Here is a 57,134-nt window from a genome sequence, read left to right as displayed (position 1 = left end):
CCCTTGCCCGTGCTCGATTCCATGCGGCCCTCCACCGGCTCGGCGACCCCCGCACTGTACTGCGCCCCCGGACGTCACCCTCCCCGCTCTGTGTGCAGCATTCTCATATTGCCGTGCATTTGACGCACGGCTAGCATGCCTTGTGTTCCCCTCCACCGACTCCTCGGGAGACCCGCCGCCATGACCGCGACGACGACGCCGGACACCATCGGGCGGGGCCGTGCCATCCGGCGCCGCTCGGTGCGGGCGATCAGGGTGTACTGGCCGGTGGCGCACACGACCCTCGCCGCCGCCACGGCGGGCGACACCGGAGCCGTCCGCGACGACGCCTCCTTCGCGTCCCTGCTGCGCGTCCTGGAGTCCTCGCCCGGGCTCGGCGACTTCGGCCTCTACGACGACGTGTTCGAGGTGGGCTTCGGCGCCGAGGGCTTCACCACCCGCCCCGGCGCCGCCCCGGTCCTCGGCCGGGTCGGCGGGCGTTCCCTCTCCCCGACGCTCACCTTCACCTCGTACATCGACGCCGGGGCGAGCGACGAGGAACTGACCCGGATCCTCGCCCGTATCGCCGACGCCCATCCGTGGGAGGTCCCGGTGATCGAGCTGTCCGCCCCGCTGGAACTGATCTCCCGGGCCTGAGCGCACATGACGTCGGACCCGTCCCGGGCCACGCCCGCGGCCTCCACCACCGCCTCCTCGCTGCGGACCGGCCTGCGCATGCTGAACGCGGTGCTGGAGCGCGAGCTGTCCGGCCGCACCGGCTTCAACGTCAGCAGACTCGCCGACGAGGTCGGCATCGAGCGCAGCAAGGCGTCCCGGACGGCCCAGGAGCTGTGCGAGAAGGGCTACCTCCAGCGCCGGGACGACACCACGCTGCGCGTCGCCGAGGCGTTCCTCGCCACGGCCGCGTCGCTCGGCCCCGGCTGGCTGCGCGGCAGCCGGCCGGTACTGCGCCGCCTCGCCGTCGCCCACGGGGCGAGCGCCCGCCTCTCCGTACGCGACGGCGTCCTCGTCCGGCTGCTGCGCGCCGAGTCCGCCGCCGGCCTCGCCGAACCGTGGCTCACCCGGGCGAGCCTCGTCACCCCCTGCTGGTGCACCGGCGCCGGACGGGCCCTGCTCCTCGACCACACGCCGCGGGAGATCGCCGGGCTGCTGGACGGCTACGAACTGATCGGCGTGGGCGGCCCCCGCGCGGCCCGCTCGGCGGAGGAACTCGTCCTGGCCAACGCCCGCGACCGGGCCGGCGGTGTGGTGGTGGCGCACGGCGAGTTCGAGCACGGGGTCAGCGAGTACGCCGTACCCGTACGCGACGCCCTGGGCCACATCCGCGCCACCGTGACCGTCCTCGGCGCACAGCGTGACCTGCTCGCCCGGGAGAAGGCGCTCCGCGCGGACCTCACGGGCGCGGCCGCCACCCTCGCGTCCCTGTCCGGACTCGGCCCGCGGACGTCCGGTGCGCCGCGGACGGGTGCGGCCGGTACACGGTGAACGCCCGGTTGGTCAGAAGGGGGTGAGGGACCGCAAGGTGACGTGCTCACTCGCGTCGGATGAGCAGCAGGGCGATGTCGTCGCTGCGCGGCGGGCGTGGCGGACGAGCGTGTCGGCGAGGGCGTTCATGGTCGGGGCGTCGCTCCGGGCGAGGGCGCCGGCGAGCCGGTCGATGGCGTCGCCGATGTCGGAGCCCGGGGCCTCGACGAGTCCGTCGGTGTACAGGACCAGCACCGAGCCGGACGGCAACGGGATCTCCAGGGACGGGTAGTGGGCGCCGGGATCGATGCCGAGGAGGGGGCCGGGTGGCACGGCGAGGATCTCGGTGCGGCCGTCGGGGTGGCGCAGCAGCGGGGGCGGATGCCCGGCACTGGCGAGGAGGGCGCGGTGCGCCGCCAGGTCGAGGTGGGCGTAGAGGCAGCCGGTGAAGAGGCCGGGGTCCAGGTCGGTGAGGAGGCGGTTGGTGCGGGTGAGGACTTCGCCCGGGGGCGCTCCGGCGGTGGCGTGGACGGCGGTGCGGACCTGCCCCATGAGGGCGGCGGCGTTGACGTTGTGCCCCTGGACGTCGCCGATGGCCGCGGCGGCCGTGGTGGGGTCGAGGCGGATGAGGTCGTAGAAGTCGCCGCCGATGTCCATGCCGCGGGTCGCGGGCAGGTATCGGGCGGCCACGTCCAGGCCCGGGACGTCGGGCAGGGTGTGGGGCAGCAGACCGGCCTGGAGGTTGTGGACCAGCCGGTGCTTGGTGTCGTAGAGCAGGGCGCGGTCGAGGGCCTGGGCGATCAGCCCGGCGGTGGAGGTGAGGACGGCCCGCTCCTCCGGAGCGAAGGGATGTGCCTTTCGTAGGCCAGGACCAGGGAGCCGACCGGACGTCCGGAGGTGATCAGGGGCAGGAAGGCCCATGAGGCCATGCCGTCCTGGAGCTCGGCGGGCGGATAGGCGCGCTTGAGCTCGGCGAAGGTGGCGAAGAACCCCGGGACGCCCGTGGCAAGGGCGCGCACGGCGGGTGTGCCGGACGTGAGCGGGGCGGCGTCGAAGCGGTTCATGAGCTCGGCGGTGTAACCGCGGTAGCCGATGATCCGCAGCCGGCCCTCCTGAGCGGTCATCAGGACCACCGGCCGGGCGCCGAAGGCGGGCAGCACCTGGTCGGCGACCTGGTCGACCACGTCCCGGACGCCGATGGCCTCGGTCAGCGTGGCCGTCAGGTGCATCAGGGGGTACAGCGCGACGGCCCGCCCCGTGGTGGCGGGAGACGCCGAATGCGGCGGGGGAGGGTTCACCACCGGAGCGTGGGTGTGGGCGGAGGGGGTGGGAGTGATGTGCACGCTGACACCGGAGGTGTCCGGGTCGAGGCGGAAGGACAGCCACCGGTCCGGTGGGCGCAGGGCGGTGAACGACGTGGGCTCCCGGCTGAGCACGGCCGCCCGGTAACTGTCCTCCGCCACCGGGTCGTACGCGCGCAGCGCCACCCGGCCCTCGATGCGCCTCCCGGTCACGAGAGGCCATCCGCCCTTCCCGCCAGCCCCGCGAGCGCGGCGACGACGCCTTTTCCTCCGGCGCCTGTGACAGGGCTGTGACCGTCGGTGTGACGCCGGTCACGGCTGGCCGGCCGGGGTCCCACCAAGATCATCGAATGCGGAGAAACCTGTTACCCGACCGTATGACCGGACGCCCGGTGATGGCCGTCCTGGCGGCCGCCGGCGTCCTCGCGGGCGTCCTCGTCGGCTGGCCGGGCCTCGACACCGTCAACGGATGCGGGGTCCCGGTCGATCGTCACCCGTCCGCGTCGGCGCGGGACTGGGTACGGTACGCCGATGTCGTGGTCGTCGGCCGGGCCGTGCGGGAACGGGAGAGCGGGCGCGAGGAACTGTCGGTCGGGGCCTACCGCTACGCGCTGGAGCGGACCGTGCAACTGGACGTGCGGGCCACGCCGTTCCGTTCCCGCACCCGCTCCCACCCCGCCGTCGGGTCCGCCGTCGACTACATCGCGCCGGGCTGGAAGGTGCTCCGCTCCGACGGCACGACCCGCGTCCCGCAGCTGACCGGCGACGCCCCGCGCGTCGTACCGGGCCACACCTACGTCCTCGCTCTGCGCTGGGAGCAGGAGCGGTGGGTCGCCCTCGGGGAGGGGGCCGTGGTGCCGTTCGACGGACAGACGGTGGGCCGGGGCGAGTGGTGCGGGCAGATCCTGGACACCGACGGCTTCGCACAGGGTGAGCGGACCGGCCGCGAGGACGACCACAGCCTGGAGAAGACGCTCCTCGGCCAGGGGCTGCCGGCCCTCGAGCGGGCACTTGCGGCGGCGGCTCGCGAGCACTGAGCCGCGACGTGCCCCGCACCACCGCCACCGGCCGTGGCGGCCGCCGGAGCATGCGGAGGGCGCGCCCGCCGACGCGCGGCCGCGGCGCCGGCCCGTTCACGGGGGACCCGGGCCGTGAGCCCTGGGGACGCGCCGTCCGCCGGAGCATGCCGAGGGCTCCTTATCGGCGTAGCGTCCCCCTATGAGCGAGGTTGGGGACGTCGGCCGGAGACCTGCCGCGCCCGGTGGGAAGCAGCCGGCCGCCACGGGCGGCGCCGCTGCCCACGTCGAGGAACTGGACGCCGTCTTCGCCGAGACGGTACGCCGGACCGGCGCGTCGGTCGGTGCCCTGTACCTGGTGTCGCCGGACCGGCAGGTGCTGTGCCTGGAGGCGCTGTGCGGGGCGCCGGCCGAGTTCGCCGCGCCGTGGGTGAGGGTGTCCGCCGCCGCTCCGGCGCCGGTGGCCGACGCCTTCCGGGAGGAACGCATCGTCTGGGTGGGCAGCCAGGGGGAGATGGCCCACTCGTACCCGCGGACCGCGATCGCGCTGCCCTACGCCCTGATGCTGGCTGCCGCGCCGCTCACCGGCGTCCGCCGGTGGGGGGCGCTGCTGCTCATGTGGCCGGCCACCCGTCCGCCGTACATGACCGGACGCGAGCGCGGGCACATCTCGGCCCGCTGCCGGCGCCTGGCCCGGCTGGTGGAGGAAGCCGTCGAGCACGGCTGGTCCCCGGCCTGCGGCGATCTGCCCCGCGTCGTGCCCACCGGCGCCGGGCAGCGGGCCGAGAGCCCCGCGATGGCCGTGGCCGACTTCGCCGAGCGCCTCCCCGGCGGAAGCTGCGCCCTGGACCTGGACGGCCACTTCACCTACGTCAGCGACGGAGCCCGCGAACTCCTGGGCCGGGAGGCCGGCCAGTTGCTGGGCACCCTGCCGTGGCAGTCGCTGCGCTGGCTCGACGACCCCACGTACGAGGACCGCTACCGCGCCGCGGTGATCAGCCGTGAGCCGGTCTCCTTCACCGCCTGCCGCCCGCCGGACCGGTGGCTGGACATCCACCTCTACCCGGACGCCAGCGGCATCAGCGTCCGGATCGTCCCCAGCGGTGCCCAGCCCCCGCCGTCGCCCGCGCCCCGCCGACCCGCGCGCACCGGCGACCCGGCCCACGCCGGCCGGCTCTACCAGCTCACGCATCTGGCCGCCGCGCTCACCGAGGTCGTCGGCGTCCAGGACGTCATCGACCTGGTCGCCGACCAGATCATGCCGGCCTTCGGCGCCCAGGGCCTGGTCCTGTCGACCGCCGAAGCGGGCCGGCTGCGGATCACCGGATACCGCGGCTACACCCCCGAGGCCGTCGAACGTCTCGACGGGCTCCCCCTGGACACCGGCCTCACCCCCGCAGGCCGCGCCCTCGCCAACGGCATCCCCGCCTTCTTCTCCGACCCGCAGGAGATGCGGCGCATCTACCCCGAGGCCCCGCAGATGAGCGGCAAACAGGCCTGGGCCTTCCTGCCCCTGATCATCTCCGGCCGGCCCGTGGGCATCTGCGTGCTGTCCTACGACCGTCCCCACACGTTCCCGGCCGAGGAACGCGCCGTCATGACCTCACTCGCCGGCCTCGTCGCCCAGGCCCTCGACCGGGCCCGCCTGTACGACACCAAGCACGAACTCGCCCACGGCCTCCAGCAGGCGCTGCTCCCGCGCACCCTCCCCACGATCAGCGGACTGCGCGTCGCCGCCCGCTATCTGCCCGCCACCCGGGGCATGGACATCGGCGGGGACTTCTACGACGTGATCCGGCTCGGCGAGACCGCCGCCGCGGCCGTCATCGGGGACGTCCAGGGCCACAACGTCGCCGCCGCCGCCCTGATGGGACAGGTGCGGACCGGTGTCCACGCGCACGCGGCCCTCGGCACACCCCCGGACGAGGTGCTGTCCCGGACCAACCGGCTGCTCATCGATCTCGCCCCCGACCTGTTCACCAGCTGCCTCTACGCCCATCTCGACCTCGCCGGCGGGCGGGCGACGCTGGCCAGCGCGGGACACCCACCGCCCCTCGTGCGCATCCCCGGCCACGGCACCCGGCCCGTCGGCATCCAGCCCGGACCGCTCCTGGGCATCGAGCCCGGCGCCGACTTCCCCGTGACCGAACTCCCGCTCACCCCCGGGCTGATGCTCGCCTTCTACACCGACGGCCTCATCGAGTCGCCGGGGACCGACCTCGACGACTCCATCGACGACCTGGCGCGGCATCTGGCCCGTGCCGACGACCGGGACCTGGACGCGCTCGTCGACACCCTGCTGAGCGCGACCGGCATGGCGGGGCAGCGCATGGACGACATCGCCCTGCTGGTCCTGCACTGCGCGGCGCCCGGGTGACCGGCGGCTGCCGGCAACGCGCAGGGCACACGGCGCGGACACGGCGGGGACTTGGCGGGGACGCGCCGGTACCGGGCCGGGATGACGGGGCCCCGACCCGGTGGTCATGCGGTCCGTGTCACCGGTGGTGCGGCGACGTCAGGTAGTGCCGACGCAGGGGTTCCTTCCCGTAGTCGTTGCCGTTCGGGGTGCGGATGACGCAGTGGACGTGCTGCTGCGTGGCGCCGGGCGCCGGCGAGCGGTCCCGGGGCCTGGCAGTCGACCTCGACCCATACGACGGGGCTGTGGACGCGGACGTAGAAGGCGTCGTCGTCGCCGGTGCCGCCGGCCCGGGTGACGTAGGTGTCGTCGAGGTGCTTGCGGACCTCGGCCAGCTTCACCTTCGCCACGTCCGCCTTGGCGCGGCCGGTGAACGCCTGGACGATGCCCAGGGACCATCGGCATACGCGATCCGTACGCGTTCAGTACGGGAAAGGCGCGCTTCACGACGACGGGCAGCAGGGCACCAGCCGCATGGACGCCGTCGCCGACAGTCCCCCCGCCCCACCTAGGATCGCCGGCATGGCACTGCGACCGGTTCATGTGAACATCAAGGCTCTCGACCCCGCGGCGGTCGGCCGGTTCTGGGCGGAGGCGCTCGGCTGGACCGCCTACAGCCCCGGCGTGACCACCTACGTCGGACCCGGCGGCGGCCTCGTCTGGCCGGACCCGGTCGCCCTCGGCATCGACGTCGTTCCCGTCCCGGAACCCAGGACGGCGACGAAGAACCGGGTGCACCTCGATCTCGCCACCACCTCCGCGGCCCATCAGAGGGAGTTGGTCGCGCGCCTTCGGTCCCTCGGTGCGACGCCCGCCCACGTGGGTCAGGGCGACGTGCCGTGGACGGTCCTCGCCGACCCGGAGGGCAACGAGTTCTGCGTCCTGGAGCCCCGGAAGACGTACCGGGACACCGGGCCGATCGCCGTGGTGGTGGTCGACTGCGCGGATCCGCGGGCGATGGCCCGGTTCTGGGGTGAGGCGACCGACTGGACCCTGCACGAGGTGACCGACGACCACGCGGTGTTGCGCTCCGCCAAGGGTGCCGGCCCGTATCTGGAGTTCCTCCGCACGCCCGGCGTGAAGACCGTGCACGTGCCGGACCGCCTCCACCTCGACCTGCTGCCGTACCCCGGTGACGACAAGGCGGCGGAGGTGGCCCGGCTGCGCGCCCTCGGCGCCGGCGACCTCGACCTCGGTCAGGGCGACGTCCCGTGGACATGCCTGACCGACCCGGAGGGGCACGAGTTCTGCGTGCTCGCCCCGTCCTGACCCGGAGCCTCCGCCCCTGCGGCACGCGAGCCTTCGTCACCCCGGTGAGGACGCTCAGGCGCGAGCGGTCAATGTGCCGAGTGTTCCGGGTCAGGGCCGTTCGACTCTAGTCACGCCTTCCACGCCCTGACTTCACTGATCGCGAGGTCCCGAGCCTGGCGCAGGGATCCGGACGGAAGAGCGCCGTGACGGCGTCGTACGGCGGGAAGGAGTGGCAGATGATCGCGGTGGTGGGCCACGCCGATGTGACTTCACAGACCCTGGGGCTGCTGGAGGCCGAGCTGGGGGCGTTGCTGGAGCGTGAGCCCGACGGGGAGCCGGGAGTGGTGCGCGCCGGTGGCGGCGTCGCGCCGGCGTTCGCACGGGCGGTGCGGCAGGCGGGCCGGGACCTGGTCGTGGTGATCCCCACCCTCGGCATGGTGCCCGCGCTGCTGCCGGAGCGGGACCGGGTGCCGACCGGGGAACTGCTGCTGCTCGCCCGGCAGGTGCGTCTGCTGACGTACGACCCGGGCGACCGCGACGCCTGCGTCGGCGCGGACGAGGAGATCGTCGCCGGATGCCGGCGTCTGGTGGCCGTCTGGGACGGCTCGCCCTCCAACGGCCGGGACGCCACCGCCCATCTCGTGGCCTACGCCCGCTCCCGCGGTGTCCCGGTGGAGGTGCTCTGGCCGCTGGGCGCCGGCCGCACGGGCCTGCGGGTCGCGGCACGCCCGGACGACGACCGCCGACCGCCCGGCGACGCTCCTCGGCGGACGGATCTCCCGGCCGCCGTGGGCACGCCGGGCACCCGTGGCGTCCGTGAGGCGGGGGCGGCCCGATGACCGGCGTGAGTGGCATCACGAGTGTGCGGGGGCTCGACACCGCGGGCACCCGGGGACACGGGCCGGCCCGGGAGATCCCGGTGTCGGGCGCGACCGGGGGCTCCCGCGCCCTCGCCTGGCTGCTGATCGTCACCGGGGCCCTCGGCGTCCTCGCCTCGTTCGTGATCACCGTCGACAAGTTCGAACTCCTCCGGAACCCGGCCTTCGTCCCCTCGTGCAACCTCAGCCCGGTGCTGTCCTGCTCGAACGTGATGCGCAGCGACCAGGCGTCCGTGCTCGGCTTTCCCAACCCCCTGCTGGGCCTGGCCGCCTATCCGGTCGTGGCGTTCGTCGGATTCGCGCTGCTGGCCGGTGCCCGCTTCCGCCGCTGGTTCTGGCTCGGCCTGAACCTGGGCACGTTGCTCGGCGTGGGCTTCTGCATGTGGCTGATGACCCAGGCGCTCTACGAGATCGGTGCGCTGTGCCTGTGGTGCTGCCTCGCCTGGGCGTCCACCATCGCCATGTTCTGGTACATCACCGTGCACAACCTCCGGCACGGCGTCATCCGGGCTCCCCGAGGGGTGGTCGCGGGCGTGCGGGAGTTCCACTGGGTGGTGCCGGTCACCTGGTGTCTGAGCATCGTGATGCTGATCGGGACGCGGTTCTGGGCGTACTGGCAGACGCTGCTGTGACCCTCCGGGCGGCGCCGGCCTCCTGAACGGCGAGAAGAGTGGGCCGTTGGGCCCAGGGTGCCGGCCCGCATGGGGCCGTTCGACCCTATCGGGCCCTCGTACCCCTGCGGCGATCATGAGGCGGCGGCCGGGAAGAGCCGGCTCGCGGTCCCGTACCCATGGCTCTTCCCGGTCCGATCACGACATGGGCACCCAGCAGAGGACGCGATCAGGTGGACGAGGCACGGACGGAACAGGTGGAGAGCGCGCGGCCGAGCGCCGTGGTCTCCGTCGCCGGCACGGCGGTGGAGGGAGGCGGGCGGGACGGCCGGGCGCCGCACCGGCCCTCCTGGGTGGAGTGGCTGACGACCACCGACCACAAGAAGATCGGCACGATGTACCTGGTGTCCGCCTTCGTGTTCTTCGTGGTCGGTGGTGTCCTGGCGCTGCTGATGCGCGCGGAACTCGCCCGGCCCGGACTGCAGGTCATGTCCAACGAGCAGTTCAACCAGGCGTTCACGATGCACGGCTCGATCATGCTGCTGATGTTCGCGATGCCGCTGTTCACCGGCTTCGCCAACTGGATCATGCCGCTGCAGATAGGCGCCCCGGACGTCGCGTTCCCGCGGCTGAACATGCTCGCCTTCTGGCTCTTCCTGTTCGGTTCGTCGATCGCGGCCTTCGGCTTCCTCACCCCGGGCGGGGCCGCGTCCTTCGGCTGGTTCCTCTATGCGCCGCTGTCGGACTCCGTGCACTCGCCGGGCCTCGGCGCCGACCTGTGGATCATGGGTGTGGCGCTGTCCGGCTTCGGCTCCATCGCCGGCGCGGTCAATTTCATCACCACGATCATCTGCATGCGCGCTCCCGGTATGACCATGTTCCGGATGCCGATCTTCACCTGGAACGTGCTGCTGACCGGTGTGCTGATCCTGATCGTGTTCCCGGTCCTCGCGGCGGCGCTGTTCGCGCTGGAGTGCGACCGCAAGTTCGGCAGCCATGTCTTCGACTCCGCGAACGGCGGGGCCCTGCTGTGGCAGCACCTCTTCTGGTTCTTCGGCCACCCAGAGGTCTACATCCTGGCCCTGCCGTTCTTCGGGATCGTCTCCGAGGTGATCCCCGTCTTCAGCCGTAAGCCGATGTTCGGCTACATGGGGCTGATCGGCGCGACGATCGCGATCGCGGGCCTCTCGGTGACCGTGTGGGCGCACCACATGTACGTCACCGGCGGTGTGCTCCTGCCGTTCTTCTCCTTCATGACGTTCCTCATCGCCGTCCCGACCGGCGTGAAGTTCTTCAACTGGATCGGCACGATGTGGAAGGGCAGCCTCTCCTTCGAGACACCGATGCTGTGGACCACGGGCTTCCTCATCACGTTCGTCTTCGGCGGCCTCACCGGAGTCATCCTGGCCTCGCCGCCGATGGACTTCCACCTCTCGGACTCGTACTTCGTCGTGGCCCACTTCCACTACACGGTCTTCGGCACGGTCGTGTACGCGATGTTCGCCGGCTTCCACTTCTGGTGGCCGAAGTTCACCGGCAAGATGCTCGACGAGCGCCTCGGCAAGATCACGTTCTGGACGCTCACGGTGGGCTTCCACCTGACCTTCCTGGTCCAGCACTGGCTCGGCGCCGAAGGCATGCCCCGCCGCTACGCCGACTATCTCGCCGCCGACGGCTTCACCGCCCTCAACTCCCTGTCCACGATCGGCGCGTTCCTGCTCGGCCTGTCGATCCTGCCGTTCTTCTACAACGTCTGGAAGACCGCGAAGTACGGCGAGCCCGTGGGCACGGACGACCCGTGGGGCTACGGCCGCTCCCTGGAGTGGGCCACCTCCTGCCCGCCGCCCCGCCACAACTTCACCAGCCTGCCCCGCATCCGCAGCGAGTCGCCGGCCTTCGACCTGCGTCATCCGGAGATCGCCGCGCTCGAGGCGGAGGTCTAGGCCGTGATCCAGCCCGTGGTCGCGGTGGGCACCGCGATGCTGACCGTGTCCGGTTGCGTCTGGTATCTGCCGGCGCTGGCCGATCTGCGGGCCGGCGCCGACCGGCCCGACTCCCGCCGCACGGCGGCGGCCGCCTGCCTGAGCGGCTGGAGCACGGCCGGGATCATCACCCTGCTGCTCCTCGTCGTGGAGGCATGGTGGCTGCCCGTCGCCGCGGCCGTCGCCGGAGCCGGCGTCACGGTCGGCCTCCGGGCCAGGGCGGTCGTCCAGCGACGGCGTGAGGCACGACAGGCCGCACGCGACTGGGCGGAACTGCGCACCGGCCCGTACCCGCCCGGCCCCGACCGGGCCAGGAACGTCGTCGCGCTCCTCCTCGCCTTCGGCCTCCTCACGGCCGCGGCCATGGCGACCGTCGGACTGGCCACGGGCGGGGCGCAGGACCCGGACTGGGTGTCGGCAGCCGTTGCTCCGGCCGGCGTCATGGGCCTGTTCATCGCCCTCGCACTCCTCTACCCGCGCGGCCGGCGCACACCCGAGCAACACCGGGGCGAGTTCGGCTCGAAGCCGACGCGGGGGTAGGCACGGCGACCCCCGCGACGGTGACCTGCGCGGGGGCACGGGTCAGCGCTCCGCACGGACGGGGACTACCAACCGGCTGTGCGGCCCCGTCGGGCGGGCGGCCTCGTCGGCTCGGCCTCGTCGGCTCGGCCTCGTCGGGCGTGCGGCCCCCCTCGGGCGTGCGGCCCCCCTCGGGCGTGCGGCCCCGTCGGGCGTGCGGCCGCCTCGACTGTGCGACCCGATCGGCCGTGCGGCTCTTCTCGGCCGAGCGGCCTCGTCGGGGCGTGCGACCCCTGTTCGCCGAGCGGACTTTTGTCGGCGGTGTGGCCCCGTCGGCCAACCATCGGCAAGTGGCCCCATCGGCCGTAGGGCCCTCATCGGCGGTGGGGCCTCGTCAAGGTGTGCGGCCCCATTGGTCGTGCGGCCACCTATCGGCCGTGTGGCCCGACGGGGGTGGGGGCCCCACCGGTCGTGCGGCCCCATGTGCCGAGTGGCCTCCATTGGCCGTGCGGCCACCTATCGGCCCGCCGCCGCCCACCGAATGGGCCCCGTTGGCCGTGTGGCTCACCGGCCGGCGTAGCCCTCACCGGCCGCGCGCCCCCATGTGCGGAGTGGCCTTTATCGGCCGTGCGGCCCTGTCTGCCGACGGCATTCATCCGGGGTGGGGCCGCATGGGAAGCATGCGGCCCCCCATGCCGAGCGGCTCAGCGCTTCATCAGGCGGGTGGCCCCATCTGCCGCGGCCTTCATCGGCCGTGAGGCCCCGTCGGGTGGGCGGTTCTCCTCAGGCCTGTGGCCTCGGGGCCATGTAGCCCTCGTCGGGGCTGTGGCCCTCCGGGGTGCGGGCCCCGTCGGTGCGGCCCCCTACCGAAGGTGCGCGCCCTACTCGGCTGTGACGAACCGGAGGCGGCGGCGGCCCCGGGGTGGGGTGTTTCTGCGGGCGCGGATCTCCTGCACGACGGCGGCGACGACGACCACGCCCCAGGCGATCGAGAAGACGCCGGTCTGGCCGTCCGGGTCGAAGGCCAGCCAGCCGACCCCCAGCCCGGCCGTGGTCAGGCCGGCGGCGGCCGCGAGGGGCGACGGGCGTCGGCGGCTCAGCGCGCGGAGCAGGCAGAGCGCGCCGAGGGCGAGCAGCGGGGTGGCCAGGATCTCGATGTTGTCGTGCGCGGTGTAGTCGTAGTCGACCCCGACCTCGGCCTGGGCGGGGGAGTAACTCCCGCTGTAGTCCTGCTCGAAGAGCCTGGAGCCGGAGGAGTCGGGCTGCAGCTCGTAGTAGTCGCCGTACGCGGAGTCGTAGTAGTACAGGGTGGAGAAGTCGGACTCCGACACGTAGTCGTAGTCGTAGTCCGAGTCGCCGACCGCGCCGCCCACCGTGACGCTCGCCATGACCAGGGCCCCGGCCCCCCACCACAGGCAGGCCGAGGTGAGGGGGAGCCAGCGGAACAGGGCGAGCCCGAGCACGGCGGTCGCCACCCACACGCCGATGAACGCGTCGCTGGAGTCCTCGTACAGATCCTGGTAGCCGACGGCGACGACGCCGGAGACCACCAGGCCCAGCAGGGCGACGATCCTCCCGGTGGGGAGCGTGAACCGCCGCCGACCGGGCGGGGCTTCGCTGCCCGGCGACGCGGTGGCGGCCGGCGTCCCGCCGCCGTCCGCCGTACCGGACCCGGCCGCGCCGACCCCCTCACCCGGTGGCGGCGTGGCGGGCCTGGGCGGTGTCAGCGCGGTACGGGTCTCCTGATGGGCCAGCGCCGTCTGCCCGTGACCCGCCGTGGCCCCGGCGGACGCACGGGCGGGCGGCACGGCCGGCACCGGAGGCGTCGGCGGCGTCGGCGGCGCGGCCGGGGTGGCGGCGGCCGACCGGGCCGGCACGGGCGCCGGGGCGCTCAGCGCGAGGAGGGTCTCCGTCAGAGCCTCCCGCATCTCCGCCGCGCCGGCCTGCCGCTGCTCACGGTCCTTGGCCAGGGCCCGCAGCACCAGGGCGTCCACCGCCGCCGGGATCTGCGGGCGCAGCCGGGACGGCGCGACCGGCTCCTGGCTGATGTGCTGGTGCATCACCGCGAAGGGGGAGTCGCCGACGAACGGAGGGCGGCCGGTCAGCAGTTCGTACAGCAGACAGCCCGTGGAGTACTGGTCGGAGCGGCCGTCCACCGGCTGCCCCGTGAGCTGCTCGGGGGAGAGGTAGGCGGGGGTGCCCACCGTCATTCCGGTGGCGGTGAGTCGGGTGGTGGTCTCCGCGACGACCTTGGCGATCCCGAAGTCCAGGACCTTGATGCCGCCCTCGGACGTCAGCATGACGTTGGAGGGTTTGATGTCGCGGTGGATGAGGCCCCGGCCGTGGCTGTGGGCGAGCGCGTCGGCGATGTCCCGGCCGATCGCCAGGGCCCGTTCGACCGTGAACGGGCCGTCGGCCAGCACATCGGTCAGGGTGCGCCCCTCGATGAACTCCATGACCAGGAACGGCGTCGTCTCGCCGTCCGTGGAGTCCTCGCCGACGTCGTGCAGCACGGCGACGTTGCGGTGGTTGAGCGAGGCGACGACGCGTGCCTCCCGGCGGAACCGGACACGGAACTCCTCGTGCCGGGTCAGTTCCGGGGGCAGCAGCTTCACCGCCACCGTGCGGCCCAGCTCCCGGTCCGTGGCGCGCCAGACCTCCCCCATTCCACCGCGCCCGACCGCCTCGACCAGTTCGTATCTCTCCGCGAGCACCCGCATGGTTCTGCCCCCCTGGTGGCATGGGGCAGCCCGAACACGACCCGACTGCCCGAGATGTGCGAAACACGGCAGCCGACGGGGCGGGCACATCGTGGACTCCCCGGTGCCGGTGCGCCCTCCGCTCAGCCGCGCGCGCCCACGATACTGGCGAAAATCGGCGCACGGGATATTCCATGCTTAACCGTACAAATGTGCGCCTATTGCGCGCATCGCGTTCGCGGCGGCAGCGAGGGCCCCGGGAGAAAACGGATGCTCGACGGAAGGCGTCTACCGGCTCAGGCGCAGGACGAGCCGCAGTGTGTCCGTCAGCACGGCCGTGGGCACGGCCGGGTCGGCGACCCGCTGGACACCGAGGCCGATGCCCAGGCTGAGCAGGGTCATCGCGGCCTGTTCGGCCGGCATGGCCAGGGAGGCGCCCAGTTCGCCGGCCAGCGCTTCGAGGAGCTGGGCCAGCGCCTCGCGGATCGCGGTGACGCGCGCCGTGATCTCCCCGCGGAGCTCGGCGTCATGACGTGCGCCGATGAGGAACTCGACCTCGAGCAGGGTCCAGGTCTCGTCGCCGATGTGCGCCTCGCCCCACGCGGCGAAGGCCGCCAGGCGGTCGTCGGCCCCCGCGTCGCGCAGGACCGCGTCCGTCAGCAGGGCGAGCTGCTCGGTACGGATGGCGTCGAGGACGGCCAGGCACAGATGGCCCTTGCTGCGGAAGTTGGAGTAGACGGCGCCCTTGGAGTAGCCGGCCCGCTCCGCGACGTCGCTGAGCGAGGTCACGCCGTAGCCGTCGCGCAGAAAGAGCTCCCGCGCGGTGGCGACCAGTTGCTCGCGCGTACGTTCCTGGCTCTCGACGCGGCTGAGGCGGGCCATGTCTCGCTCCCTCTCCCGTCCCGCGCGGTGTTCTGTCTCCCGGCGGCTCCCGAATCCCTCGGATCCTAACGCCGGAACGGTCTGTCCACGGCATTCGGATACCGCTAGTATCCGGATCTCGTCGGTATCCCGAATGGGCGGAGAACCCAGTGACCGCAACGGGCACACGCACGACTCCTTCCCGGGGACTGGTCCTCGGCTGCGGCGGAACGCTCGGCGCCGCCTGGACGACCGGAGCCCTGCACTCACTCCAGCGGGCCCTGCGGTGGGATCCGCGCCATGCCGAGGTGCTGGTCGGCACCTCGGCGGGCGCCGAACTGGCCGCGCTGCTCGGCGCCGGTGTCGGCGTGGAGGACCTCCTGGCCGCGCAGCTCGCCCGGGAGGGGGCCCGAGCGGACCTGGCCGGTCACTTCGCCGCCCCGCCCCGCGCGCTCCCGCCGCGGCCCGCACTCTTCCCCGGATCCCCGCGACTGGCGCGCCACGCGCTGGGACGTACGGTTCCCCTGGTCGCGGGCCTGTCCGGCCTGCTGCCCCAAGGGCGTGGCGACGCCGCCCGGCTGGCCGCCCTCGCCGACCTCCTGGCACCGGCCGGCGGCTGGGTCCCGCACCCCGCGACATGGCTGGTGGCCACCGACTTCGACACGGGCCGGCGTACGGTCTTCGGGCACCCCGACACCCCGCCGGCCGCCCTGCGCGACGCCCTGCGCGCGTCCTGGGCGGTCCCGGGCTGGTTCCCGCCGGTACGCATCGACGGCCGCCGCTACGCCGACGGCGGCATCCTGTCCACCGCCTCCGCCGACCTCCTCGTGCCCCGGGGCCTCGACGAGGTGTACGTCGTCGCCCCGATGAGCTCGGTCGCTCCGGGCCCGCGCAGAGGACTCGGCCGGGCCGAGGCGCTGTTGCGGCGGGCCATGACCCGGACCCTCGACGCGGAGTGCGACGCCCTGCGGGCCACGGGCACCCGCGTCGTCCGGATCGAACCCACCGCCGCCGACCTGGAGGTGACGGGCGGCAACCTCATGGACCCCCGGCGCCGTCCGGCCGTGCTGGAGACCGCTCTGCGCACCACCCGCGCGACCGTCCGGGACCTCCTCCGCCCGGCGGTCGCCCCCGCCGGGGACCCACGCCCCGTACGCCGACCCGACGCTCGGACAGGAGCCTGACATGCCGCGTACCGACCCCGCCGCGGCGGCCACCCGCCGGCCGCACGCCGTCGAAGCACTGGTCGTCGGCAGCGGCCTGTCCGGCATCGGGGCGGCCATCGGGCTGCGCCGGACCGGCGTGCACGACCTCGTCGTCCTGGAGAAGGCGGACGACCTGGGCGGCACCTGGCGGGACAACACCTACCCGGGGTGCGCCTGCGACGTCCCCTCCGCCCTGTACTCCTACTCCTTCGCACCCAACGCGGAATGGACGCGTGCCTTCGCCGGCCAGGCCGAGATCCGTTCCTATCTCCGCGACACCGCGGCCCGGTACGGCATCACGCCCCTCATCCGCTTCGGCACCGAGGTGATCCGTGCGCAGTGGGACCCCCGAACCGCGCGCTGGCACGTCGAGACGAACCGCGCCGACTACACGGCACGCTTCCTGATCGCGGCGGCGGGGCCCTGGCACGAACCGCTGCTCCCCGACATCCCGGGCCTGGCGGATTTCCCCGGCACGGTCTTCCACTCCTCCCGCTGGCGCCACGACCACGAACTCACCGGCGCACGCGTCGCCGTCGTCGGCAGCGGAGCGTCCGCCGTGCAGTTCGTGCCCGCCATCCAGCCGCGCGTCGCCCGGCTGCATCTGTTCCAGCGCACCGCCCAGTGGGTGCTGCCCAAGCCCGACCACCACGTGCCGCGTGCCGAACGCCTGCTGATGCGGCGCTTCCCCGCGGCCCAACGGGCCCTGCGGAACGCGGAGTACGGAGCCCTGGAAGCCCTGGGCGTGGGCTTCCGCCACCCCTCCCTGCTGCGCGCGGTGCAGAAGGTGGGCGCCCTCCACCTCCGGGCCGCCGTCAAGGACCCGGACCTGCGCCGTGCCCTGACGCCCGACTACACCCTGGGCTGCAAACGGCTGCTGCTGTCGAACACCTACTATCCGGCGCTGACCCGGCCGAACGTCACCCTCCACCCCACCGCCGTGCGGGCCGTCGACGGCCACCGCGTCATCGGCGCCGACGGCAGCACGGCCGACGTGGACACCATCATCCTGGGCACCGGTTTCCACATCCTCGACATGCCCATCGCGCAGCGCGTGTTCGACGCCGGCGGCGCGAGCCTGGACGACCACTGGAAGGGCAGCCCCGACGCCTATCTGGGCACCACCGTCAGCGGGTTCCCCAACGCGTTCCTCCTGTTGGGACCCCACCTAGGAACGGGCCATTCCTCCGCGTACACGATCCTCGAAGCCCAGCTGGACTACCTGACCCGGGCGGTACGCCGCATCCGCTCGGCGGGCTGGACGAGCATCGACGTGCGCTCCGAGGTCCAGGAGGCCTTCAGCGCGGAAGTGCGACAGGCGCTGCCGTCCACCGTCTACAACTCCGGCGGGTGTTCGAGCTACTACCTCGACGGCAACGGCCTGAACAGCTTCAGCTGGCCCTGGTCGACGGGCCGGCTGCGCCGCCGGCTGGCCCGCTTCGATCCCGAGGCGTACGAGATCACATAGGGCGGCTCCCGTTCACTGGCCGGCGGCGAGGACGTAGGTGTTGAGGGTGCCGACCGTCTCGAGCGGCGTGGGGGAGCCCAGGTCGTAGCGGTCCACAGCGAGGAAGTTGGGCTTCTTGCGGGCGGCGGACGTGCAGAAGTTCTGGGCGCGGTTGAGGAGTTTGCCGTTGTCCGTGGCGGCGGTGGAGCCGATCGTGTAGTCCCTGAAGTGGTTCATCACGAACAGCGGGTGGAAGGCGGCCGAGTCCACGGTCAGCGGGCGGCCGGTGCCCCAGCGGCTGTAGCAGGACCAGTCGGAGGTCCCGATCCCGCCGCCCATGGACCAGTAGTTCTCCACGGTCCACTCGCGCTGGTACATCACGCCGAAGGTGTCCCGGGTGACCCAGCCGTTCGCGGTGTCACCGGCACGCGTCCGATCGCTGAAGATCAGCAACTGCTTGCCGCGTGCCGCGAGGTCGGCCATGGCCGGCCAGCCCTCGGTCGCCACGCCCTCCTGGTCGGGCCGGTACAGCACGTCGTACAGTCCCTTCACCGAGGCCAGGGAGGACTTCAGCACGTCGGAGGAGGCGTAGTCCTCGAGGAACAGGGTGACGAACTGGCCGGAGTGGGCCTTGAGGAAGTCGACGACGCGCTGCAGGTCGGTGGCGAGCGGGACGGGGTTGCTCACGCCGTCGCAGCTGTTGTGGCAGAGCACGGCCTGTCCGGAGACGGTGTAGTCGTCCAGCATGAAGCCGCGCACGCCGTCACCGAGCTGTCGGCTGATGCCGCGGTTCTGGTTGGGGAACAGACTGACCGGGAACGAGGCGAAGTTGCCGTCGGCGCCGTTGGCGAAGGCGTTGTGCGCGGTGAGGAAGGTGACCTGGTCGAGGGTGCGTGTGTCGGCGGAGGGGATCGGGGTGGCCGCGTACGCCACCGGTGTGAGGTACCAGCGGGCGAGGTCGCCGGCGGAACCCAGCTGTACGGCGCCGGAGTCGGCGGAGGACCCGGTGAGGTACTGCGAGGTGCCGGGGACGCCTACGGTGTAGGTGCCGTCCGTGCCGGCGGTGATCGTCCAGACGGTGCCCTCCGCCCCGCAGGGGAGGGTCACCGCGGAGGTGCCGCTGCGGCCGAGGCAGGTGCCGGCCTCGTCGGTGTTCCGCAGCTGGTGGCCGCCGTCGACCGCGACCGGGGTCCACTGCTGGTGGTCCTCGTCGCCCTTCGGGTTGTGCGCGGCGACCGTGCCGCCGCTGTCGGCCGCGTTCAGGCCGGTCGTGCGGTTCTGCAGGTAGACCGGGTGGGCGGGGACGGCGGCCGACGCCGGGCCGGCGGACAGGACGGGCAGGGTCAGGGCGAGCGCGGCGGTACCGCACAGGGCGCGCAGGGGACGCAGATGCACGCGGCTTTCCTTTCGCTCCGGCACTCCGGGATGGCAGAGGCATGACATATCGGAAGGAGGGGGTGCCGCGCCAGACTCCGCGTCCGAACTCGCGTGGAAAGAAGCAACTTTGACGAATCGTCAACGGCCCGGCTATGAGGCCGTGAACGCGTTCAGCCGTACGCCGGTGTCGCAGATGCGCACCGCTTCCGCCTTCCCCCCGGCGGCCGTGAACGCTCGCGTGAGGGGCCGGGACTCGCCGGGCGGGACGATGTCCAGGCCGGTGACCGCGTCGCATTCGTCGAGGCTGGTGAAGGTGAGGGCGGCGGTGGCGGAATCGCCGGGGGAGAGGGTGGACTTCGCGGCGTCGCCGACCGACCCGGCCCAGTCCACCGGCAGTTCCACCCGGCCGGACTCGCCGACGAAGAGAAGCGAGGGGAAGCCCCGCACCGTGCAGGGTCCGTCCCCCTTGTTCGTGATCACGACCGAGGCCCGGCCCGGACCGGTGGTGCGTGCCACGGCCGTCAGGTTCTTCGTACGGCAGTGGTCGGCGGCGGCGCTGGGGAGGGAATCGGCTCCGAAGAGCACCCCGGGGGGCGGCGAGGACGCGCCGTCACCACCGCGCGACCCGCCCGACGACGACCCGCCGGTCGAGGCCCCGCCGGCCGACGACCCGCCCCCGGCTTCCGTGCTCGACGAGCCGGAGCCGGAACCGCTGCCCGGTGCCCCTTCCGCGCCCGACGACGAGGAGGCGCCCGACGGCGAGGAGGAGCCCGGCGACGCGCACCCGGCCGCGCCGGCCAGGAGCAGCACCGTGGCGGCGGAGATCAGTGGTCGGCGCATGGCTCCTGCTGCTGGTTCGAACTGATTGACGGACCCGGTGACGTACACGTGAGGATATTGCATAGAATCCACGGCGATCACGTTCACCGGCGCTGCTCAGCGCACCGCCTTTGGGGGGAAAGGCACGCGTGTGCAACCGAGCGACAACGACATGAGCACCCACGGCATGCGCCGCAGGCGGTTCCTGGGCGCCGGGGGAGCCGTGACGCTGGGAGCGGCGGGAGCGCTGGCGGCCGGACAGCTGCTGTCGGGAGACGCCTCGGCCTCCGTGGGCGGGGCGACCGCCACGGCCGGCGCCGGTACGTCGGTGAGCGGCACGGTCTTCAAACTGGGCGTCGCCTCCGGCGACCCGCTGCCCACCGCGGTGGTGCTGTGGACCCGGGTGGTGCCCGCACAGCAGGGCAGTTCCGGCATCCTGGCCCCCACCGTCGCGGTGACCTGGCAGCTCGCCTCGGACAGCGGTTTCACCACGATCGTCAAGAGCGGTACGGCCACGGCGAGCAGCAGCCTCGGCTACAGCGTCCACGTGGACGTCACGGGCCTGACCCCGGCCACCGACTACTGGTACCGGTTCACGGCGCTCGGCCGCACCTCCGTCACCGGCCGGACCCGCACCGCCCCGGCCGCCGGCACCACCCCCGAGAACCTGCGGATCGCCCTCGCCTCGTGCCAGAACTGGCAGCACGGGTACTTCACCGCCTACCGGGACATGCGCGAACAGCAGCCGGACCTGGTGCTGTTCGTCGGCGACTACATCTACGAGAGCTCCGCCTACTCCTACCGCGTACGCCGCCACGAGGGTTCGGGTGCGCCCGTCACGCTCGCCCAGTACCGTGCCCGGCACGAGCAGTACAACACCGACCCGGACCTCCAGGCGATGCGTGCCGCCGCACCCTTCGTGGTCGTCTTCGACGACCACGAGGTGGAGCAGGACTGGGCCGGTGACGTGGCGAACGACCCCGTCGCGTGGCCCGCCGACAAGTTCCGCGCCCGCCGGGCGGCCGCGTTCCAGGCGTTCTACGAGCACATGCCGATCCGGGTCGCGCAGAAGCCGGCCGGCCCGGACGTCCTGATGTACCGCGCACTCGACTTCGGCAGCCTGGCCCGGCTGCACGTCCTGGACACCCGCCAGTACCGCGACGACCAGGCGGCCACGGCAGCCGAGGCCTCCGAGACCGGCCGCGTCATCATGGGCGACACCCAGCGGGACTGGCTGCTGGACAGCATGCGCGGCTCCGGCGCGCGGTGGAACCTGGTCGCCTCGCAGGTGATGATGGCCGAGACCGACTACCTCGCCGACGTGGGCAAGGAGTGGTCGTACGACGCCTGGGACGGTTACCAGACCGAACGCGCGGCCCTGCTCGCCGAGTTCCAGGGCATCCGCAATCCCGTCGTGCTGTCCGGCGACCGGCACCGCACCATCGTCAGCGACCTCAAGCTGGACTACGCCGACGCGGACTCCGCCGTCGTCGGCGCGGAGTTCGTCGGCACCTCCATCTCCAGCAACGGCGACGAGGACCTGACGGCCTTCGCCGCCGAGTGGCAGCCCAAACTGGCGGACAACCCGCACTGGAAGATCATCGACGCCCGGCGCGGCTACCTGCTCCTGGACATCGCCCCGGACCGCATCGACGCCCGACTGCGGACGATCTCCACCGTGCTGACCCGGAACGGGACGACCGCCACCGCCGCGACCTTCCGGGTGGAGGACGGCGTGCCGGGCGTCTACCAGGTCGGCGTGGAACCCCAGTCCTCGGCCGGCGCCGGCACGGACACGCAGGATCCCGCGGACCCCTCCGCCACGGCCACTCCGGCGGAGACGGCCACCCCTGCGGACACGGCCGCGACGACAGATGCGGCGGACCCGACGCAGCCCGCCACGACCGAACCTGCGACGGCGGCCGATGCCCCCGCCCCCGCCCAGTCCGCGGCCGACGCCTCCACCGCCGTCCCCACCCCCTGACCTCCCCGGGAGAGAACGTGTTCACCACCCGACCCCGGCGGCGCGACGGAAGCCACGGACACCGGCGGCACCACGTGACGAGGACCGCCGCGCTGACCGGTGTGGTGGCGGTGCTCGCGGCGGGCGCCTTCGTGCTGCTGCCCTCCGACGCGGACGCCACCGCCCCCGCGCGCGGCGACTTCGACGCGGACGGCACATCCGATCTGGTGTACCGCAACGTGGCGGGCCAGTTGTACGTCCACACCGGCGCGGCCGAGACCATGGTCCTCGACTCGGACGTCGCCAAGGTCAAGGACGTCCTGACCCCCGGGGACCTCGACTCGGACGGCGTCCAGGACGTGCTGACCCTCAGCCCGACCGGCGTGCTGTTCTTCCACTCCGGTGTGTACGCCCGCACCCCCGGCGGCCTCGGCTCGTACCGTACCGTCGCGTCCGGCTGGCAGATCTACAACAAGATCGCCGCCCCGGGGGACATGAACGGCGACGGCAAGGCGGACCTGGTGGCCCGCACCCCGGCCGGCACGCTCTACTTCTACCCGGGCAAAGGCACCGGCGCCTTCGGCAGTCGCGTGACGATCAGCACCGGCTGGCAGCAGTACGACGAACTGATCGGCGCCGGCGACCTCAACGGCGACGGCGTCGGCGATCTCCTCGCCCGCACCCCGGCCGGCGTCCTCTACCGCTACCCGGGCAAGAAGGGCGGCACCTTCGGCACCCGGGTCAAGGACCCCAAGACCGACTGGGCGTCGTACAACCAGATCATCGGCGGCGGCGACTGGGACGGCAACGGCAGGACCGACCTGCTGGCCCGGGACTCCGCCGGCGCGCTCTGGTTCTACGCGGGCGACGGCAAGGGCACCTTCGGCACCCGGTCCGCCCGCAGCACGGGCTGGGGCAAGGCCACGCAGTTCGCGGGAGCCGGCAACAACCCGCACTTCGGCAAGTTCGGCGTCATGGCCCGAACGTCGGCCGGCAGCGTCTACAGCTACCAGGTCACCGGCACCGGCACGCTGACCGGCAAGCTCCTGGTCGGCGAGGCCTGGCCGTCCTCCACCACCCGCCTCGCCCACGCCTCCTCGCTGCGCCAGAACGGCCTCGCCGACCTCGTCGTGCAGTCCGTCAGCAGCGGCCGGTTGACCAACCCGGCGTTCTACGCCCTCTCGGACCCCGCACTCGCCACCGGTTCCACCTCCTACAACCGGGTCGTCGGCCCCGGGGACGTGACCGGTGACGGCAACGGAGACCTGCTGGCGGTGACCACCGCCGGCACGCTGTACCTCTACGCGGGCGACGGCTCCGGCACCAACGTCGCCGGACGCGTCAAGATCAGCACCGGCTGGGAGCGCTACAACACCCTCGTCGGCGCGGGCGACTTCACCGGCGACGGCCGCCCCGACCTGCTGGCCCGGGACACGGCCGGCGTCCTGTGGCGCTACGCGGGCACCGGCAGCGCGTCCGCCCCCTTCGCCGCCCGGGTGAAGGTCGGCACCGGCTGGCAGCAGTACAAGAAGGTGTTCTCGCCCGGCGACGCCAACGGCGACGGCAAGGCCGACCTGATGGCCACGAACTCCACCGGCGCCCTCTACTTCTACGCGGGCACCGGCACCGGCGGCTTCAAGTCCCGCGTCACCAAGGCCACCACCGGCTGGAGCGGCTGGGCCGACCTGCTGTGACCGCCCGGCGCGGCCCGCGGGCCCGGTCGGCCCGGCAGCGCGGCGCGTGTCACGGGCGCCGCTGGTGGGCGAGGTCGTCTGCTCGGCCGCCCGCCCCGAGCGAGCCGGTGGGGCGGAAGGACCCACCGGCCTCCAGGCGGGTCAGGACGCGCCGGGAGCGGCGCAGCACGAGAGGCGGCAGCGCGGTGCGGGAGAGCTGGGCGAGACGCAGCCAGGCCGGGGCGTACACGGCGGTGCGCCGGTGCTCCACGGCCCGGACGAGCCGTTGAGCGACGCTGTCCACCGGGTGGACGTGCCGGGCCGGCGGCGGCATGTGGGCGCGCAGTTCACGCAGAACGGCGTGGCGGTCGGCGTCGCGGATCATGTCGGTGGCGGTCCAGTTCAGGTAGGCGATGCCCACGGCCACCCCGTACGGGGCCACCTCGGCGCGCAAGGAGTGGGCGAAGGCCTCGGCACCGGCTTTCGAGGCGCAGTAGGCGCTCATCATCGGGGCGGCTCCGATCGCCGCGAGTGAGGCGACCTGGAGGTAGTAGCCCGCCGTCACGATCAGGTCGGGCAGGAACACGTGCGCGGTCAGCGCGCTTCCGGTGAGGTTGACGTCCACGACCCGCCGCCAGTCCGTCATGTCCGTGTCGGTGAACGGGCCGCCCTGCGCGATGCCGGCGTTCGCCACGACGGCGGACGGGGGGCCCAGCCGGCGGCGGACCAGCGTCGCCGCCCGTTCGAGGGCCGCCTCGTCGGTGATGTCGGCCTCGATGGCCAGGGCCGGGGTGGGCAGGGCGGCAGCCACCCTCTCCAGGCCCGCCTTCTCGTGGCCGATCAGCGCCAGGCGCGCGCCGCGGCGGGCGAGTTCGCGCGCCTGGGCCGCTCCCAGCCCACGGGCGGCTCCGGTCACCACGACGGTTCGGTCTTCGAGCGGACTGCCGTACACGGGCTGCTCCTTCGGCTGCCGGGGGCTTCAGCGGCCGTCCGGGCGTTGTGCCCCGGTGCGGTCGCGGCGGGTGAGGACGTGCTGCAGCCGGTGCAGACCGGGTGCCCGGTTGCGGCGCAGTGCCGCCCGCGCGGCGTTGGCGCCCGGGGCACCGTGGACGCCGCCGCCGGGATGGGCGCCGGCGGAGGCGAGGAAGAGCCCGCGCACGGGGGTCTCCGGACGCCCGGAGCCGGGCAGCGGGCGGAAGACCAGCTGCTGGTGGAGGGCGGTGGTACCGCCGTTGATCGCTCCGCCGTCCAGATTGCGGTCGAGCAGTTGCAGGGTGGGGGGAGCCAGGACGCGCCGGGCCCGGATCAGGGACCGGAAACCGGGAGCGAACCGCTCGACCTGGCGTTCGACCCGGTCGGCCATCACCTCCTGCTCCTTCGTGTTCCAGGCGCCGGTCAGCCCCTCGTCGCCGGCGTCGGAGGTGATCCGCCGCGGCACATGGGTGTAGGCCCACGCGGACTCGGTCCCGTGCGGTGAGCGGACCGGATCGGCGGTCGTCATCTGGCCGAACAGCGCGAACGGGCGGTCGGGCACCGCACCCGTCGCGATCTGGGCGGCGAACCGGGTGAGCTCGTCCAGCCCGTCGGCCAGATGGACGGTCCCGGCCTGGCGGGCCGCCTCCGCCTGCCAGGGCACTCGGGCGTCGAGCGCCCAGTCGACCTTGAAGGTCCCGAAGTCCCACTCGAACCGCTCCAGGTCCGCCAGCAGCTGCGCGGGCAGATGTTCCGCGCCGACGAGGGAGCCGTAGAGCGCGGGCACCGAGACGTCCGCCAGCACCGCACGCCGGGCGGCGACGCTGTCGCCGTCGGCCGTGCGCACGCCGACCGCCCGCCCGTCCCGGACCACGATCCGCTCGACCCGCCGCTCGCAGCGCACGACCCCACCCCGCGCCCGCAGACGCCGCACCAGCGCGTCGGTGAGGGCACCGGAGCCGCCGACCGGCACCGGAAACCCGTACGTCTGGCCGAGCATCGACATCAGCCAGCCGAATCCGCCGCTGCCCGCCGCCTCCGGGGCGAGATCGGCGTGCAGGGCGTTGCCGGCCAGCAACAGCCTGCCGCCCTCGCCCGTGAACTCCTCGGACCCCAGGCGCCGCACGGGCAGGACGAGGGTGCGCGCCATCCGCAGCCCACCCGCTCCCCGCAGCCGTACCGCGAGCCGAGCCGTGGCGCGCAGCGGGGGGAACGGCGTGAACAGCGCGTCCAGGATGTCGGCGCGCAACTGCTCCCACACGCCGTGCAGGCGCCTCCAGGCGTCCCCGTCCCCGGCCGCGAAGGCGTCGAGCGAGGCGGCGGTGGCGTCGATCCCGCGGTCGAGGACGGCGCATCTGCCGTCGGTCAGGGGGTGGGCCAGGACGCGCGGCGCATGGCTCCACCGCAGCCCGTGTGCTTCGAGCCCCAGGCCCCGCAGCACGGGGGAGGCGGCGGCCAGCGGGTAGAAGGAACTGAAGAGGTCGCTGACGAATGCGGGGTCCACCCCCCGGTCGTGCCGCACCGCACCACCGGGTTCGGACTGTTCCTCCAGGACCTCCACGCTCCAGCCGGCGTCCGCCAGGAGGTTCGCCGCGACCAGACCGTTGGGCCCGGCCCCGATCACCACCGCGTCAGGCATCGCCGCCTCCGGGCGCGCGTGCCCCGGCCGTCGCGTGCGGCCGGGGCGCCCCGGCGGCCTGTTCCTCGGCCTCGCAGACACGGGCGAGGCGGGCCAGCATCGCGCGGTGCCGCAGCTGGATCACGACCTCCACGCCCGCGCTGTGCAGCATGCCGCCGACGCCCTCCAGCGGGTGCTCGTCCACGATCGCCAGACAGTGCTCGCCCCACGAGCGCAGTTCCAGCGCGATCCGTGCCGTGCCGAGGACGCCCGCGTGGGCCTCCAGCTCCAGCACGGACGGCTCCACACAGCGCCGGACGACCGTCTCGTTCGTCAGCCGGACCGGGCCGAGCCGGACCTCGTAGGCGATCGTGGCGCCCACCTGCGGCCAGTCGCCCCGAGCGGGCTGCGACGCCGAGGTGCCGACCACCCACTCCGTGTAGCGGTCGCCGTCCGCCAGGACCTTCCACACCGTCCGGGGACTCGCCTTGATCAACTGATGCCGAACCGCCACGGGTACCTCCCGCACTCGTCGATGTTCATCGCCAAGTGCCCATATCGACAATCGCCAACCGGAAGGTGCCGTGACCCTGAGGCCGCGCGCCGGTCAGGCGGTGTGGTGCAGCCAGCGCCGCAGGACGGCGTTGACGCCGTCCGGCAGGGCGCTGAGCTGGTCGATGGCGTCACGGTCCTCGGGGCGCGGCGGGATTCCCGACGCGGTCAGGGCCGCGTGCAGTCCGATGCGGCGCTGGTCGCGCGGGCTGACGGCGAAGCAGAGGCGCTCGGCGGGGTTCGGCGGCGGCAGCGGCTGGTCGGCCTCCACTCGCGGGCCGGCCGGCTCCGGCCAGAGGACGTCGGGCGCCTCGACGGCATAGAAGTCGACGTAGGAGTGGGGCGCGCTGTGCTCGGCGGCGGTGGTGCTCACGTGGGTCTCCTCACCGGCTTGTCTGCGGTTCTGCGGGACATGAGGCGCGCAGGGCCCGCGCCGGTTGCGGTCGCGGCCGGACATCACACCGACGGCGTCATAGGAGGCTCATCCTCTGGTCCGACCACCGTCCCGGGCCGGCCGCGAGGCTCCTGCGTTGCGCAGGGGGCGCCTACCTGGCAGGGGGATCGGGGCAGAACACCGGCACCCGCTGGACGAGGTTGTTGGCGAACCCGCCCAGGTTCCAGGGCTGTTCCAGCGGCTGGGTGTTCCCCGCCCCGTCGTGGGCGCGGGCGCTCAGGACATGGGTGCCGGGGACCGCGGCCCAGGTGGCGGACCACCGGCGCCACGCCCATCGGTGCCCGTGATCCGGTTCCAGCCCGGCGCCGTACCACGTCAGGCCACCGTCCGTGCTCACCTCCACGGACGTCACCGGGGCACGTCCCGACCAGGCTCGTCCCTCCAGCCGGACCGGCCCCGGCGCCACCACCCGGGTCCGGGACATGAAGTCGGGGTAGCCCGGCGGGATCATCAGCGCCCTGGGAGCGACGCGGGTGACCGGCTCGCCCTCCTCCCCGGGCACCTGCCTGATCCGGTACGCCACGGACTGCTGGAAACCGGCGAAGGGCGTGTCGACGAGCGTGATGTCGCGCAGCCACTTCACCTGGGCCATGCCGTACCAGCCGGGCACCACGAGGCGCAGCGGGCTGCCGTGCTGGGGCGGCAGCGGCGCGCCGTTCATCGCGTAGGCCACCAGGACCTCGGGCTCGTCGCCCAGGGCGAGGTCGAGAGGGAGACCGCGCCGGTAGTCCTGCTCGACGCCGCGTTCCACGCCGTGGTCCGCCCCGGTGAACACGACGTCGACCGCGTCGTGTCCGACGCCCGCCTCGTCGAGGAGCAGCCGCAGGGGTACCCCGGTCCAGTCCGCCGTGCCGACGGCCTCGACCAGCCACGGCTGGCTCACCGGCCTCGGCGACAGCAGGGCCCTGCCGTTGCCCGCGCACTCCATCGTCATCCGCGTGGTGACGGCGGGGTAGGCGCGCAGTCGCGCCGGGGTGAAGCTGAGCGCGCGCCGTACGCGCCCGCTCACCGTCAGCCGCCAGGCGGCCGGCTGCGGCACGTGGGGGATGTCGTAGTGCGTCAGCACGTAGTGGAGGCCGGGCGGTGTGACGTCGTGGCGCATGGCCTCCAGCGGCAGGCCGTGGTTCCGCGTGGCCAGTGCCAGCTCGTCCAGCCCCAGACCGTCGCCGGACGCGGCGAGGTGGGAGGGAACACCGACGTCGGCGCGGTGGGAGGGAACACCGACGTCGGCCGGTCGACGCCTCATGCCCCCGATTGTCCGCTCCCGTCGCCGAGGGTGCATCGGCAGCCGTGGGCGGGGGATGTTACGGGGCTCTGCCGCGACGGCGACGGCCTTGCCCGTCGAGGACCGGGGCGGCCGCGGCGTCTCCGCGTCCGCTGGGGTGGTCGCGCTGCCCGCCGGGGCGGGCGGAGCCCGGGTGGGACGTGGTCATCGGGTGACCGGCAGGTCGCCGCCCGCGACGAACGCGTCTTCGGTCCCCGAGTGCCGTACGTGCTGCTCGACGTGCCGCCACCGCCGGGTCCCGCGCGAGGAGCCGGGCGATCCGTTCCCGCAGGTCTGCCGCAGGAAGCCCGACGTGGGGACAGGTGGCCGTCCTTCCGTGACGTGTCCTCAGCTCCGGCAGCCGCAGCCCGACGCCGCCTTGGCCTGGGCGACGGTCAGGCCCGGGTCGGCGGAGGTCTCGTCGGGGGTGCAGCAGGCGTCGACGCCGCAGCAGGCCTGGGCCGGCTCCGCGGCCCGGGCGGGGGTGTCGGTGGTCTCCGGCTTGGTGGCGCGGACGATGGCGGAGTGCATGCCGGCGGCGACCGGGTGGGTCGGGGTGATCTCGATGCCGGTGAAACCCGCGGCTCGCAGTCCCGCACGGTATTCGGCGAAGGAGAGGGCGCCGGCGATGCAGCCGACGTAGTCGCCGCGTTCCGCCCGCTGGTCCGGGGTGAGGTCGTCGTCGGCGACGACGTCGGAGACGCCGATGCGGCCGCCGGGCCTGAGGACGCGGAAGGTCTCCGCGAAGACGGCGGCCTTGTCGACGGACAGGTTGATCACGCAGTTGGAGATCACCACGTCGACGCTGTCCGTGGGCAGCGGGATGGACTCGATGGCGCCCTTGAGGAACTCGACGTTCGTCGCGCCCGCCTTCGCCGCGTTGTCGAGGGCCAGGGCCAGCATCTCGTCGGTCATGTCCAGCCCGTACGCCTTGCCGGTGGGGCCGACGCGGCGGGCGGAGAGCAGGACGTCGATTCCTCCGCCGGAGCCGAGGTCCAGGACACGCTCGCCCTCGCGCAGTTCGGCGACGGCGGTGGGGTTGCCGCAGCCGAGCGAGGCGGCGACGGCCTCCGTGGGCAGCGCGTCGCGTTCGGCGGCGGCGTACAGGGTGGAGCCGAAGTTCTCGTCGCTCTCGACGGGCTGCGGCCCGCAACAGGCGGCGGTGTCCTCGGTGACCTTCAAGGCCGCCTCCGCGTAGCGCCGGCGGACGGTTTCACGCAGATCGGTGGACTGCTCGCTCATGGCTTCACTCCTGGGTGACGGGGCATGACGTGCCCCGGAACGGCTTGTATCGACGTTCGTTGATATAAGAGTGCGCCTTAAATCGAAAAGCGTCAACATAGAGGTGTGTCGAATCAAGAATCCGACGGCGGCTCCGGACGCCGCCGGCCCGCCGCGGGTCACCGGAGGGTGGGAAGCCCCCCACCCTCGACATACGTCACCTCGACCCCCGAAAGTCCCGTCACCCACCGGCCGGCGAGGTCCGCGAGCCGCTCCGCCCCGGGCGGCGTACGTCCGAGCCCGATCGCGTACCGCGCCTGCGCCGGCCCCGCGCCGGAGACGGCGGACGGCGCGGGGAACAGCGGCCGCGGCCAGGCGTGCGCGCCCCCCACGCCCGCGTCCTCCAGCGCCGTGAGCAGCGCGCGCATACGCCCCCGGACCCGCCCGTTCAACTCGTCGAAGTCCTCCGCCCGCCGCGGCAGCACCGTCACGACGGCCCACGCCGCGTGCCGCCGGTGCAGGGGCGGCGGCGAAAGAAGCCCGGGCCACGGATCCCGGCCGGACCCGGCCGCGGCCTCCACGGCCTCCCAGGCCCGGTAGAGCTCCTGGCTCAGCAGATCGAGTCCGTCCGCGCCGACCTGTCCGGTGCAGGACCGCACGGGCGCGCTGGGCGTCCACACGGTCACTGCCCCGCGGGCCCCGTCCCCGTCCCCGGCGAGGCCGACGGGCTCGCGCCAGTCCCACGCGGCCCACGTCCCGAAGAACCGCCGCAGCAGGTCACCGGCGTCCGCGACCTCCGGTGCCTCCTGGACCGTACGGGCCGCGAGGACCGCCCACGCCACCCCGGGCAGCCCGCCGAACGGCGCCGCGTCCAGCCCGCGCGCCCTCGCCCACGCCTTCACGCCCCGCGCCAGCGCCGCGAACCGCGACACCCCGGACCCGCCGTCACCGCCGGACCCGCCCACCGCCGCCAGGACCGCGTCCGCGTCGGACACCGCGCTCAGGGCGACGGCGGCCGCCTCGCCCAGCCCCGCCCTCCGGGCCACCGCGCCCTGAACCGGCACCGGGCCCGTGGCCACGACGACCAGGTCCACGTCCAGCCCTCCGGCCCGGAACCGCAGCCCCGGCACGCGCGCGCCGACGACCTCCCGCATCCGTTCGGCGTCCGGCAGCGAGGCCGCGACCCGCTCCCGTACGGCCGCGAGGTCCACCGTGCCGGGCAGCGCCGCGACGACGTCCAGGTCGGCCCCCTCCAGCGCACAGCCCATGCGCCGCGACCCGGCGACATGGACCACACCCTCGCCGAGCGCGTCCGTCAGACGCCGTACGACCCGTTCGGCCTCCGCGTCGTCCCCGGCGGGCCGGACACCCGGGCCGGCGGCCGGCCCGGCCCAGTCCGCCCACTCCCGGTCCGGCCGCCCGACGGCCGGTTCGGGAAGCCACCGCACCTCCCCGGTGCCGAGGGCGACCGTGGCCCGGGGCCGCATCGGTTCGTCGCCCCGCCGGGACAGCAGGACCAGTTCCCCGACCCGCGTGGTCATGGGGGACAGCCGGGCCGCGCAGTCGACCGCGACGGCGTGCGGGTCACTCGTCCGGCCGAGGCTCAGATGCGGGGTGAACCCGTCGTGGCGGCCACGGCAGCGCGGGAAGCGCCGCACGAGCGCCCGCCACAGTTCCGCCCACGGCGTCTCGTCGTCCGCCGCGGGGTCCAGCCATACGGTGGCGCCGTGCCGGTGGGCGAAGGTGTGCAACCCCGCCAGCCGGGCCGTGAACGGGGCGACCTGCTCGGCCGCCGTGGCCAGCAGCGGCGCCGCCCGCTCGAAGTCCGACTCGGGGACGAACCCGAACAGCACGTTGACATGCGGTGGCCAGCGCCGGATCTGCACGTCGTGGTCCCGGCGCACGTCCTGCAGCGCCGGCCACAGCTCGCGCGGCGGGACCCACGCCAGTGCCGTACGGGGCGTCGGCGCGACGTCGAGCACGTCGACGGGCGCGCCGGTGCCGCAGTACAGGTCGGCGGCCACGCCGTAGTGGTCGGAGATGTACAGCCCTTCCGGCGACGGCGTGTCGCCGAGCAGCGCCGCACCGGTCACGCGCGGTCCGTCGGAGGCGCGGACGAGGACGCGGTCGAGGCGCGAGGCACGGCCCGACAGGGACGAGACGGCGGCCAGCGGGTTGACGCCCGGGTCGAAGGTGGGGGAGTGGTCGCCCGGTCCGTGCGTCTCGGTCCAGGCGTCGAGCATGCCGAGCGTGCGCTCCGGGCCGGGCCCGCCGTCGTTGAAGTCGCCCACCAGGACCAGGCCGCCCGTCACCCCCGCGAGCCCCTCGGCGAGCCGGGTCAGTTCCGCGCCGCGCCGGGTCGGCCCGTTCTCGGAGTGGTCGCTGGTGAGATGGGTGGCGGCCACGGTCAGCGGTCCGGACGCGGTGTCCACGACGACGGCCGTGACGGCCTTGTGGTGGCCCAGGACGTGCAGTGCCGCCTCCCTGACGGGCAGCCGGCTGAGCAGCAGCAGCCCGCAGTCGTCGACGTCCTTGCCGAAGGGGTCGGTGCCGAGGGTGTAGCGGGCCCGCACCCAGGCCGCGTCCAGCAGCAGGGACAGCAGCCCCGCCTCGACCTCCTGCAGGGCGATCACGTCCGCGTCGGCGCGCTCCAGCGCCCGCAGCAGCAGCGGACGGCGCAGGGCGGTGTCGATGCGGTGGCTGTCGTAGCGGTCCCACAGCGTGTTCCACGTCAGCACCCGTGCCCGGTCCGGCCCCGCCTCCCGCGCCGCGGGCGCCGCGGGGGACCACCGTCCGGCCGCCGCGTCCCACGCGTACGGCGTGCGCGCCGAGAAGAAGGGCGCCCGCAGCCGCCGCGCCTCGCGCACCCGTCCGGCGCCCGAGGCGTCGATGCGGTCCACACCCGTGGCGCGGTCCCACACGACCTCGCCGTCCGCCTCCACGAACAGCACCCGGTGCCACGGGATCTCGCCGCCCGGCACGAAGGCCGGCAGCGGCACCCGCTTGGGTGCGGCACCGCGCTGGTGGATGCCCAGCACGAACCGCGCGGGGTCGAAACGCGCGTCCCAGCGCACCCGGTGGTAGATCTCCTCGCTGGTACGCATCAGGCGTCCTCCCCCTCCAGTGTGCCGTCGCGGTCCTCGACGGTCCCGTGCGCGCCCACGTACCAGGTGCGGTGCGCCTGGCCGGGATACGGCGGCACGAACCGGCGCAGCTGCCCCGCCAGCACCTCCGTCGGCACCGGGTGCGCACGCGTGCCGTTGCGCCGCACGAGCTCCTCCTCGTCCGCGAGCAGCACGGCGTGCGTGATCAGCGCGTCGCGCCGGCGCGCCACGGCGTGCACCAGGGACCGCTGGTGCGCGTTGAGCGACGTTGCGTCCCACACCACCGTGCCCCCGGCCGCGAGCGCCCCGTCCAGCCGCTCCAGGCCCTCCCGCAGCACCTCCCCGTTGGCCTTCTGGTCCGCCCGCGCGCCGCGCGCCGCACGCAGGTCGTCGAGCGCCACGCGCGCCGACACGCCCTCCAGCCGTGCCGCGAAAGCGCTCTTGCCGCTGCCGGACGGCCCCACCAGATGAACCAGCCGGGGAAAGTCCCCGCCCCGCCACCGCCATGTCGCCGCGACGGCCTCCTCCACCGTCGCCACCCGCCCCTGGGCGTACGCCTCCCGTGTCTGCGCCCAGCAGCGGTCCGCCGCCTCGCCGCCGACCCCGTCCCTCGCCAGAGCCTCCCGCAGCCCGGCCCTCAACGGCCGCAGCGGCGCCTCAGCCAGCAGACCGGCCTCCTGCGCGTGCAGCGCGGACCACTCCACCTGTTCCCGCGCCCGATCGTCCTCGGCCACCGCCCCCGCGACGGCGTGCAGCACCCCCGGATCGGCCGCGAACGACATCCGTACGAGCCCCGTCCGCCGCTCCGCGTCCGGGTACGGCCGGTGCAGCGCCGGGTGCAGCCCCACCAGATCGGCGACCCGCCGTGCGAGCGGCACGCCCAGCGGTCCCGCCGCCCGGCCCATCAGCGTCGCCCGCGGTGTGCGGTGCAGCAGCGCGGCGAGCACCCCGGCGAGCCGTGCGTCCCCGCCGCGCCCCAGCGCGTCGAGCCGCGCGCCCGCCTCGGCGGCCGCGCCCGCGTCCCGGTCCGCCACGCCCAGGTGCGTGGCCAGCGCTTCCGCGTCCGGTGCCGCCCCGGCCCGTACGGCCCACAGCGCGGCCGCCGGGCCGAGTCCGTTGGGCACCACGGGCGCGTGCATCCAGTGCGTCCCCGTCGTCACGTGGCCGGGCCGCACCCACTTGGCGACGCGCCCGGCGAAGTCCCCCCGGGCGAAACCCTCGACGGTCCGTACGACGTACCCCTCCTGCCGCCCGGTCTCCACCCGCAGCCGCCGCAGCACGCGCTCGTCGAACACCCCCCGCCACCACACCGGCGGCACCGGCACGCCCAGCCGCCGCAGGAACCGCACGGTCTCGTCCCAGCCCAGGCACCGGTCGTGCTCGTCCCACACGGAGAACCCGTAGAAGTACCCGTCGAGGGTGTCGTACGGGATCGAGTGCCGGGCGTACATGTTCTCCCCGCACACCCGCCAGCCCGCCGGTATCCGCGTTCCCACCCGCCCCTGAAGCGCCTTGACCCACGCCCGCGACGGATGGTGCGCGGAGTCCACGGACCGCGCGTGCAGGCCGTCCGCGTACAGGGTCGTGTTCTCCCCGTCGAGCTTCTCGGTGACGACGACCTCCCGCCCGAGGAACCCGCTCACCCCACCGGCCCGCACATCGTCCTCGGAGACGCCCGGTGACCAGGGCAGATGGGGCGTTCGGGGATAGGAGGCGCGCATGCGGGCCACTATAGGAGCGCGGAAAACGGCCCCTCCAGCGGATTACCGGCCGGGGCTGGGCCGTTCACCGCGTCACCGCCTCAGGGACAGGGCGGCGACGGTCACCGAGGTGAGGCACGTGCCGGCGGCCAGCACCCAGCCGAAGCAGCGCAGGCGCAGGGTCCGGTAGCGCTGCTCGTACTCGCCGCGCAGGGAACGGCAGCGGGCCGCGACGCGTTCCAGATCCTCCCGTGCGCGCTGGAGGCTCTCGGCGACGTACCGCTGTTCGATGTCGGCCCGTTGAGAGGTGGTCAGCCACTCGATGGGCCGCACGAACTCACGCGCCCGCTCCTCCGCCACCGCGATCCTCGCCTGCCACAGCAGAAAGCCCTCCGCCTCGTCACCGACACCGGCCCCCGCGGTTCCCTTTCCCGTCAGATCGCTCATCGGGGTCTCCGGTCGGTCATCAGCGGACTCCGTGCGCCTCGGACTCGGCGATGGCGATCTCGGGGTGGTGCAGGTCGAACGCGGGGGACTCGCTGCGGATCCGCGGCAGGGTGAGGAAGTTGTGCCGCGGCGGCGGGCAGGAGGTGGCCCACTCCAGGGAGCGGCCGTAGCCCCACGGGTCGTCGACCCCGACCGGCTTGCCGTACCGGCCCGTCTTCCACACGTTGTACAGGAACGGCAGCATCGACAGACCGAGGATGAACGAGCTGAGCGTCGAGATCGTGTTCAGGGCGGTGAAGCCGTCCTGCGCCAGGTAGTCGGCGTAGCGGCGCGGCATGCCCTCGGCGCCCAGCCAGTGCTGGACCAGGAAGGTGCCGTGGAAGCCCACGAAGAGCGTCCAGAAGGTGATCTTGCCGAGGCGCTCGTCGAGCATCTTGCCGGTGAACTTCGGCCACCAGAAGTGGAAGCCGGCGAACATCGCGAAGACGACGGTGCCGAAGACGACGTAGTGGAAGTGCGCCACCACGAAGTACGAGTCCGACACATGGAAGTCCATCGGCGGCGAGGCCAGGATGACACCGGTCAGACCACCGAAGAGGAACGTCACGAGGAAGCCCGTCGCCCAGAGCATCGGGGTCTCGAAGGACAGCGAGCCCTTCCACATCGTGCCGATCCAGTTGAAGAACTTCACACCGGTCGGAACGGCGATGAGGAACGTCATGAAGGAGAAGAACGGCAGCAGGACGCCACCGGTGACGAACATGTGGTGCGCCCACACCGTCACCGACAGGCCGGCGATCGCGATGGTCGCGGCGACCAGGCCCATGTAGCCGAAGATCGGCTTGCGGGAGAAGACGGGGATGATCTCGGTGACGATGCCGAAGAACGGCAGGGCGATGATGTACACCTCCGGGTGTCCGAAGAACCAGAAGAGGTGCTGCCACAGCAGCGGCCCGCCGTTGGCCGCGTCGTAGATGTGAGCGCCGAACTTGCGGTCCGCCTCCAGGGCGAACAGCGCGGCCGCCAGGACCGGGAAGACGAACAGGACCAGGACGGAGGTCAGCAGCACGTTCCACACGAAGATCGGCATGCGGAACATGGTCATGCCCGGCGCGCGCATGCAGATGACCGTGGTGATGAAGTTGACCGCGCCGAGGATGGTGCCGAAGCCGGAGAAGGCCAGCCCCATGATCCACATGTCGGCGCCGACGCCCGGCGTCCGCACGGCGTCCGACAGCGGGGTGTAGGCGAACCAGCCGAAGCTGGCCGCGCCCTGGGGGGTGAGGAAGCCGCCCACGGCGATGGACGAGCCGAACAGGTACAGCCAGTAGGCGAACATGTTCAGCCGGGGAAAGGCGACGTCGGGAGCGCCGATCTGGAGCGGCATGATCCAGTTGGTGAAGCCGGCGAACAACGGGGTGGCGAACATCAGCAGCATCACGGTGCCGTGCATCGTGAACGCCTGGTTGTACTGCTCGTTCGACAGGAACTGCAGCCCCGGACGGGCCAGTTCGGCGCGGATGAACAGCGCCATCACCCCACCGATCACGAAGAACGCGAACGACGTGGTCAGGTACAGGGTGCCGATGGTCTTGTGGTCGGTCGTGGTCATCCACTTCACCACGACGTTGCCGGGCTGTCTGCCCCTGACCGGCACCTCACTGTCGTAGGAAGCGGCAGCCGACCGCTCCGGGCCGTTCAGAATTGTCACAGCCGTTTCTCCCGATGCTCGCGGTTCACCCCGCCATGGCGTGAATCACGGGTCATCCTCGCGGCTCGCCGTGGCGGGCGAAGCCCGGAGCGGCCGACACACCGCCGATCGGGCGGTTGTCACACACGAGTGGAGTAGTCGGTCCTGTCCGCCGTCCGGGGAACCGCGTTCAGGCGGAGGCAGGGGCGAAGGCCGGGGCGAGCAGGTCGAGGAGGGCCGCCGCCGAGGGGTGAGGATCGCGACGTGGCGTGAGCGCGTGGATGCCGCGGGTCGGGGGATCGACGAGGGCCACGGTGGTGACGTCGGCCCGCAGGGCGCACGTCGGCGCACCGGGGATCAGCGCGATGGCGTGGCCGGTCGCCACCAGGGCCAGCTTGCCGAGCAGATCGGCCGCGGTGACGTCGATACGGGCACTGACTCCGGCGCGGGCGGCGTGCCGGCGGAGCAGCGCCGCCGAGCCGTCGTTGTCCTCGACCCAGGTCTGCCCGGCCAGCGTCCGGATGGGCACCGGGCCGCGCCCCGCTCCAGGACACGCTCGACCGGGTCCGACCGGTTCTGGAGGCGCTCGGCACGGTACGGCGCGTCGACGACGTCCGCACCGCGGCCGAGCTCAAGCTGATCGCCAACAGCGGCCTCGCCGGCGCCGTCCTCGCGCTGCGTGACTCACTGCGGCAGGCCGACGCCCTGGGACTGTCCCGTCCGAAGGTGCTGGACGTCCTCGAACTCGGCCCGCTCGGCGGGCTCGTGGCCCGCAAGCGAAGGTTCCTCGCCGGCCGGGCGGCCGCCACACGGCCGAGTTCACGATCGGCGCACTGGCCAAGGACATGTCGCTGCTGGCCGCCGCGTCGAACACCCCGGTGCGCGGCGCGGCCGGCCTGGCCGGCCACCCCGCCGGACCCGGGGCCGACATCGCCGTCGCCGCCGCGGCCCCCGCCGTGGAGGACGCCGTGCTCGCACCACTGCGCGCCTGCATCCGCGGACACGCCACCGGCGACCCCTCCCACTTCCGCGCCGCGTTCCTGCCCACCGCCCGCATCGAGGGAATCCGGGACGGCGCATTCGTCTCCTGGCGTCTGGACGAGTACTGCGCCCTCTTCCCAGGCCGTCCCGCCCCGGACGAACCGTCCCGTTCCCGGCGTGTCGACGTCCTCGACGTCCACGGCACCGTCGCGACCGCGACCATGACGCTGTCGCACGGCGCGGACACCTTCACCGACGTCTTCCTGCTGGTCCGCGCCGACGACAGCTGGCGCATCGCCAACAAGGCCTACCACCGGCACTCCTGAGGACCGTCCTTCCGTCAGGCACCCCGTGCAGGCACCCCGTGCAGGCACCCCGTGGGGGCGCCGAGAAGGGCCTGCCGGGAGGACCGGCCGTCTGCCGTCCGCCCGGTCAGTTCGCCATGGCGGCGAACATGCCGGGCTCGTACGAGCCCCCGGGGTTGTGCACGATCACGTTCATCCGGGTGGCCGCGTTGATCAGGGAGACCAGGCAGACCAGCGCACCGACCTGGTCGTCGTCGTAGTGCTTGCGCACCTCGGCCCACGTCTCGTCGGACACGCCGTCGTCGCCGAGCCGGGTGCCCTCCTCGGCGAGCGCCAGCGCGGCCCGCTCGGCCTCGGTGAACACGGTGCTGTGGCGCCAGGCGGCGACCAGGCCGAGCCGGAGCGCGGTCTCCCCGGCGGCCGCGGCCTCCTTGGCGTGGACGTCGACGCAGAAGCCGCAGCCGTTGAGCTGGCCGACCCGCAACTCCACGAGGTGCCGCAGGTTCTTCGGCAGCGTCGACTCTTCCAGTGCCAGCGCCGCCGTGTAGAACCGCTTGGCGATCTTCGCGGCGGTCGGGCTGTCGAGCAGGTTGAAACGGGGTTCCATGACGTGGTCCTCACTCGTGGTGTCGCGTGCTGCTCCGGACGCACACAGGACACCGGCGGACCGGTCCCTGTGACGGCGCGGCCATGTGGCGTGCGTCACCGGCCACGGGTGTCACAACACGGCGGGTCCGGCGTCTGGGGTCCGGGTCCGGCGTCTGGGGTCCGGGTCCGGCGCCCGGCGTCCGGGGTCCGGCGCCCGGGGTCCGGGATCCGGCCCGAGCGGCACTCCGCCGCCGGCGCTTTCGTCGCCGGCGGCGGATCACCGAGCCCGGCCCCACCCCCGGGCCGCCCACAGGCCGGAGTCGCGAACCGGCGGCCTAGGCAAGGTGCCGCGCGAAGAACCGCAGCGCCTCGTCGGTCTCGAACGCGGGGACTCCCCCATGGTCGCCGGGGTTGGCGTGCAGCGTCTTCTCGGTCGAGCCCAGGGCGTCGAACAGCGCCAGGGCGTGCTCCCTGGGCACCCGCGTGTCGTCCCACTGGAGCAGGAACAGCACCGGCACGGTCAGCCGGGCCGCGGTCTCGGCCAGCCCGTGCACGCCGAGCAGCCCCAACACCGCGGCACGGACCCGGGGTTCGGCGGCGAGCAGGGGCACACCGAGCCCGCAGCCCATCGACACCCCGTGGTAGCCGACCGGGCCGGTGCCCACGTGGTCCAGCTCCTGGACGGCGGTCAGGACGGCCTGCCAGTCGGCGACGGCCTGCCCGGCCAGCAGATCGTGCATGGCCGCGACCAGCTCGGTCGGATCCTCGCCGGCGGCCATACGGGTCCGCATGCCGCCCGCGAGCCGGAGGAAGCGTTCGTTCTTCGGCCGGTCGCCGTGGTGCGGGGCATCGATCGCGGCGACCGCGAAACCCCCCTCGGTGACGAACCGGTACGCGCCGGCCAGGACGCCGGGGGCCTTCTTGTGCTGGCCGCCGCCGTGTCCCAGCAGGATCAGCGGGCGGGGACCGGTGGCGCCTTCCGGCGTGAACAGCACGCCGGGGATCTCGCCGAGGATGAAGGACTGTTCGGTGACGCCGTCGGACGACGTCTGAGAGGTCAAGCTGAAGCGCATGGCGTTTCAAGGCCTTTCGGGTGCCTTGGTGCGGGCGCTCCCTAGACCATGCGAGGGAGGGAGCCCCGACCTGTCATCACAGCGTTGATCGGTCTCACCTCCTTCAGTCGCAGTACTGCACGGCGTCGGTGAAATTACCACACCTTGCCGCTCACGGTTCGCCCACCGAGCCGGCGGGCCGGAAGGCTCGTACGGCACGGTCGGCGCACCGACTTGAGTCTCAAGCGGCTTGAGGCTTCAGACTCTTCGCATGAACGACGAACACGTCGGCCGACTCACCATCGGGCAGCTCGCCGAACGCGGTGATGTCGCCGTCGCCACCATCCGTTACTGGTCGGACATCGGTGTGCTCCCGCCCGAGGGACGCTCCGAGGGCGGCTACCGGCTCTACGGGGCCGAGGCCATCGCTCGTCTGGAACTCGTCCGCAGCCTGCGGGAGTTGGGGCTCGGCCTCGAAGCGATCAGCCGGGTACTGGAACGCGAGGCGACGATCGCCGAGGTCGCTGCCGCCCACGTCGTCGCCCTGGACGCCCGGATCCGCGCCCTGAAGGTCGACCGGGCCGTGCTGGCCACGGTCGCCGAACGCGATTCCACCGCGGAGGAGACAGCAGTGATGAACAGACTGGCACGACTCTCGGTCGCCGAACGCAGGGAGATCATCGAGGACTTCATGAAGGAGGTGGCCGAAGGACTGGACGTCGAGCCCGGTATCGGAGAGCGCCTGTCGCGCTCTCCGCTCGAACTCCCCGACAGCCCCTCGGCGGAGCAGGTGGACGCCTGGCTGGAGCTGGCCGAACTGATCCAGGACCCCGGCTTCCGCTCCCGGATGCGAAGGATGCTGGAACTGAGCGCGCCGAGGCCGGGTTCAGGCGGATCCCTCTGGTTCGCCGGGCACGTGGTCCAGGTCGTCGGCGAGGCCCGAGCCAGGGGAGTGGCCCCCGACGCACCGGAGGCCTCCGCGGTACTGACCGGGCTGTTCGGTGACGCCGACCGGCGCGAGATCCTGCAGTGTCTCGAGGCGGGCCTGGCCGCGGGGGCCGAGCGGTACCGGCGGCTCATCTCCGTCGTCCGGGGGCACCGGCCGCTGCCCTCCCGCGCCGACGACTACACCTGGCTCGGCCAGGCCCTGCGGGCCGACCTCGCCCCCACGCCTCGGTGAGCCGGAAGCCTCCGCGCCACGCCGCACGTCACCGGCGGAAACCGGATGCTCCCCGGCGGCGTCCTCGCCACTGATCGGATCTGATGTCCGGCAGACGACGCGTCACCGGTGCCGAGCGGCGCCGTGCCGGCAGGGGGAGGGGCAGCGAATGAACGCGGGCCAGCAGGTGGAGTTCCACGCTTCGTGCGGACACATGATCTCGGCTCCGGCCGACCGCGCCGGGCAGGACGTCCGCTGCCCCCACTGCCACCAGGTGGTCCGTGTCCCGCCGCCCGACGTCCCGTACGCCTCGCCCGTTCCCGTGCCCGCGACGGCCGTCGAGCCGGTCCTGCTGACCACCCTCTACCTGAGCGCCCTGATCGGTGGGCTGCTGGCCGCCGGGCTCATCTACCTGGTCATGTTCGACGAGTTCTCCGAGAGCGAGCTGGTCACCATCACGCCGCTCTGGTTCTTCCCGGTCGTCTTCGGCCTGTACGGGTTCACCTCGCAGCGGCTGCTGCGCCGCATCGCCACAGGGCGGGCCAGAACCCTCAGCGACGCCGCTCGCCTGTCCATCGACGTCGCCGGGCACTGGGCGGCGCTGCTGCTCTTTCCGTTCCTGGTGCTGAAATGGCGCAGCTCGCTGCTGGTGTCCCTGGCGGCGGCGGTCTTCTGGGCCGTGCTGCTGTGGCTCTTCTTCGCGCTGCTCTTCCCGAGCCTGTGAGCGCCGCCTCGCGGTCCGCCGGTGACGGATCCCTCACGGATCCTTCGCGTGAAGGAGTGGACCCGCGCCCGCACCCGGGCCGATCGTGGGCGGCATGAAGGATCACCGCACGGCACCCGCCGACGCCGACCCCGGAGCGTCCGGCGACTCCGCCCCCGCCGCCGGCCGCGACTCCGGGGGCGAGGAGGCCGGCGAAGTCCGCCGCTTCTGGGGCCGGCTCGGGATTCCCGGGCTGGTCGACGTCCACACCCACTTCATGCCCGAGCGCGTGCTGCGCAAGGTCTGGGACTACTTCGACGCGCTCGGAACACTGACCGGTGGGCTGGAGTGGCCGATCACCTACCGCAAGGAGGAGGCGGAACGGACGGCCCTGCTGAGGGAGTTCGGCGTCCGCGCCTTCACCGCGATGCTCTACCCGCACAAGCCGGGCATGGCCCGTTGGCTGAACGGCTGGGCGGCCGACTTCGCCCGCCGCACCCCCGACTGTCTGCACACCGCCACCCTCTTCCCCGAGCCGGGCGTCGAGGCGTACGTCCGAGAAGCCGTCGAGGCCGGCGCACGCGTGTTCAAGGCCCATGTGCAGGTGGGTGCGTACGACCCGGCCGACGAACTCCTGGACCGAGCCTGGGGGGTGCTGGCCGAGGCCGGGATCCCCGTGGTGATCCACTGCGGCTCCGGTCCGGCTCCCGGCAAGCACACCGGTCCCGGGCCGGTCGCGCGGGTGCTGGCGCGGCATCCCCGGCTGCGGCTGGTCGTCGCCCATATGGGGATGCCCGAGTACGAGGACTTCCTCGGCCTCGCCGAACGGTACGAGGAGGTGCGGCTGGACACGACCATGGCCTTCACCGACTTCGCCGAGCGGCTCATGCCGTTTCCCCGCCGGGCCCTGCCCCGGCTGGCCGGACTCGGCGACCGCGTCCTGCTCGGCTCGGACTTCCCCAACATTCCCTATCCGTACGCGCATCAGCTCCAGGCACTGGAGCGGCTGGGCCTGGGTGAGGCGTGGCTGCGGGCGGTGTGCCACGACAACGGGGCACGTCTGTTCGGCCTGTGAAGAGGCCGGGGAACAGCCGGCCGGGGAACAGCCGGCCCGGGGTCAGCCCTCGTCCGGTCGCTCCCAAGGGCGCGGTCCCGAACCCGAGTGCCACGCCTGCAGCCCCTCGGCGTCCACACACACGATTCCGCACTGCTGCGCGTACTCGACCGCTGGTGCCGTGAAGTCGCTGGTGGTGACGACGACGGCGATGTCGGCCTCGTGGACGGTGAAGCAGGTGCCGCCGAAGCGCTGCAGATCCTGGGAACCGACCTTGTGGCCGTCGCCGTACCGCTTGCACTGGATGACGAGGCGGTGGCCGTTCGGCGCCGTCGCCGTCACGTCGGCGCCCAGGTCACCCGCGCCGCCCACCACTTCGACGCCGACACAGCCGTCTCGGGCGCACAGGTCGGCTATCGCCTGCTCGAACTCGTCCGGATCCAGGGCCTCGTAGCCCGGGAAGTGCGGGACGCGGTCCGTCGCGAGGACGAGTGTCTCCTCCACGGTGGCGACGGCGGACGTCCGGGGCGTGTCTTCGGCACCTTGCACCGGGGTGGCGACCGGTGCCTCGTCCAGTGCGCCGACCGCTGTCTCGGCCGCTTCCTCCAGGGCCTCTGCGGCCCGCTGTACGAGTCTGCGCGCCGACCGGCGGCGTCGGCCGCGGTGGCAGGCGACGATGCCGGCGGAGGTGAGGAGAAGCAGGGTGAAGGCCCATGCGGGACGGCGTTCCGCCGCGGCCGCCGCGAGGCGGGCGATCAGGCCGCCGAGGCTCAGAAGGAGGGCGAGAAGGACGAAGAACAGGGCCGTCGTACGCAGGTCGAAACGACGACGGCGGCGCACGGGGGGCAGCGGGCGGGTGGGCGCGGTCACGGTGGTGGTTCCTCCCAAGTGGCCTTTGAAGATGATCACTTGGGGCGTGTGCCCCGCATGGGACGGTTCACCGGGGCGCGGGCCCGACCGGTTGCCGGGGAGTTTCAGGGTGTTCGGCCCGCAGGCCGTCTCCCTGGATACGACTCCGCGCGGTGGGCCCGGCCTTGAGGGGGCCCGCCGGCCCACCGCGCGTGCGGGGCGTCAGATCCGGCCGCCGGTGAGCCGGGTGATCGGGCCGTGGGTGTGGCGGCCGGAGCGGCGGCCCGCCGCGTACGAGGCGGCCGTCAGCGCGGTCAGGCCGGCGCCCACACCGGCGGCGATCAGCTTCTGGTGGGTGATCACCGTCCAGGCCGTCTTCGCCGTGGTGGCGATCTGTCCGGTGGCCGCCTTGGCCGTGGCAGCGACCTGGCCGGTCGTCGCGACGAGTGCCTGGCGGCCCGCCTCGACGCCGCGGGCCGCGCCCTGCGCCGCCCCTTCGACGGCCTCGGCGGACCGCTGGGCCCCGGACTTGACGGCCGACGTGGCGTCACCCGTCTTGTTCGCGGTCCCCTTCGCGGCCCGTGCGGCGGGGGCGGTCGCCTTGTCCGCCGTGCGCCGGGCCTTCGCCGCGGTCGCTCGTGTGGCGCCGCGCTCGTCCTTCGTCTCCTTGTTCGGTTCAGTCATGGACTTCGCATTGCCCCTCGCTCGGACCGCAAACACGCTCGGTCGCACGACGTGCACGCCCCGACCGAGGGCCGCGAGCGGCGGGTCAGTAACGGCGGTCGGGCCAGTGAGGGTCCTCCCAGCGATCGGGGCCGGTGAGGCCGAGCAGCCGTATGCGGTGGAGCAGTTCCTCGGACGCGCCGTGGGCCCGGAGCCGGGCAGGGGCGTGGCGGACCAGCCAGGCGGTGAGCTCCGTGCGCGTCTCTTCCTCGTTGTCCCAGGCGCCCCAGGGCAGTTGGTCGCCGAGCAGGTCGTACTCCCACTGCGCCGCCAGTTCGGCCAGGTGCTGGTCGGCCGGGGGGCCGGTCAGCGTCGCCCAGTCGTCGAGCCACGGGGTGAGCGTGCCGGCTGCCTCGGTGCACAGGGCGAGCACGGCGTACGCCGGTACGGCGGGCGCCGGATCGGTGAGCGTGGCGGCCCACCACGCGTGCAGGAACTCCCCGACCGCTTCGGCCTGGGCGTCGGGCCACTGCTGCCAGTGACCGCGAGCGAACGACTGGCCGATTTCCGCCATGCCGGACAGGGGCTGCTCGACGAGGCCGGCGACGAGGGCCGGGGCGAGCTGGGGAAGGATCCGCCGCAGCACGGAGGCGTGGTCGCTCCAGTCCCAGGCCTGCCAGGTGCGCCGCAGGAGGTCGGGGTCCAGCCTCACGTCCGGCGTCTTGAGCTGCGCAAGGTCTTCGGGGCTGCCCCAGTGACACTCGCAGTTGTGCTCGTCGGGGTCTGCGGTCATCCCGCCGAAGGTGGCGGTCAGGCCGTCCAGCGCGGCATCGAGACGTAGGCGGGCGCGGGGCTGGTCCGGGCTCATCATGGTGTTCACATTCAGGGACTCCGGAGCTTCCGCCACCCCGAAGATCGCCAACTTACCGGCCCGGCTCCCGGCCCGCCACCCCGAACAGCGGCCTCCCCAGGGCGGACGAGAAGCCTATGACCGGTACGACCGAACAGCTACGGCCCGATGCCGGAGGCGCGCAGTCTCCGGGCCAGGAGTTCCATCTCCGGCAGCGTCCCTGAGCAGTCACCGCTCAGCACGCGCCGCAGGGCCCTTGGCATGCACCAGGTCCAGGCCCAGTTCGGCGCGCAGCAGCCGCATGATCACGGCACCCGACGTGCCGGCCACTCGCAGCCTCGCCGGTCCAGGCAGCCGGCAGACGTGCGACGGGCATTCCCGCTCGTGCGCGACGACCTCACCGGGAGGCCCGGCGGCCCCGGGGCTCATCGGGCGGCCTCGTGCAGGGGCGCCGCGGCGGCGGGCTGCCAGCCCAGTTCGGGTGCGGTCAAGTGCCGTACGTCGTGCACGATCTGTTCGTAGTCGGCCCGGCCGAACTCGTACGGGAGTTCCAGGCACAGCTCCGAGACGGCCGCGACGACCGGATCGGCGGCCAGTCGCTCCAGGATCTGTTCGGCCGTTCCGACCACGTCCGGGGCGAACAGGGTCCGCTTCGGGCCCTGTGGGGCCAGGGTGCGCGCGTGCCGGCCGGACGCGTAGTCCCGGTAGGGCCCGGGTCGTCGCGTCCGCGCTGTCGGACCGGCCGGTCCGGAGGGCGCGCGGCCGTAAACCACCCGCGCGACGGAAAGACGCCCGCTTCCACGGCCGGCGGCCGGGCCGGCCGGCCATGAACAGCCCCGGCGACCGGGCGACTCACGGTGAGGCGGTGAGCTTCTCGACTCGGCGCATCACGTCGCAGCAGAACGCGCCGATGCCCTCCGGATTGTCGATGAACTGGTTGGGTTTGACGCAGAACGTCGTGAAGCCCTGCTCCAGCTGTTCCGGGATCGACGCCAGCGCCGCGCCGAGGTCGGCCGTGGAGTGGTCGTCGGCGAAGACCGCCCGGGTGCCGCCGATCATCTCCAGGCCGGCGATGTCCCGGCCGGCCGCGGCCATGGCCGCCTTCAGCGCCTGCCTGTCCTCGGGGGTGGGCCGCCCGAGCGGATGGAAGCCGTGGCCGTGGCGTACGAGCCTGCGCAGCACGGGTCCGTGCAGGCGCTGTCCTCCGAACCACAGCCGCGGGCCCTCGGGACGGTACGCCTTGGGCTCGAAGTACACGTCCCGGAAGGGATAGTGCTCGCTCTCGTGCGCGATCGGGGAGGGCCCCCAGGCCTTCGCCCAGACCTCCAGGTGTTCGTCCAGCAGCCGTCCGCGCCGTCCGAAGGGCACACCGAGCGCGTCGTACTCGTCCTTGCTCCAGCTGACCGTGGGCTGCACCAGCAGACGGCCCTCGCTGATCAGGTCGAGGGTGCCCAGTTCGCGGGCCATGAGCAGGGGGTGGCGCAGGGGGGCCAGCACCGCGGCGGCGGCCAGCCGCAGACGCTCGGTGACGGAGGCGATGGCGGCGAGCAGGAGGAGCGAGTGGGGCCAGGGGGTGTACGGGTCCTGGTTGCCCGGCAGGGCGTAGTCGCGGGGGTTGCCCATGACGCCGTTCGCGGCGGCGTCCGGACCGAGCACGATGTGCTCGCTGACCATGACGGAGTCGAACCCGGCGTCCTCGGCCTCCCGTGCCCACCGGATCGCGGCGGGCAGGTCGGCCCGGCCACCTGTGAGGGTCCAGTTCTCGCTGAGGACGAGCAGCATGCGGGGCGTGTGGGACATCGACGACTTCCTTCGGTTCCGGTGGCCGCGGTGACGTGGGATCACGGGGCGGCGGTTTCCTTCCGGGGGAGCCCGGCGGGGGAGGGAGCGCCACTCGTCCCGCCCCCGCCGGTGCCTCAGCGCTCGTACACCACGCTCCCGTCGAACACCGTCATCTCCACCTGGGTGTCCGTGATCTCGTGGGGGTCCAGGCCGAGCAGCGGGCGGTCCAGGACGCACAGGTCCGCGACCTTGCCGGGCTCGATCGAGCCCTTCCAGTCCTCGGCGAAGTCCTGGCGGGCCGGGTTGACGGTGTAGGCGCGCAGCGCCTCGGCCAGCGGTACGCACTGGTCGGGCCCGCTGGGCCGTCCGGTGGCCTTGGACTCGCGCAGCATCATCGCGGCCACACCCTGGCGCCAGTCGGGCTCGGTGATCGGCGCGTCGGAGCCGGCGCAGACCGCGATGCCCGCCTCGAGGGCCGAGCGCACGGGCCACTGGCAGGCGGAGCGCTCGGGTCCGACGACCTGGTCCATCAGGTCGGAGATCGTCCACTTGATGGCGGGGTTCATGTTGACGCCGTAGCCGTGCGCGGCCAGTTTGGCGAGGCTGTCGGCGCCCACGAAGTCGCCGTGGATGACGTAGTGCCGGGCGTCGGAGCGCGGTACGGCCTCGTTCGCCGCGAGGAAGGCGTCCACGACGGTGTCGATGGCCCGGTCGCCGGTGACGTGCACCCCGAGCTGGAAGCCCGCCTCGTGGGCGACGCGGATCATCTCGCGGAGTTCGTCGACCCGCAGCGCGGGGGAGTCGCCGTGCACGCACAGCGCGCCGTGGCCGCCGTCGGCGTACGGTTCGTTCATCCAGGCGGTGCGGTTGGGCGGCACTCCGTCGGCGAAGATCTTGACGCCGATGGCGCGCAGCAGGCGCGGGTCCGCGGACTCGGGCTTTCGCAGCTCGGCCAGGCCCTTGCGCACCTCGTCGGCGGAGCCGCCCATGGGGGCGGGCAGCAGCAGGACGCTGACCCGGGCCCGCAGTTCGCCGGTGGCGGCGAGGTCGGCGTACGCGGTCCAGTTGTCGGTGCTCAGCCCGCCGAACAGGGTCTTCGCTCCGCCGGGGCCGAGGCCGGGCTCGGTGTAGCTGGTGACACCGCGGGAGTGGAGCTCACGGACCACGCTCCGGATGGCCTGACGTCGTTGTCCGGGAGTGGGCGAGGGGAGTTCGGCCAGCACGAGGTCCTGGGCCGCCTCCCGCAGGATGCCGGTGGGTTCCCCGGCGGGGTCGCGGTCGATCACGCCGCCCGGCGGGGGCAGGGTCTCCGCGTCGATGCCGCACCGGCGCAGAGCCGCCGAGTTGACCCACACGAGGTGGGCGGAGAAGTGCGTCAGGCAGACCGGGGTGTCCGGCGCGATCGCGTCCAGGTCCCGGCGGTCCGGGAAGCGGTGCGGGTCGGCCAGGCACTCCGCGAGATAGCCGGCGTCCCAGCCGAGCCCGACGACCCACTCGCCGGGCCGCGCCGCGCCGACCGCCTGCCCGACGGCGGCGGTGATGTCCGCGATCGATCCGACGGCCGGGTGACCGACGTCGACGGCGAACGGCGGCTTCGTCATGCCGTACGCCACCCCGTGCAGATGGGAGTCGTTGATGCCGGGCAGGACGGTCCGGCCGCCGAGTTCGACGACCCGGGTGCCGGGCCCGGCCAGGGCGCGCATCTCGTCGTCGCCGCCGACCGCGACGATGTCGCCGCCGCGCACGGCCAGGCCTTCGGCCACCGTGAAACCGGCGTCGAGGGTCAGGACCTGACCGCCGGTCAGGATGAGGGAGGGGGCGCTGTCACTCACGTGAGGCCTTTCTTCGGAGGTGTGTCGGGGCCGACGGGGAAGGCAGGTGTGTCACCGCGTCGGCCGCGGGCCGAGGTACGCGAGTGCCGCGCCCGCCACCAGGGCGGTGCCCTGCGCCATCTGCTGCCAGAACGTGGGGACGCTCAACAGGGTCAGGCCGTTGTTGAGACAGCCGAGGAAGAGCACGCCGAGCAGCACCCCGAAGACGGAGCCGGAACCACCGGTCAGGGCGACCCCGCCGAGCAGGACGGCGGTGAGCACGGTCAGTTCGAATCCGGTCCCCGAGGTCCCGGCCACCACGCTGTCCAGCACCGAAGCCTTGATCGCCCCGGCCAGGGCCGCCGCGCAGCCGGTGACGACGAACAGCGCGAACGGCGTACGGCGGACGTCGATGCCGGAGAGGTGGGCGGCCTCCCGGTTGACGCCGATGGCGAAGACGTGCCGCCCGGCCGGCGTCAGCGCCAGGAACAGGGCGCCCGCCACCAGGACGAACGCGGCGATGACGACCGGTGCGTCGAGTCCGGCGACGCGCGACCCGCCCAGCCAGGCGAAGCCGGAGCCGAAGCCGCTCAGCGGCAGCGGGAAGAGCTGCTGCGCCAGACCGCGCACCGCGGTCAGCATGCCCAGCGTCACGATGAACGCCGACAGCCCCAGGTGGCAGCAGAGGATGCCGTTGACGGCGCCGACCGCCGCGCCCACCACCAGCGCGCCGAGCACGGCGACGACCGGTGACTGGTGCTGCTGTCCGGCGAGCCAGCCGGCGGCCAGCCCGCCCAGGGCGAGGGTGGAGCCGACCGACAGGTCCAGGTAACCGCTGATGACCAGCAGGGCCAGCGGTACGGCCACGATGGCCAGGGTGGCGGCGTCGGTGGCGATGCCGCGCAGGTTGCCCGCGTCGAGGAAACTGCCGGTCGTCAGCTGGAAGACCAGCACCATGGCGGCGAGCACGACGAGCAGGGGATGGTGCCGCAGGGCGTTCAGCCCGTCCGCCGCCAGCACGCGGGGCTTCGGAAAGGGACGGTCGGCGGGGGTGGTGGTCGCGGTGGTCATGCCGCTCCTTCCGATACGTGCCTGGACGGGGGTGCGTTGTCGCCGGCGTCGTGCACGGCCGACAGCAGGGCGGCCTCGGTGAGTCCGGTGCCGCCGAGTTCGCCCACGATGCGGCCGCGGGAGACGATCAGACAGCGATGGGCGAGCGCGACGACCTCCTCGGGGTCGCTGGACGCGAACAGCACGGCCGTGCCCCGCTCGGCGGCGAGCGCCGAGACGACCTGGTAGATCTCCTGCCGGGCGCCCACGTCGACGCCCTGGGTGGGTTCGTCGAGGAGCAGCACGTCGACGCTGCGGGCCTCGTTGATCCACCGGCCCAGGACGAGCTTCTGCTGGTTGCCGCCGGAAAAGGCGGACGCCGGCAGCCGCGGCCGGGCGGGGCGCAGACCCACGGCCTCCGCCAGCGCGCTGAACACCCGCCGCTCCCCGCCCAGCGCCCGCACACCGTGCCGGGCGAGCGGACGGACCGTGGGCAGCAGCGCGTTGTCCTGTGCGCTCAGCCTCGGGAACAGGCCCTGTCTGCGCCGGTCCGCCGGAACGAGGGCGATGCCCGCCGCGAGGGCGTCGGCGGGGCGGGCGGGGGCGACGACCCGCTCGCCGAGACGGACGGTGCCGGCCGCGGCGCGGCGTCTGCCGTAGAGCGTCTCCAGCAGACGCGTGCGGCCGGAGCCGATGAGCCCGTACAGTCCCACGATCTCGCCCCCGCCGACGGCGAGGTCCACGGGGCCGAACCCGGGGCCGCGCAGACGGTTCACCAGCAGACGGGGAACGCGCGGGGCGCCGTCGGCGGGTGCGGCGGCCACCTGGGTCGCACCGCCCGCCGTCACCCCCGGCGCGTCGGCAGCCGGGCGGCCCACGACGGCGTCGACCAGTTCGCGCCGCGTCCGCCCCGACATCGACGAATGGTGGGTCACGCGGCCGTCCCGCAGCACCGTCACGGCGTCCGCGAGGCGCTCCACCTCGGCGAGCAGATGCGTGACGTACACGATGGCCAGTCCCTGGGTCCGCAGGTCCTCCACCCGCTCGGCCAGGGCGTCGCTCTCGGCCCCGGAGAGGGCGGCGGTGGGCTCGTCCAGGACCAGGACCGAGGCGCTGCGGCTGAGCGCCTTGGCGATCTCCACCAACTGCCTCTGGCCCATGGGCAGTTCACCTACGCGGTCCCGCGGCGAGCAGGTCGCCGCGACCCGCGCGAGCAGACCCGCGGCGACCTCCTCCTGGGCGCGCCGGTCGATCCGGCCGCACCTGGTCCACTCCTGGCCGAGGAAGATGTTCTCGGCCACCGTCAGGGAGTCGACGACGCTGAGCGTCTGGAAGATGATCGCCACGCCCGCGGCGATGGACCGGCGAGGACTGAGCCGTGTGTAGCGGTCGCCGCCCACCTCGATCGTCCCCGCGTCCGGTGCGAAGGCCCCGCCGAGGCACTTGATCAGGGTGGACTTTCCGGCGCCGTTGTGGCCGAGCAGAGCATGCACCTGACCACCGGGGACCGTGAGGTCCACGCCGTCCAGTGCCCTGACGCCGCCGAAGGACTTCGTCAGTCCGCTGATGCGCAGCGTGGGCTCCGCAGTACGCGTCATGTCCGTCACGACGACCGCCTAGGAGTTCTGGGCCAGCAGGGCGTCGATGGCCGCCGTGTCGCCGCGCTGCACGAACGTGATCGGCACTTGGACGCTCGGATCGGCCTTCCCGGCGGCGACCGCGAGCGGTACGCCGACGACGGCGCCCGCGATGTCCTTCGGCGCCAGGGCGGCCGAGGCCCGGTAGAAGGTGCCCTGTCTGATCGCCAGCAGGGAGGGCGCGGCGCCGTCCTGCCCGCCGACGAAGGTCCTCTCGTCGTCCTTGGCCCGGCCGGTCTGCTGGAGCGCCTTGAACCCGCCGTACGCGGCGGCGTCCGTGACGCCGAGGATGATGTTGAGGTCGGGGTGCTCGGCGAGGACGGCACGGGACTTGGTCAGTCCGGTGTCCGGGTCGATGGCCTGCTCCCGGGCCACCACGTCCACACCGGGCGCGAGCCTGGTGAAGGCGTCGATCATGCCCTGGGTGCGCTCGCGGCCCAGCTGGATCGTGCTGTCGGTGAGGAAGGCGATCTTGCCCTTCCCGCCGAGCCGCTCGCTCGCCCACTTCGCGGCGGCCTCGCCGAGCAGCGTGCCGCCCTCGACGAAGCTGAACTGGATGTCCGCGCTCTGGTGCTCCAGCGATCCGCCGTACGTCACCCAGATCAGCCCGGCGTCCAGTGCCCTCTTGGCGATGGCCTCGGTGGCCTCGAAGACCATCGGGAAGGACACGATGGCCGGGACCTTCTGCGAGACCCAGGCACCGAGATTGGTCGCCTGGGTGTCGGCACTGGCGTTGTCGCTGGTCGTCACCAGTGAGGCGCCCCGCTTCCGGGCGGCGGCGGTGGTGAGCTTCACCAGCGTCGAGTAGAGCGGGAGCTGGGTGAAGGGATAGTCCAGGCCGATCCTGGTCAGGGCGTCGGCGCCGGAGGACCCGCGGGCCGCCGCGTTCGCGGCCTTCGCGTCCGTGCCGTCGCCGGGGGCCGAGCAGCCCGCGGCGGTCAGCGCGGTGGCCGCCGCGCCGGCACCGGACCAGGCGAGGAACTGCCGGCGTGAGGCCGAGGGGGCGGCGGAGGGGGTTCTGGTCATGGCGGGCTTCTCCGAAGGGCGGGCCTGGACGGCAGGCGAAGGACTTGGCGGCTGTGGCGAACAAGAAAAGACCCGGCGGCCGCGCTCCGCCATCCGTACAAATACCGACCCCGGTCCAGGCCGGCCGCCGGCCCGGGCGAACCCGGTCACGTCTTGGTGAACGCCTTGCCCCGAACACCCGCCCGCGCATACCGTTAGGGACCAAACGACACGGGTCGCGGGTTCCCCGGAGGCCTCCATGCTCAGCCACCACCAGCTAGCGGCAGCCGCCCGCATCGGCATGCTCACCCGTGACCACGACACGGTCTCGGCCTGCGCCCAGGCGCTGCAGGAACTGCGGCACGCCCTGCCCCTGGACGCGGTGACCCTGCTCTCGATCGACCCCCTCACCGGAACGCACGTCGAGGTCGCGGGCATCGGCTACAGCACCGGGACGTCCGAGTCGCTGGCCGCCGAGTTCGTGTCCACCCGCTGGTACGGCAACGTCGTCGGGCAGCCGCTCCCGCCCTCCATCACCGAGGACGCCGAGGACACCGGACAGTGCTTCCGCGACGGCTGGTTCTACGCCGAGCGGATCCGCCCGAGCGGATTGCGCGACGGGCTGACCGGAGCGCTGCGCCACGAGGGCCGCTTGGTCGGCCTGATCAACCTGGCCACGGAGCGACCGGACTCCTACGACACCGAGGCACGGCACCTGCTCGCCTCGCTCCTGCCGGCCCTGGGCGCACTCGCCGACCCGACGGCCCACACCGCGGACCTTCATGACCTGCCGGCGGAGGCGAGCGCGAGCCTCGTGACACCGGAGGGCGTCATCGCACTCCCGGGCCGGGAGCCCGCAGATGTGCTGAACGACGGCGCGTTCGCCCCACTGGTCAGGGCGTTCGCCGAACTCGGCGGCGACAGACTGAGGTTGCTGTGGCCGGTCGGGCGCACCTGGCGCCAGGTGGTGCTGCGCCGGTGCGCGGTGCGTTCGACGCCCGAGCGGAGACGGGTCCTCGTGTCCACGGCCGTGACCGAACTGCCGTACGGGCTGAGCCCCCGCGAGCTCGAAGTGCTGACGCGGGCCGCCATGGGGCAGACGAACCAGGCCATCGCCCGCGCCCTGTCCCTGTCGCCGCGCACGGTGCACAGCCACGTCGAGCACCTCCTGCGCAAGACCGGCTGTGCCTCCCGGGCCGAGGCCACCGCCCTCGCGGTGCGGGACGGCGTACTCAAACCCGCCACCGGAGACATCGAGTTCTTCGTCGAGCGGATGCCCCTCGGCTGAGAGGGCCACGACCGTCGGTCGTGGCCCTCTCTCGGGGTACCGCGGGGGAGCCGGGCCTGTTTCTGCCGGCGTCGCCGCGGGGCTCGTCGGGATCCGCTCGGTCAGTCCTTGCCGGTCAGCCGCCAGATCTGGTTCTTCTTGGTGGTCAGGGTGCTGCCGGTGTCGCATGTCCATTGGTGGACGAGGGCGCCGACCGCCGTGGAGATCTCGCTGACGTCGACGCACTTGCCGCTGTTCACGGCGACGAGTTGGTAGTCGTGGCTGTTGCCGAGCGCGGTCACCGCGTTCAGCTTGAACCGCTGGTTGGTGCCCCCGTGGCAGGTCCACTGCTGGACGGCGGCCCCGTTGGCGGTGGAGTAGGCGGAGATGTCGAGGCACTTGCCGCTGGAGTGGTTGACGACCGTGTAGGTGTCGGCGGCGCCGCTGACGGCGTGGAAGTCGAAGACCTGTTCCTGGCCGCTGCCGCAGGTGTTCTGCCGGTACTGGGTGCCGTCGGCGGTGGACTGGGCGGGGTCTTCGAGGCAGAGCGAGCTGTGCTGGGCGACGGCCGTGGAGGAGAAGCCGGACGAGGCACCGATGTGCGGGTTCTGCGGGGCGAAGGAGACTTCGTCGAGGTGGGGCGCGGAGCTGGAGCGCAGGGGCTTTCCGACGTCGCTTCCGCCGCCGGAGTGGACCACGCCGATGGTGGTCCCGTCGTGGTTGTAGAGCTGCGAGGCGGTGAACCTGACCGTGTTGGCACCCTTGTTGAGGGTCACGGGGACGGTGTGGGTCGCGAACTGGTTCCAGTGCAGGGTGTTGGCGAAATTGACGCGCTTGGCGGAGCCGCCGTTGACGCTGACGTCGGCGTGCTCGGTCATGATGTCGGGGTTGCCGTAGTAGGGGGTCAGCATCTCGTTGTTGGCGTAGCGCATCGTCATGGCGTAGGTGCCGGCCGAGGGCGCGTTGACGTCAAGGGTGAGGGAGTTGGCGGTTCCGTCGCCGATGCCGGTGACGACGCCGCCGTCGGCCTGGCTGTAGGTGGTGTCGGCGGCCGCGGTGCCGGTGAGGGTGCCGTCCTCGGCCTGGTAGGTGACGACGTTGCCGGTGGTGACGGCGTCGGTGGCACTGAACGGGGTGACGGCCAGGCGGTCCAGGGCGAGGGTGCCGCTGGTGCCGGTCACCTCGACCTTGTTGATGCCGGAGTTCAGGTAGACCCGGTTGGTGGAGGTGGACCAGGCGGTGGGCGTCGCGCCGGAGAGGGTCTGGTCGTCGGCGGTCTTGCCGTTGACGGTGAGATCGGCCTGACCGGTGTTGCGGAAGCGGGATGCCAGGTCCGCGTATCCGTCGCGGGCGGAGTAGACCCAGAACGTCGCGGACTTGCCGGAGGTGAGGTTCACCGCGCCGGCCCCGGACTGGCCCTGGGAGGTGTAGGTGGCGGTGCCGCTGTCGGAGAGAACGGCCTGCTCGGCCTCGTGGAGCGTGGTGCCCTGGACGTCGGCGTCCTTGTACTGCAGGTCGATCTTGTCGATGATCGCGTCACCGACGGTCGCCGCGCCGTTGTCACCGGTGGTGGCCAGGGTGATGGTGTGGCTGCCCGCGGTGAGGTGCACGGTGGTGTCGTCGTGCCCCCACACCACCCACTGGAAGCCGACCGGGATGTCGATCCTGGCCGAGGCGCCGCCGTCGACCCGCATGTAGATGTTCGTCGGGCCCTTCACGGCGGTTGCCGTGGCGGAGCTGTTGCCGAACACCGACAGGTTGTAGTCACCGGTGGTGGGAACGGAGACGGGGAAGGAGATCACCGTGGTGGAGCCGGTGCGCAGACCGCCGACGTCCTTGGTCCCGGAGGTCGCGAACTTGGCGACGTTGCCCGTGGTTCCCTCGGTGTTGATGTTGTATCCGCTGCCGCTGAGGGTGGCGTTCTCGGCCTCGTACGAGGCCGACCAGGTGCGGTCGGAGGCGGTGGTGCTGCCGGTGCCGCCCGGGGAGACGATCACCTCGTACGCGGACATCGCGTCGAGGGTGAGGGGAAGGGTGATCGAGCCGTCGGAACCGACGGCGACGTCGGCGTCGGAGAGCCGGGTCGGGGTGGACGCCGCGCCGATGTAGCCGCTGTAGCGGTCCTGGAACACGCTGACGTGGACGGTGCTGCCGAAGACCGAGGAGGGGATGTTCTTGATGACCGTGTCGGAGTCGCCGCTGGTGCCGCCGCCGGCGAGGATGACGCGGGCCTGCTTCTTGGCCGTGTCGAGGCTCGCCAGGCCCTGGAGGGTGTACGCGTCGTTGTTCGCGGCGCCGGTGACCTTGACGGTGTTGCCGCTCATGGAGCTGTACCAGTTGTACAGCCACCACTGGGCGTTGGGGGTGTTCTGGCCGGCGGCGGAGTCGCCGAGGTGGCCGTTGATGTTCCAGTACGGCAGGTTGCCGTCGACCTTCTCGTCCTCGATGGCCGCGATCCACTGCACCATCTGACCGGGGTCGGTGAGGTGGTACCGGTAGGCGTACTCATTGAGGTTGACCGGCAGCGGTGTGGTGATCCCCGCCGCGGTCTCCAGCGCGCGGTAGGAGTCGACCGTGCTGCGCACGGCCGCCGGGCTGCCCAGGGTGTGCCAGGTCACGACGTCGGGCAGGCAGCCGTTGGCCTTGCAGTAGGTGAGGAAGCTGTTGAGGGCGGAGTCGGTGTAGCTGGAGTTGTTGGGGCCGGCGATCCGTGCCTGGGGCCAGATGCCCTTGATGAAGTCGTAGGTCTGCTCCCACTCGGCGTTGAACGCGGCCTGCGACCCTCCGTTGGTGCGCAGGCCCGGGAACCAGTTGCCGTCGGGCTCGTTGTACGGGACGAAGACGATCCGGTCCTTGTACGGGCTGGCCATCGCCTGCTCGACCTGGGTCTTCATGTATGCCTGGTATTCGGCATAGCTGGCCCGTTCGTACGGCCACCTGCGGTACACGTCCGTCATGTAGATCATGACGTCTCTGCCGCCGCTGTCCACGAAGGGCTTGGCGACCTCCAGGGCGTCCGAACCGGTGTGCTGCTGTCCGTCCTGGTACTTGGTGTTGGTGGTCTGCAGCCCCATCCCCTCGATGAGGTTGTTCGTCGGGACGTCCGGGGCGGACAGGCCGTACAGCGCCCCGGAGGCACCGCCGTGGAAGGCTCCGGTGGTGGTGCCCAGGTCGACGGTGAGGGTGGGGGTGGCGGCGGAGGCCGGCGTCGCCGTCGTGACGGTGGTGCCTGCCACGACGGTCAGCGGGAGGAGGAGCGTGGTGATGCCGTGGAGAAGGCGTCTCGTGCGCGAGCGCCTTTGCCCGGTGGGTGGCATGTGCTTACGTCCCTTCAGGGATAGGGCGGGTTATCGCTGCGCCGGCCCCCGTGCCGGACGTCTGGGTGGGTGGTCGCGCGCGGGCCGGGCGACGGTGGTGCCGGTCCCGGTGTCCACGCGGCGCAGGTGGTCGCGGGCGAGCAGCAGATAGCTGCTGGCGGTCCAGGTGTAGGCGCGATCGCGCAGACCTCGGCCGGTCAGGGCGTCGAAGTTCTCGGCGAAGCCGGAGGTTTCGCACAGGGCGCGGAAGCGGGCGCTGATCTCGTCCGCGAGGCGGGTGTGCCCGGCGCGGCGCAGGCCGTCCTCGACGAGGACGGTGGCGGGGGCCCAGATCGGTCCGCGCCAGTAGCCGTCTGCCTCGTAGTGAGGGGAGTCGGGGTGTTCGGTCGCCAGGCCGAACGCGGTGAGGTGGGCCTCGATCCGTTCGGCCAGCCGCTCGCTGATCTCGGGGGGCAGGCGGTCACCCAGCACGATCGGCATCAGGTCGAGCAGACTGGCGCTCTGGGCTGGGGCTCCGCCGTGCGCCGGGCGGCTCAGGAACCGTTCGCCGTCCCACA

At 72.9% G+C, this 57,134-nt stretch carries 47 protein-coding genes and 4 pseudogenes (2 of these 51 running past the window's edge); 19 read left to right on the top strand and 32 right to left on the bottom strand.

All coding sequences use genetic code 11. The features are described from left to right. Nucleotides 1-23: the 5' end (the start) of an IclR family transcriptional regulator gene (locus tag ACFY30_RS27875; protein WP_390847886.1), read on the bottom strand. 748 nt of this gene lie to the left of the window's left edge; 23 of the gene's 771 nt are visible here — the first part of the coding sequence; the start codon lies at nucleotides 21-23; its stop codon lies off the left edge, out of view. A 157-nt stretch (nucleotides 24-180) separates the two neighbouring features. On the opposite strand from ACFY30_RS27875, the gene ACFY30_RS27870 reads away from it, so the two are divergent. Continuing rightward, nucleotides 181-636 carry a hypothetical protein gene (locus ACFY30_RS27870; RefSeq protein WP_390847885.1) on the top strand — a complete coding sequence of 152 codons (456 nt, stop codon included), beginning with the start codon at nucleotides 181-183 and terminating at the stop codon, nucleotides 634-636. A 6-nt stretch (nucleotides 637-642) separates the two neighbouring features. Continuing rightward, entirely contained in the window at nucleotides 643-1,485 is an 843-nt protein-coding gene (locus ACFY30_RS27865; RefSeq protein ID WP_390847884.1) for an IclR family transcriptional regulator C-terminal domain-containing protein, read from the top strand. A gap of 46 nt (nucleotides 1,486-1,531) precedes the next feature. Here ACFY30_RS27865 and ACFY30_RS27860 read toward each other — a convergent pair. Then, nucleotides 1,532-2,933: pseudogene (locus ACFY30_RS27860) on the bottom strand (PP2C family protein-serine/threonine phosphatase); the annotation flags it as partial. A 209-nt stretch (nucleotides 2,934-3,142) separates the two neighbouring features. Between ACFY30_RS27860 and ACFY30_RS27855 the strand changes: the two are divergent. Further along, on the top strand, nucleotides 3,143-3,802 hold the full coding sequence (locus ACFY30_RS27855) for a hypothetical protein (protein ID WP_390847883.1): 660 nt from the start codon (nucleotides 3,143-3,145) through the stop codon (nucleotides 3,800-3,802). A 181-nt stretch (nucleotides 3,803-3,983) separates the two neighbouring features. Then, on the top strand, nucleotides 3,984-6,158 hold the full coding sequence (locus tag ACFY30_RS27850) for a SpoIIE family protein phosphatase (protein ID WP_390847882.1): 2,175 nt from the start codon (nucleotides 3,984-3,986) through the stop codon (nucleotides 6,156-6,158). Between the two features lie 104 nt (nucleotides 6,159-6,262). Here ACFY30_RS27850 and ACFY30_RS27845 read toward each other — a convergent pair whose 3' ends face one another. Then, entirely contained in the window at nucleotides 6,263-6,547 is a 285-nt protein-coding gene (locus ACFY30_RS27845; protein WP_390847881.1) for a DUF3500 domain-containing protein, read from the bottom strand. A 172-nt stretch (nucleotides 6,548-6,719) separates the two neighbouring features. Between ACFY30_RS27845 and ACFY30_RS27840 the strand changes: the two genes are divergently transcribed. The 5 genes and pseudogenes from ACFY30_RS27840 (at nucleotide 6,720) to ACFY30_RS27820 (ending at nucleotide 11,459) form a co-directional block, all read left to right on the top strand. Beyond that, nucleotides 6,720-7,466, top strand: a complete 747-nt coding sequence (locus ACFY30_RS27840; protein WP_390847880.1) for a VOC family protein — start codon at nucleotides 6,720-6,722, stop codon at nucleotides 7,464-7,466. 218 nt (nucleotides 7,467-7,684) lie between these two features. Next, nucleotides 7,685-8,152 (top strand): annotated as a pseudogene (locus ACFY30_RS27835) (hypothetical protein); the annotation flags it as partial. 131 nt (nucleotides 8,153-8,283) lie between these two features. Then, nucleotides 8,284-8,958: a vitamin K epoxide reductase family protein gene (locus ACFY30_RS27830; RefSeq protein ID WP_390847879.1), complete on the top strand. Its 675-nt coding sequence runs from the start codon at nucleotides 8,284-8,286 to the stop codon at nucleotides 8,956-8,958. A 212-nt stretch (nucleotides 8,959-9,170) separates the two neighbouring features. Continuing rightward, nucleotides 9,171-10,880, top strand: a complete 1,710-nt coding sequence (gene ctaD / locus ACFY30_RS27825) for a cytochrome c oxidase subunit I (RefSeq protein ID WP_390847878.1) — start codon at nucleotides 9,171-9,173, stop codon at nucleotides 10,878-10,880. A 3-nt stretch (nucleotides 10,881-10,883) separates the two neighbouring features. Next, the gene (locus ACFY30_RS27820) at nucleotides 10,884-11,459 is read left to right on the top strand and encodes a hypothetical protein (protein ID WP_390847877.1); all 576 of its coding nucleotides are present in this window, start codon (nucleotides 10,884-10,886) and stop codon (nucleotides 11,457-11,459) included. A gap of 860 nt (nucleotides 11,460-12,319) precedes the next feature. On the opposite strand, the gene ACFY30_RS27815 is transcribed toward ACFY30_RS27820, so the two are convergent. Continuing rightward, entirely contained in the window at nucleotides 12,320-14,158 is a 1,839-nt protein-coding gene (locus ACFY30_RS27815; RefSeq protein WP_390847876.1) for a protein kinase, read from the bottom strand. Nucleotides 14,159-14,425: 267 nt separating this feature from the next. After that, nucleotides 14,426-15,019: a TetR/AcrR family transcriptional regulator gene (locus ACFY30_RS27810; RefSeq protein ID WP_390847875.1), complete on the bottom strand. Its 594-nt coding sequence runs from the start codon at nucleotides 15,017-15,019 to the stop codon at nucleotides 14,426-14,428. A gap of 149 nt (nucleotides 15,020-15,168) precedes the next feature. Between ACFY30_RS27810 and ACFY30_RS27805 the strand changes: the two genes are divergently transcribed. Continuing rightward, nucleotides 15,169-16,182, top strand: a complete 1,014-nt coding sequence (locus ACFY30_RS27805) for a patatin-like phospholipase family protein (protein ID WP_390847874.1) — start codon at nucleotides 15,169-15,171, stop codon at nucleotides 16,180-16,182. Between the two features lies 1 nt (nucleotide 16,183). Further along, entirely contained in the window at nucleotides 16,184-17,671 is a 1,488-nt protein-coding gene (locus ACFY30_RS27800) for a flavin-containing monooxygenase (protein WP_390847873.1), read from the top strand. 12 nt (nucleotides 17,672-17,683) lie between these two features. On the opposite strand, the gene ACFY30_RS27795 is transcribed toward ACFY30_RS27800, so the two are convergent. Next, on the bottom strand, nucleotides 17,684-19,039 hold the full coding sequence (locus tag ACFY30_RS27795; RefSeq protein ID WP_390847912.1) for a phospholipase: 1,356 nt from the start codon (nucleotides 19,037-19,039) through the stop codon (nucleotides 17,684-17,686). Between the two features lie 138 nt (nucleotides 19,040-19,177). Continuing rightward, a complete protein-coding gene (locus ACFY30_RS27790; protein WP_390847872.1) occupies nucleotides 19,178-19,543 on the bottom strand; it encodes a DUF4232 domain-containing protein in 366 nt (121 codons plus the stop codon). Here ACFY30_RS27790 and ACFY30_RS27785 point away from each other — a divergent pair. From ACFY30_RS27785 to ACFY30_RS27775, 3 genes are all read left to right on the top strand, one after another. Beyond that, nucleotides 19,533-19,892 carry a hypothetical protein gene (locus ACFY30_RS27785; RefSeq protein ID WP_390847870.1) on the top strand — a complete coding sequence of 120 codons (360 nt, stop codon included), beginning with the start codon at nucleotides 19,533-19,535 and terminating at the stop codon, nucleotides 19,890-19,892. The two genes, ACFY30_RS27790 and ACFY30_RS27785, sit on opposite strands and share 11 nt — an antisense overlap. A gap of 126 nt (nucleotides 19,893-20,018) precedes the next feature. Beyond that, on the top strand, nucleotides 20,019-21,830 hold the full coding sequence (locus tag ACFY30_RS27780) for an alkaline phosphatase D family protein (RefSeq protein WP_390847869.1): 1,812 nt from the start codon (nucleotides 20,019-20,021) through the stop codon (nucleotides 21,828-21,830). A gap of 74 nt (nucleotides 21,831-21,904) precedes the next feature. Then, nucleotides 21,905-23,503, top strand: coding sequence for an FG-GAP repeat domain-containing protein (locus ACFY30_RS27775; protein ID WP_390847868.1), 1,599 nt, complete (start codon nucleotides 21,905-21,907; stop codon nucleotides 23,501-23,503). 49 nt (nucleotides 23,504-23,552) lie between these two features. Here the strand turns inward: ACFY30_RS27775 and ACFY30_RS27770 are convergent, their stop codons facing one another. From ACFY30_RS27770 to ACFY30_RS27720, 11 genes and pseudogenes are all read right to left on the bottom strand, one after another. Beyond that, nucleotides 23,553-24,434: an SDR family oxidoreductase gene (locus ACFY30_RS27770; protein ID WP_390847867.1), complete on the bottom strand. Its 882-nt coding sequence runs from the start codon at nucleotides 24,432-24,434 to the stop codon at nucleotides 23,553-23,555. 27 nt (nucleotides 24,435-24,461) lie between these two features. Next, nucleotides 24,462-26,093, bottom strand: a complete 1,632-nt coding sequence (locus ACFY30_RS27765) for a phytoene desaturase family protein (protein WP_390847866.1) — start codon at nucleotides 26,091-26,093, stop codon at nucleotides 24,462-24,464. Beyond that, nucleotides 26,086-26,586, bottom strand: coding sequence for an SRPBCC family protein (locus tag ACFY30_RS27760; RefSeq protein WP_390847865.1), 501 nt, complete (start codon nucleotides 26,584-26,586; stop codon nucleotides 26,086-26,088). Before ACFY30_RS27760 ends, ACFY30_RS27765 begins: the two co-directional genes overlap by 8 nt. A gap of 93 nt (nucleotides 26,587-26,679) precedes the next feature. Then, nucleotides 26,680-26,997: a hypothetical protein gene (locus tag ACFY30_RS27755; protein WP_390847864.1), complete on the bottom strand. Its 318-nt coding sequence runs from the start codon at nucleotides 26,995-26,997 to the stop codon at nucleotides 26,680-26,682. Nucleotides 26,998-27,169: 172 nt separating this feature from the next. Continuing rightward, nucleotides 27,170-28,324, bottom strand: a complete 1,155-nt coding sequence (locus tag ACFY30_RS27750) for a sulfite oxidase (protein WP_390847863.1) — start codon at nucleotides 28,322-28,324, stop codon at nucleotides 27,170-27,172. Between the two features lie 366 nt (nucleotides 28,325-28,690). Next, a complete protein-coding gene (gene arsM, locus ACFY30_RS27745; protein WP_390847861.1) occupies nucleotides 28,691-29,584 on the bottom strand; it encodes an arsenite methyltransferase in 894 nt (297 codons plus the stop codon). Between the two features lie 158 nt (nucleotides 29,585-29,742). Then, nucleotides 29,743-32,667: a poly(A) polymerase gene (locus tag ACFY30_RS27740; RefSeq protein ID WP_390847860.1), complete on the bottom strand. Its 2,925-nt coding sequence runs from the start codon at nucleotides 32,665-32,667 to the stop codon at nucleotides 29,743-29,745. Continuing rightward, nucleotides 32,667-34,388, bottom strand: coding sequence for an RNA ligase family protein (locus tag ACFY30_RS27735; RefSeq protein WP_390847859.1), 1,722 nt, complete (start codon nucleotides 34,386-34,388; stop codon nucleotides 32,667-32,669). Before ACFY30_RS27735 ends, ACFY30_RS27740 begins: the two co-directional genes overlap by 1 nt. Before the next feature lie 72 nt (nucleotides 34,389-34,460). Next, on the bottom strand, nucleotides 34,461-34,814 hold the full coding sequence (locus tag ACFY30_RS27730) for a cytochrome C oxidase subunit I (protein ID WP_390847858.1): 354 nt from the start codon (nucleotides 34,812-34,814) through the stop codon (nucleotides 34,461-34,463). 19 nt (nucleotides 34,815-34,833) lie between these two features. After that, nucleotides 34,834-36,525, bottom strand: a complete 1,692-nt coding sequence (ctaD, locus tag ACFY30_RS27725) for a cytochrome c oxidase subunit I (RefSeq protein ID WP_390847857.1) — start codon at nucleotides 36,523-36,525, stop codon at nucleotides 34,834-34,836. A gap of 169 nt (nucleotides 36,526-36,694) precedes the next feature. Then, nucleotides 36,695-37,054: pseudogene (locus tag ACFY30_RS27720) on the bottom strand (LysR substrate-binding domain-containing protein); the annotation flags it as partial. Here ACFY30_RS27720 and ACFY30_RS27715 point away from each other — a divergent pair. Continuing rightward, nucleotides 37,051-37,811 (top strand): annotated as a pseudogene (locus ACFY30_RS27715) (nuclear transport factor 2 family protein); the annotation flags it as partial. The pseudogenes ACFY30_RS27720 and ACFY30_RS27715 overlap by 4 nt on opposite strands. 106 nt (nucleotides 37,812-37,917) lie before the next feature. Here ACFY30_RS27715 and ACFY30_RS27710 read toward each other — a convergent pair. Together ACFY30_RS27710 and ACFY30_RS27705 are read right to left on the bottom strand one after the other, a co-directional pair. Continuing rightward, nucleotides 37,918-38,397 (bottom strand): carboxymuconolactone decarboxylase family protein, encoded by a 480-nt coding sequence (locus tag ACFY30_RS27710; protein WP_390847856.1) that lies wholly within the window; start codon nucleotides 38,395-38,397, stop codon nucleotides 37,918-37,920. A gap of 316 nt (nucleotides 38,398-38,713) precedes the next feature. Then, nucleotides 38,714-39,451, bottom strand: coding sequence for a dienelactone hydrolase family protein (locus ACFY30_RS27705; RefSeq protein ID WP_390847855.1), 738 nt, complete (start codon nucleotides 39,449-39,451; stop codon nucleotides 38,714-38,716). Between the two features lie 250 nt (nucleotides 39,452-39,701). Here ACFY30_RS27705 and ACFY30_RS27700 point away from each other — a divergent pair, with 250 nt between their 5' ends. The 3 genes from ACFY30_RS27700 (at nucleotide 39,702) to ACFY30_RS27690 (ending at nucleotide 42,367) form a co-directional block, all read left to right on the top strand. Continuing rightward, entirely contained in the window at nucleotides 39,702-40,610 is a 909-nt protein-coding gene (locus tag ACFY30_RS27700; RefSeq protein WP_390847854.1) for a MerR family transcriptional regulator, read from the top strand. 148 nt (nucleotides 40,611-40,758) lie between these two features. Further along, a complete protein-coding gene (locus ACFY30_RS27695) occupies nucleotides 40,759-41,313 on the top strand; it encodes a hypothetical protein (RefSeq protein WP_390847853.1) in 555 nt (184 codons plus the stop codon). Between the two features lie 94 nt (nucleotides 41,314-41,407). Continuing rightward, entirely contained in the window at nucleotides 41,408-42,367 is a 960-nt protein-coding gene (locus ACFY30_RS27690; RefSeq protein ID WP_390847852.1) for an amidohydrolase family protein, read from the top strand. Nucleotides 42,368-42,409: 42 nt separating this feature from the next. On the opposite strand, the gene ACFY30_RS27685 is transcribed toward ACFY30_RS27690, so the two are convergent. The 10 genes from ACFY30_RS27685 to ACFY30_RS27640 form a co-directional block, all read right to left on the bottom strand. Further along, on the bottom strand, nucleotides 42,410-43,216 hold the full coding sequence (locus tag ACFY30_RS27685; RefSeq protein ID WP_390847851.1) for a restriction endonuclease: 807 nt from the start codon (nucleotides 43,214-43,216) through the stop codon (nucleotides 42,410-42,412). Nucleotides 43,217-43,417: 201 nt separating this feature from the next. Then, on the bottom strand, nucleotides 43,418-43,879 hold the full coding sequence (locus ACFY30_RS27680; protein ID WP_390847850.1) for a hypothetical protein: 462 nt from the start codon (nucleotides 43,877-43,879) through the stop codon (nucleotides 43,418-43,420). 85 nt (nucleotides 43,880-43,964) lie between these two features. Then, complete coding sequence (locus ACFY30_RS27675; protein ID WP_390847911.1) at nucleotides 43,965-44,729, bottom strand: hypothetical protein; 765 nt, start codon at nucleotides 44,727-44,729, stop codon at nucleotides 43,965-43,967. Nucleotides 44,730-44,936: 207 nt separating this feature from the next. Then, complete coding sequence (locus ACFY30_RS27670; RefSeq protein WP_390847849.1) at nucleotides 44,937-45,137, bottom strand: hypothetical protein; 201 nt, start codon at nucleotides 45,135-45,137, stop codon at nucleotides 44,937-44,939. Beyond that, the gene (locus ACFY30_RS27665) at nucleotides 45,134-45,481 is read right to left on the bottom strand and encodes a hypothetical protein (protein ID WP_390847848.1); all 348 of its coding nucleotides are present in this window, start codon (nucleotides 45,479-45,481) and stop codon (nucleotides 45,134-45,136) included. Before ACFY30_RS27665 ends, ACFY30_RS27670 begins: the two co-directional genes overlap by 4 nt. Before the next feature lie 79 nt (nucleotides 45,482-45,560). Next, nucleotides 45,561-46,508, bottom strand: a complete 948-nt coding sequence (locus ACFY30_RS27660; RefSeq protein ID WP_390847847.1) for an LLM class flavin-dependent oxidoreductase — start codon at nucleotides 46,506-46,508, stop codon at nucleotides 45,561-45,563. Nucleotides 46,509-46,624: 116 nt separating this feature from the next. Next, nucleotides 46,625-48,322: an amidohydrolase gene (locus ACFY30_RS27655; RefSeq protein ID WP_390847845.1), complete on the bottom strand. Its 1,698-nt coding sequence runs from the start codon at nucleotides 48,320-48,322 to the stop codon at nucleotides 46,625-46,627. A 51-nt stretch (nucleotides 48,323-48,373) separates the two neighbouring features. Next, nucleotides 48,374-49,372 carry an ABC transporter permease gene (locus tag ACFY30_RS27650; protein WP_390847844.1) on the bottom strand — a complete coding sequence of 333 codons (999 nt, stop codon included), beginning with the start codon at nucleotides 49,370-49,372 and terminating at the stop codon, nucleotides 48,374-48,376. Next, on the bottom strand, nucleotides 49,369-50,949 hold the full coding sequence (locus tag ACFY30_RS27645) for a sugar ABC transporter ATP-binding protein (protein WP_390847843.1): 1,581 nt from the start codon (nucleotides 50,947-50,949) through the stop codon (nucleotides 49,369-49,371). The genes ACFY30_RS27650 and ACFY30_RS27645 overlap by 4 nt, the downstream gene beginning before the upstream one ends. Before the next feature lie 18 nt (nucleotides 50,950-50,967). Next, nucleotides 50,968-52,014, bottom strand: a complete 1,047-nt coding sequence (locus ACFY30_RS27640) for a sugar ABC transporter substrate-binding protein (protein WP_390847842.1) — start codon at nucleotides 52,012-52,014, stop codon at nucleotides 50,968-50,970. A gap of 238 nt (nucleotides 52,015-52,252) precedes the next feature. On the opposite strand from ACFY30_RS27640, the gene ACFY30_RS27635 reads away from it, so the two are divergent. After that, on the top strand, nucleotides 52,253-53,281 hold the full coding sequence (locus ACFY30_RS27635; protein WP_390847841.1) for a response regulator transcription factor: 1,029 nt from the start codon (nucleotides 52,253-52,255) through the stop codon (nucleotides 53,279-53,281). Nucleotides 53,282-53,382: 101 nt separating this feature from the next. On the opposite strand, the gene ACFY30_RS27630 is transcribed toward ACFY30_RS27635, so the two are convergent. After that, entirely contained in the window at nucleotides 53,383-56,496 is a 3,114-nt protein-coding gene (locus tag ACFY30_RS27630) for an RICIN domain-containing protein (RefSeq protein WP_390847840.1), read from the bottom strand. A 111-nt stretch (nucleotides 56,497-56,607) separates the two neighbouring features. After that, nucleotides 56,608-57,134, bottom strand: the final stretch of a protein-coding gene (locus ACFY30_RS27625) for an amylo-alpha-1,6-glucosidase (protein ID WP_390847839.1). The gene runs 1,288 nt beyond the window's last position; the window shows 527 of its 1,815 coding nt (coding positions 1,289-1,815); the start codon falls outside the window, past its right edge; it ends in the stop codon at nucleotides 56,608-56,610.

The organism is Streptomyces sp. NPDC000345 (assembly GCF_042898825.1).
Taxonomy (GTDB): domain Bacteria; phylum Actinomycetota; class Actinomycetes; order Streptomycetales; family Streptomycetaceae; genus Streptomyces.
This window is presented reverse-complemented; position numbering and strand designations above follow the sequence as displayed.

Coding starts and splice junctions, on each gene's coding strand:
- ACFY30_RS27675 (WP_390847911.1), bottom strand. CDS start 44,729: ATGATGAGCCCGGACCAGCCCCGCGCCCGCCTACGTCTCGATGCCGCG.
- arsM (WP_390847861.1), bottom strand. CDS start 29,584: ATGAGCGAGCAGTCCACCGATCTGCGTGAAACCGTCCGCCGGCGCTAC.
- ACFY30_RS27740 (WP_390847860.1), bottom strand. CDS start 32,667: ATGCGTACCAGCGAGGAGATCTACCACCGGGTGCGCTGGGACGCGCGT.
- ACFY30_RS27780 (WP_390847869.1), top strand. CDS start 20,019: ATGAGCACCCACGGCATGCGCCGCAGGCGGTTCCTGGGCGCCGGGGGA.
- ACFY30_RS27850 (WP_390847882.1), top strand. CDS start 3,984: ATGAGCGAGGTTGGGGACGTCGGCCGGAGACCTGCCGCGCCCGGTGGG.
- ACFY30_RS27680 (WP_390847850.1), bottom strand. CDS start 43,879: ATGACTGAACCGAACAAGGAGACGAAGGACGAGCGCGGCGCCACACGA.
- ACFY30_RS27710 (WP_390847856.1), bottom strand. CDS start 38,397: ATGGAACCCCGTTTCAACCTGCTCGACAGCCCGACCGCCGCGAAGATC.
- ACFY30_RS27690 (WP_390847852.1), top strand. CDS start 41,408: ATGAAGGATCACCGCACGGCACCCGCCGACGCCGACCCCGGAGCGTCC.
- ACFY30_RS27695 (WP_390847853.1), top strand. CDS start 40,759: ATGAACGCGGGCCAGCAGGTGGAGTTCCACGCTTCGTGCGGACACATG.
- ACFY30_RS27700 (WP_390847854.1), top strand. CDS start 39,702: ATGAACGACGAACACGTCGGCCGACTCACCATCGGGCAGCTCGCCGAA.
- ACFY30_RS27765 (WP_390847866.1), bottom strand. CDS start 26,093: ATGCCTGACGCGGTGGTGATCGGGGCCGGGCCCAACGGTCTGGTCGCG.
- ACFY30_RS27800 (WP_390847873.1), top strand. CDS start 16,184: ATGCCGCGTACCGACCCCGCCGCGGCGGCCACCCGCCGGCCGCACGCC.
- ACFY30_RS27840 (WP_390847880.1), top strand. CDS start 6,720: ATGGCACTGCGACCGGTTCATGTGAACATCAAGGCTCTCGACCCCGCG.
- ACFY30_RS27670 (WP_390847849.1), bottom strand. CDS start 45,137: ATGAGCCCCGGGGCCGCCGGGCCTCCCGGTGAGGTCGTCGCGCACGAG.
- ACFY30_RS27870 (WP_390847885.1), top strand. CDS start 181: ATGACCGCGACGACGACGCCGGACACCATCGGGCGGGGCCGTGCCATC.
- ACFY30_RS27645 (WP_390847843.1), bottom strand. CDS start 50,949: ATGACGCGTACTGCGGAGCCCACGCTGCGCATCAGCGGACTGACGAAG.
- ACFY30_RS27855 (WP_390847883.1), top strand. CDS start 3,143: ATGACCGGACGCCCGGTGATGGCCGTCCTGGCGGCCGCCGGCGTCCTC.
- ACFY30_RS27810 (WP_390847875.1), bottom strand. CDS start 15,019: ATGGCCCGCCTCAGCCGCGTCGAGAGCCAGGAACGTACGCGCGAGCAA.
- ACFY30_RS27730 (WP_390847858.1), bottom strand. CDS start 34,814: ATGAGCGATCTGACGGGAAAGGGAACCGCGGGGGCCGGTGTCGGTGAC.
- ACFY30_RS27660 (WP_390847847.1), bottom strand. CDS start 46,508: ATGTCCCACACGCCCCGCATGCTGCTCGTCCTCAGCGAGAACTGGACC.
- ACFY30_RS27815 (WP_390847876.1), bottom strand. CDS start 14,158: ATGCGGGTGCTCGCGGAGAGATACGAACTGGTCGAGGCGGTCGGGCGC.
- ACFY30_RS27650 (WP_390847844.1), bottom strand. CDS start 49,372: ATGACCACCGCGACCACCACCCCCGCCGACCGTCCCTTTCCGAAGCCC.
- ACFY30_RS27640 (WP_390847842.1), bottom strand. CDS start 52,014: ATGACCAGAACCCCCTCCGCCGCCCCCTCGGCCTCACGCCGGCAGTTC.
- ACFY30_RS27735 (WP_390847859.1), bottom strand. CDS start 34,388: ATGCGCGCCTCCTATCCCCGAACGCCCCATCTGCCCTGGTCACCGGGC.
- ACFY30_RS27750 (WP_390847863.1), bottom strand. CDS start 28,324: ATGAGGCGTCGACCGGCCGACGTCGGTGTTCCCTCCCACCGCGCCGAC.
- ACFY30_RS27705 (WP_390847855.1), bottom strand. CDS start 39,451: ATGCGCTTCAGCTTGACCTCTCAGACGTCGTCCGACGGCGTCACCGAA.
- ACFY30_RS27635 (WP_390847841.1), top strand. CDS start 52,253: ATGCTCAGCCACCACCAGCTAGCGGCAGCCGCCCGCATCGGCATGCTC.
- ACFY30_RS27830 (WP_390847879.1), top strand. CDS start 8,284: ATGACCGGCGTGAGTGGCATCACGAGTGTGCGGGGGCTCGACACCGCG.
- ACFY30_RS27865 (WP_390847884.1), top strand. CDS start 643: ATGACGTCGGACCCGTCCCGGGCCACGCCCGCGGCCTCCACCACCGCC.